This window comes from Streptomyces sp. NPDC045998, from assembly GCF_056430285.1.
This window is the reverse complement of sequence record NZ_JBWKLJ010000005.1, coordinates 1-55,318: the sequence shown is the minus strand read 5'-3', so window position 1 is coordinate 55,318 and position 55,318 is coordinate 1. Positions and strand designations below refer to the sequence as shown.

52 protein-coding genes (1 of these 52 cut by a window edge) are annotated in these 55,318 nt (G+C 73.2%); 23 read left to right on the top strand and 29 right to left on the bottom strand.

Annotated elements, in window-relative coordinates; translation table 11 throughout:
- Both AC07FJ_RS16730 and AC07FJ_RS16725 read left to right on the top strand, forming a co-directional pair.
- Positions 1–778 carry the 3' portion of an LLM class F420-dependent oxidoreductase gene (locus tag AC07FJ_RS16730; protein ID WP_479049603.1) on the top strand. It extends 68 nt beyond the left edge of the window, so the window shows 778 of its 846 coding nt (coding positions 69–846); the start codon falls outside the window, past its left edge; the stop codon is at positions 776–778.
- A gap of 69 nt (positions 779–847) precedes the next feature.
- Positions 848–1,663 carry an SDR family oxidoreductase gene (locus AC07FJ_RS16725; RefSeq protein ID WP_479049601.1) on the top strand — a complete coding sequence of 272 codons (816 nt, stop codon included), beginning with the start codon at positions 848–850 and terminating at the stop codon, positions 1,661–1,663.
- A gap of 98 nt (positions 1,664–1,761) precedes the next feature.
- Here AC07FJ_RS16725 and AC07FJ_RS16720 read toward each other — a convergent pair whose 3' ends face one another.
- The 6 genes from AC07FJ_RS16720 to AC07FJ_RS16695 form a co-directional block, all read right to left on the bottom strand.
- Positions 1,762–2,244, bottom strand: coding sequence for an Atu4866 domain-containing protein (locus AC07FJ_RS16720; RefSeq protein ID WP_479049600.1), 483 nt, complete (start codon positions 2,242–2,244; stop codon positions 1,762–1,764).
- Between the two features lie 393 nt (positions 2,245–2,637).
- Entirely contained in the window at positions 2,638–3,681 is a 1,044-nt protein-coding gene (locus AC07FJ_RS16715; RefSeq protein ID WP_479049598.1) for a 3-oxoacyl-ACP synthase III family protein, read from the bottom strand.
- 82 nt (positions 3,682–3,763) lie between these two features.
- On the bottom strand, positions 3,764–4,450 hold the full coding sequence (locus tag AC07FJ_RS16710) for an HAD family hydrolase (RefSeq protein ID WP_479049596.1): 687 nt from the start codon (positions 4,448–4,450) through the stop codon (positions 3,764–3,766).
- A 27-nt stretch (positions 4,451–4,477) separates the two neighbouring features.
- Positions 4,478–5,578 (bottom strand): ScbA/BarX family gamma-butyrolactone biosynthesis protein, encoded by a 1,101-nt coding sequence (locus AC07FJ_RS16705; protein WP_479049595.1) that lies wholly within the window; start codon positions 5,576–5,578, stop codon positions 4,478–4,480.
- Positions 5,579–5,783: 205 nt separating this feature from the next.
- Positions 5,784–6,851 carry an aldo/keto reductase gene (locus AC07FJ_RS16700; protein ID WP_479049593.1) on the bottom strand — a complete coding sequence of 356 codons (1,068 nt, stop codon included), beginning with the start codon at positions 6,849–6,851 and terminating at the stop codon, positions 5,784–5,786.
- Positions 6,852–7,019: 168 nt separating this feature from the next.
- Entirely contained in the window at positions 7,020–8,570 is a 1,551-nt protein-coding gene (locus AC07FJ_RS16695) for an MFS transporter (protein WP_479049591.1), read from the bottom strand.
- A gap of 147 nt (positions 8,571–8,717) precedes the next feature.
- On the opposite strand from AC07FJ_RS16695, the gene AC07FJ_RS16690 reads away from it, so the two are divergent.
- The gene (locus AC07FJ_RS16690; protein ID WP_479049589.1) at positions 8,718–10,355 is read left to right on the top strand and encodes an FAD-dependent monooxygenase; all 1,638 of its coding nucleotides are present in this window, start codon (positions 8,718–8,720) and stop codon (positions 10,353–10,355) included.
- A gap of 118 nt (positions 10,356–10,473) precedes the next feature.
- Here AC07FJ_RS16690 and AC07FJ_RS16685 read toward each other — a convergent pair whose 3' ends face one another.
- The 3 genes from AC07FJ_RS16685 to AC07FJ_RS16675 form a co-directional block, all read right to left on the bottom strand.
- Positions 10,474–11,655 carry an acyl-CoA dehydrogenase family protein gene (locus AC07FJ_RS16685; protein ID WP_479049588.1) on the bottom strand — a complete coding sequence of 394 codons (1,182 nt, stop codon included), beginning with the start codon at positions 11,653–11,655 and terminating at the stop codon, positions 10,474–10,476.
- A 521-nt stretch (positions 11,656–12,176) separates the two neighbouring features.
- Positions 12,177–12,536, bottom strand: coding sequence for a LysR family transcriptional regulator (locus AC07FJ_RS16680; RefSeq protein WP_479049586.1), 360 nt, complete (start codon positions 12,534–12,536; stop codon positions 12,177–12,179).
- Between the two features lie 234 nt (positions 12,537–12,770).
- Positions 12,771–13,472 (bottom strand): TetR family transcriptional regulator, encoded by a 702-nt coding sequence (locus AC07FJ_RS16675; RefSeq protein ID WP_479049584.1) that lies wholly within the window; start codon positions 13,470–13,472, stop codon positions 12,771–12,773.
- A gap of 180 nt (positions 13,473–13,652) precedes the next feature.
- Between AC07FJ_RS16675 and AC07FJ_RS16670 the strand changes: the two genes are divergently transcribed.
- On the top strand, positions 13,653–14,339 hold the full coding sequence (locus tag AC07FJ_RS16670; protein WP_479049583.1) for a ScbR family autoregulator-binding transcription factor: 687 nt from the start codon (positions 13,653–13,655) through the stop codon (positions 14,337–14,339).
- Positions 14,340–14,402: 63 nt separating this feature from the next.
- Here the strand turns inward: AC07FJ_RS16670 and AC07FJ_RS16665 are convergent, their stop codons facing one another.
- Both AC07FJ_RS16665 and AC07FJ_RS16660 read right to left on the bottom strand, forming a co-directional pair.
- A complete protein-coding gene (locus tag AC07FJ_RS16665) occupies positions 14,403–15,101 on the bottom strand; it encodes an HAD family hydrolase (protein ID WP_479049581.1) in 699 nt (232 codons plus the stop codon).
- Between the two features lie 416 nt (positions 15,102–15,517).
- Positions 15,518–16,522: a ScbA/BarX family gamma-butyrolactone biosynthesis protein gene (locus AC07FJ_RS16660; protein ID WP_479049579.1), complete on the bottom strand. Its 1,005-nt coding sequence runs from the start codon at positions 16,520–16,522 to the stop codon at positions 15,518–15,520.
- Between the two features lie 275 nt (positions 16,523–16,797).
- Here AC07FJ_RS16660 and AC07FJ_RS16655 point away from each other — a divergent pair, with 275 nt between their 5' ends.
- A complete protein-coding gene (locus tag AC07FJ_RS16655) occupies positions 16,798–17,790 on the top strand; it encodes an aldo/keto reductase (RefSeq protein WP_479049577.1) in 993 nt (330 codons plus the stop codon).
- Positions 17,791–17,938: 148 nt separating this feature from the next.
- Here the strand turns inward: AC07FJ_RS16655 and AC07FJ_RS16650 are convergent, their stop codons facing one another.
- The 4 genes from AC07FJ_RS16650 to AC07FJ_RS16635 all read right to left on the bottom strand — a co-directional run bounded on the left by AC07FJ_RS16650 (position 17,939) and on the right by AC07FJ_RS16635 (position 20,276).
- Positions 17,939–18,109: a hypothetical protein gene (locus AC07FJ_RS16650; RefSeq protein ID WP_479049575.1), complete on the bottom strand. Its 171-nt coding sequence runs from the start codon at positions 18,107–18,109 to the stop codon at positions 17,939–17,941.
- 264 nt (positions 18,110–18,373) lie between these two features.
- Positions 18,374–19,573, bottom strand: coding sequence for an aggregation-promoting factor C-terminal-like domain-containing protein (locus AC07FJ_RS16645; protein WP_479049574.1), 1,200 nt, complete (start codon positions 19,571–19,573; stop codon positions 18,374–18,376).
- Positions 19,574–19,637: 64 nt separating this feature from the next.
- Positions 19,638–19,763 (bottom strand): hypothetical protein, encoded by a 126-nt coding sequence (locus tag AC07FJ_RS16640; RefSeq protein WP_479049572.1) that lies wholly within the window; start codon positions 19,761–19,763, stop codon positions 19,638–19,640.
- A 198-nt stretch (positions 19,764–19,961) separates the two neighbouring features.
- A complete protein-coding gene (locus AC07FJ_RS16635; protein WP_479049571.1) occupies positions 19,962–20,276 on the bottom strand; it encodes a hypothetical protein in 315 nt (104 codons plus the stop codon).
- A 185-nt stretch (positions 20,277–20,461) separates the two neighbouring features.
- On the opposite strand from AC07FJ_RS16635, the gene AC07FJ_RS16630 reads away from it, so the two are divergent.
- Entirely contained in the window at positions 20,462–21,457 is a 996-nt protein-coding gene (locus AC07FJ_RS16630; protein WP_479049569.1) for a helix-turn-helix domain-containing protein, read from the top strand.
- A gap of 6 nt (positions 21,458–21,463) precedes the next feature.
- Here the strand turns inward: AC07FJ_RS16630 and thpR are convergent, their stop codons facing one another.
- A complete protein-coding gene (gene thpR / locus AC07FJ_RS16625; protein ID WP_479049567.1) occupies positions 21,464–22,030 on the bottom strand; it encodes an RNA 2',3'-cyclic phosphodiesterase in 567 nt (188 codons plus the stop codon).
- Between the two features lie 47 nt (positions 22,031–22,077).
- On the opposite strand from thpR, the gene AC07FJ_RS16620 reads away from it, so the two are divergent.
- A complete protein-coding gene (locus tag AC07FJ_RS16620; RefSeq protein WP_479050185.1) occupies positions 22,078–22,584 on the top strand; it encodes a GNAT family N-acetyltransferase in 507 nt (168 codons plus the stop codon).
- 67 nt (positions 22,585–22,651) lie between these two features.
- On the opposite strand, the gene AC07FJ_RS16615 is transcribed toward AC07FJ_RS16620, so the two are convergent.
- Positions 22,652–23,992, bottom strand: a complete 1,341-nt coding sequence (locus tag AC07FJ_RS16615; protein ID WP_479049565.1) for an MFS transporter — start codon at positions 23,990–23,992, stop codon at positions 22,652–22,654.
- A gap of 28 nt (positions 23,993–24,020) precedes the next feature.
- On the bottom strand, positions 24,021–24,464 hold the full coding sequence (locus AC07FJ_RS16610; RefSeq protein ID WP_468293989.1) for a MarR family winged helix-turn-helix transcriptional regulator: 444 nt from the start codon (positions 24,462–24,464) through the stop codon (positions 24,021–24,023).
- A 112-nt stretch (positions 24,465–24,576) separates the two neighbouring features.
- On the opposite strand from AC07FJ_RS16610, the gene AC07FJ_RS16605 reads away from it, so the two are divergent.
- Positions 24,577–24,759 carry a ribbon-helix-helix protein, CopG family gene (locus tag AC07FJ_RS16605; protein ID WP_361417402.1) on the top strand — a complete coding sequence of 61 codons (183 nt, stop codon included), beginning with the start codon at positions 24,577–24,579 and terminating at the stop codon, positions 24,757–24,759.
- Between the two features lie 10 nt (positions 24,760–24,769).
- Here AC07FJ_RS16605 and AC07FJ_RS16600 read toward each other — a convergent pair whose 3' ends face one another.
- On the bottom strand, positions 24,770–26,224 hold the full coding sequence (locus tag AC07FJ_RS16600) for an NCS2 family permease (protein WP_479049564.1): 1,455 nt from the start codon (positions 26,222–26,224) through the stop codon (positions 24,770–24,772).
- A 201-nt stretch (positions 26,225–26,425) separates the two neighbouring features.
- Between AC07FJ_RS16600 and AC07FJ_RS16595 the strand changes: the two genes are divergently transcribed.
- The 3 genes from AC07FJ_RS16595 to AC07FJ_RS16585 all read left to right on the top strand — a co-directional run bounded on the left by AC07FJ_RS16595 (position 26,426) and on the right by AC07FJ_RS16585 (position 30,179).
- On the top strand, positions 26,426–26,707 hold the full coding sequence (locus AC07FJ_RS16595; protein WP_479049562.1) for a DUF2530 domain-containing protein: 282 nt from the start codon (positions 26,426–26,428) through the stop codon (positions 26,705–26,707).
- A gap of 110 nt (positions 26,708–26,817) precedes the next feature.
- Positions 26,818–27,621 carry a bestrophin-like domain gene (locus AC07FJ_RS16590; protein ID WP_479049561.1) on the top strand — a complete coding sequence of 268 codons (804 nt, stop codon included), beginning with the start codon at positions 26,818–26,820 and terminating at the stop codon, positions 27,619–27,621.
- Positions 27,622–27,728: 107 nt separating this feature from the next.
- Positions 27,729–30,179, top strand: a complete 2,451-nt coding sequence (locus tag AC07FJ_RS16585; RefSeq protein ID WP_479049560.1) for an HAD-IC family P-type ATPase — start codon at positions 27,729–27,731, stop codon at positions 30,177–30,179.
- Between the two features lie 159 nt (positions 30,180–30,338).
- Here the strand turns inward: AC07FJ_RS16585 and AC07FJ_RS16580 are convergent, their stop codons facing one another.
- A complete protein-coding gene (locus AC07FJ_RS16580) occupies positions 30,339–30,935 on the bottom strand; it encodes a methyltransferase family protein (protein WP_479049558.1) in 597 nt (198 codons plus the stop codon).
- Positions 30,936–30,981: 46 nt separating this feature from the next.
- Between AC07FJ_RS16580 and AC07FJ_RS16575 the strand changes: the two genes are divergently transcribed.
- Positions 30,982–31,536, top strand: coding sequence for a GNAT family N-acetyltransferase (locus AC07FJ_RS16575; RefSeq protein WP_479049556.1), 555 nt, complete (start codon positions 30,982–30,984; stop codon positions 31,534–31,536).
- A 50-nt stretch (positions 31,537–31,586) separates the two neighbouring features.
- On the opposite strand, the gene AC07FJ_RS16570 is transcribed toward AC07FJ_RS16575, so the two are convergent.
- From AC07FJ_RS16570 to AC07FJ_RS16555, 4 genes are all read right to left on the bottom strand, one after another.
- On the bottom strand, positions 31,587–32,363 hold the full coding sequence (locus AC07FJ_RS16570) for an SAM-dependent methyltransferase (RefSeq protein ID WP_479049555.1): 777 nt from the start codon (positions 32,361–32,363) through the stop codon (positions 31,587–31,589).
- 44 nt (positions 32,364–32,407) lie between these two features.
- The gene (locus AC07FJ_RS16565; RefSeq protein ID WP_479049553.1) at positions 32,408–32,662 is read right to left on the bottom strand and encodes a hypothetical protein; all 255 of its coding nucleotides are present in this window, start codon (positions 32,660–32,662) and stop codon (positions 32,408–32,410) included.
- Positions 32,663–32,847: 185 nt separating this feature from the next.
- A complete protein-coding gene (locus tag AC07FJ_RS16560) occupies positions 32,848–35,958 on the bottom strand; it encodes a sacsin N-terminal ATP-binding-like domain-containing protein (RefSeq protein WP_479049551.1) in 3,111 nt (1,036 codons plus the stop codon).
- A gap of 131 nt (positions 35,959–36,089) precedes the next feature.
- Positions 36,090–37,013, bottom strand: a complete 924-nt coding sequence (locus tag AC07FJ_RS16555) for a DUF3027 domain-containing protein (protein ID WP_479049549.1) — start codon at positions 37,011–37,013, stop codon at positions 36,090–36,092.
- A 291-nt stretch (positions 37,014–37,304) separates the two neighbouring features.
- Here AC07FJ_RS16555 and AC07FJ_RS16550 point away from each other — a divergent pair, with 291 nt between their 5' ends.
- The 4 genes from AC07FJ_RS16550 to AC07FJ_RS16535 are packed head-to-tail and all read left to right on the top strand — an operon-like array spanning position 37,305 to position 40,785.
- Positions 37,305–38,666 (top strand): MFS transporter, encoded by a 1,362-nt coding sequence (locus AC07FJ_RS16550; protein WP_479049547.1) that lies wholly within the window; start codon positions 37,305–37,307, stop codon positions 38,664–38,666.
- Positions 38,667–38,693: 27 nt separating this feature from the next.
- The gene (locus AC07FJ_RS16545; RefSeq protein WP_479049545.1) at positions 38,694–39,179 is read left to right on the top strand and encodes a DUF2771 domain-containing protein; all 486 of its coding nucleotides are present in this window, start codon (positions 38,694–38,696) and stop codon (positions 39,177–39,179) included.
- Between the two features lie 2 nt (positions 39,180–39,181).
- A complete protein-coding gene (locus AC07FJ_RS16540) occupies positions 39,182–39,955 on the top strand; it encodes a futalosine hydrolase (protein ID WP_479050184.1) in 774 nt (257 codons plus the stop codon).
- 2 nt (positions 39,956–39,957) lie between these two features.
- Positions 39,958–40,785, top strand: coding sequence for a 1,4-dihydroxy-6-naphthoate synthase (locus tag AC07FJ_RS16535; RefSeq protein ID WP_479050183.1), 828 nt, complete (start codon positions 39,958–39,960; stop codon positions 40,783–40,785).
- A gap of 3 nt (positions 40,786–40,788) precedes the next feature.
- Here AC07FJ_RS16535 and AC07FJ_RS16530 read toward each other — a convergent pair whose 3' ends face one another.
- Positions 40,789–41,172: a cold-shock protein gene (locus AC07FJ_RS16530; RefSeq protein WP_355355507.1), complete on the bottom strand. Its 384-nt coding sequence runs from the start codon at positions 41,170–41,172 to the stop codon at positions 40,789–40,791.
- A 160-nt stretch (positions 41,173–41,332) separates the two neighbouring features.
- Between AC07FJ_RS16530 and AC07FJ_RS16525 the strand changes: the two genes are divergently transcribed.
- Entirely contained in the window at positions 41,333–41,605 is a 273-nt protein-coding gene (locus AC07FJ_RS16525; protein WP_361417364.1) for a hypothetical protein, read from the top strand.
- Here AC07FJ_RS16525 and AC07FJ_RS16520 read toward each other — a convergent pair.
- Together AC07FJ_RS16520 and AC07FJ_RS16515 are read right to left on the bottom strand one after the other, a co-directional pair.
- Positions 41,560–42,237, bottom strand: a complete 678-nt coding sequence (locus tag AC07FJ_RS16520) for an HAD family hydrolase (RefSeq protein ID WP_479049542.1) — start codon at positions 42,235–42,237, stop codon at positions 41,560–41,562. The two genes, AC07FJ_RS16525 and AC07FJ_RS16520, sit on opposite strands and share 46 nt — an antisense overlap.
- A 47-nt stretch (positions 42,238–42,284) precedes the next feature.
- On the bottom strand, positions 42,285–43,217 hold the full coding sequence (locus tag AC07FJ_RS16515) for a hypothetical protein (protein WP_479049540.1): 933 nt from the start codon (positions 43,215–43,217) through the stop codon (positions 42,285–42,287).
- 41 nt (positions 43,218–43,258) lie between these two features.
- On the opposite strand from AC07FJ_RS16515, the gene AC07FJ_RS16510 reads away from it, so the two are divergent.
- Both AC07FJ_RS16510 and AC07FJ_RS16505 read left to right on the top strand, forming a co-directional pair.
- Positions 43,259–45,892 carry a helicase-associated domain-containing protein gene (locus tag AC07FJ_RS16510; protein WP_479049539.1) on the top strand — a complete coding sequence of 878 codons (2,634 nt, stop codon included), beginning with the start codon at positions 43,259–43,261 and terminating at the stop codon, positions 45,890–45,892.
- A 216-nt stretch (positions 45,893–46,108) separates the two neighbouring features.
- Entirely contained in the window at positions 46,109–46,246 is a 138-nt protein-coding gene (locus tag AC07FJ_RS16505) for a hypothetical protein (protein WP_468294036.1), read from the top strand.
- A gap of 9 nt (positions 46,247–46,255) precedes the next feature.
- Here AC07FJ_RS16505 and AC07FJ_RS16500 read toward each other — a convergent pair whose 3' ends face one another.
- Entirely contained in the window at positions 46,256–46,459 is a 204-nt protein-coding gene (locus tag AC07FJ_RS16500; protein WP_479049537.1) for a hypothetical protein, read from the bottom strand.
- Positions 46,460–46,783: 324 nt separating this feature from the next.
- Here AC07FJ_RS16500 and AC07FJ_RS16495 point away from each other — a divergent pair, with 324 nt between their 5' ends.
- The 3 genes from AC07FJ_RS16495 (at position 46,784) to AC07FJ_RS16485 (ending at position 52,558) form a co-directional block, all read left to right on the top strand.
- Positions 46,784–48,442, top strand: coding sequence for a hypothetical protein (locus tag AC07FJ_RS16495; protein ID WP_479049536.1), 1,659 nt, complete (start codon positions 46,784–46,786; stop codon positions 48,440–48,442).
- The gene (locus tag AC07FJ_RS16490) at positions 48,439–50,805 is read left to right on the top strand and encodes a tetratricopeptide repeat protein (protein ID WP_479049534.1); all 2,367 of its coding nucleotides are present in this window, start codon (positions 48,439–48,441) and stop codon (positions 50,803–50,805) included. Before AC07FJ_RS16495 ends, AC07FJ_RS16490 begins: the two co-directional genes overlap by 4 nt.
- A gap of 82 nt (positions 50,806–50,887) precedes the next feature.
- Positions 50,888–52,558 (top strand): DNA repair helicase XPB, encoded by a 1,671-nt coding sequence (locus AC07FJ_RS16485; protein WP_479049533.1) that lies wholly within the window; start codon positions 50,888–50,890, stop codon positions 52,556–52,558.
- On the opposite strand, the gene AC07FJ_RS16480 is transcribed toward AC07FJ_RS16485, so the two are convergent.
- On the bottom strand, positions 52,545–52,730 hold the full coding sequence (locus tag AC07FJ_RS16480; protein ID WP_479049531.1) for a hypothetical protein: 186 nt from the start codon (positions 52,728–52,730) through the stop codon (positions 52,545–52,547). The two genes, AC07FJ_RS16485 and AC07FJ_RS16480, sit on opposite strands and share 14 nt — an antisense overlap.
- Before the next feature lie 370 nt (positions 52,731–53,100).
- On the opposite strand from AC07FJ_RS16480, the gene AC07FJ_RS16475 reads away from it, so the two are divergent.
- Entirely contained in the window at positions 53,101–55,056 is a 1,956-nt protein-coding gene (locus tag AC07FJ_RS16475) for a HelD family protein (protein ID WP_479050181.1), read from the top strand.
- Positions 55,057–55,318 lie beyond the last annotated feature (262 nt).

Here is a 55,318-nt window from a genome sequence, read left to right as displayed (position 1 = left end):
CGAGGAGCGCGGCTTCGAGTCGCTCTTCCTGCCGGAGCACACCCATCTGCCCGCGACCGAACGCACCCGCGGCGAGGTCGGGCAGCTGCCCGACCACTTCTCGCACACGCACGACCTGTTCGTGGCGCTCAGCTACGCCGCCGCGGCCACCACGGAGCTGCGCGTGGCCACCGGGATCTGCCTGGTCCCCCAGCGGGACCCGATCGCCACGGCCAAGGCCGTCGCCACGCTCGACGCGCTCTCCGGCGGCCGCGTGCTCTTCGGCGTCGGCGCCGGCTGGATCCCCGAGGAGCTGGAGAACCACGGCACCGACCCCGGGCGGCGGTGGGCCGTCCTGGCCGAGCGGGTGAAGGCCATGCGGGAGATCTGGACCAACGACGTCGCCGAATTCCACGGCCGCCACGTCGACTTCGGCCCCCTCTGGTCCTGGCCCAAGCCCCGGCAGACCCCGCACCCGCCGGTCCTCGTCGGCGGCTCGGGCGCCAACGTGGCGCGCCGCGTCCTCGACTTCGGCGACGAGTGGATGCCCCACGCGGGCATGCCGCTGGACGAGCTGTCCGCACGGATCGACGCCCTGCGGCAGGCGGGCCGCGACGCCGGACGCACCGACGACGTCCCGGTCACCGTCTTCGGCGCCGAACCCGACGCGGCGGGGCTGGAGGCCCTGCGCGACCTCGGCGTCCACCGCGCGGTGCTGTACGCGCCCCCCGTCGGCGCCGACGGCGTCAAGAGCTTCCTGGACACCGTGGCCCCGCTGGTCACCAAGTTCCAGAACTGACTTCGTCCCCCACGCGGGGACGGACTTTCCCGGTACAGGAAACACACGGAATACGGAATGGAGACACCCATGAGCAAGGTCTGGTTCGTCACCGGCTCGTCCCGCGGCTTCGGCCGCCAGTTCGTCGAGGCGGCCCTGTCCCGCGGCGACAAGGTCGCCGCCACGGCCCGTGACGCGCGGTCCCTCGCCGACCTGAAGGCCTCCTACGGCGACGCGGTGCTCACCCTCGACCTCGACGTGACGCACAAGGACGCCGTGTTCGCGTCCGTCAAGCGGGCCAAGGAGCACTTCGGCCGCCTCGACGTGATCGTCAATAACGCCGGCTACGGCCTCTTCGGCGCCGTGGAGGAGCTCGACGAGCAGGCGCTGCGCGACCAGCTGGAGACCAACCTGTTCGGCGCCCTGTGGGTGACCCAGGCCGCCCTGCCGTACCTGCGGGAGCAGGGCAGCGGCCACATCGTCCAGATCTCCTCCACCGGTGGCGTCGCCGCCTGGCCGCTGGTCGGCGGCTACCACGTCTCCAAGTGGGGCCTGGAGGGCCTGAGCGAGTCCCTGGCCCAGGAGGTGTCGCACCTCGGCATCAAGGTCACCCTGGTCGAGCCCGGCGCGTACGCCACCGACTGGGGCGGCCCGTCCGCCGCCCAGTCCGAGCCGATCCCGGCGTACGACGGTGTCCGTGAGGCGCTCGGCGCGTTCATGCAGACGCTCGACTTCGGTGACCCGGCCGCCGCCGGCCGTGCGCTGCTGAAGGTCGTCGACTCCGACAACCCGCCGCTGCGCGTCTTCTTCGGCACGCAGGGCAACGAGATGCTGCCGCAGGTCTACGCCGACCGGCTCAAGACCTGGGCCGACTGGCAGGACGTGGCCGTCGAGGCGCAGGGCTGACCGCCTGCCGGACGGCACGCGAGCGCGGCGCGAAAGCGGCGGGCCGCCACGGAATCCACCGTGGCGGCCCGCCGCTTTCGCCCTGCGGGGTGCGGGTGTCAGGAGGAGGGCCTGAGCGTCCGGCCGCTGAGGGTGATGGTGTCGCCCTCGACCGTGCCGTCGGCGGCGGCGCCGGAGTCGGCGCGCAGCCGGAGGGCGGCGCCCTCAAGGGTGTACCGGCCGGTGTAGGCGGCCTTCTGTCCGTTGTAGTCCTCGCTGAAGGTGCCGTCGCCGCGCAGTTCGAGGCGCAGGCTGCCGTCGGCGGCGGCCCATACGCCGTCGAGGCGCGCGCCCCGGCCGTCGCCCCCGCCGGGCGCGGAGGTGGGCGCAGAAGTGAGCGCGGGCGCGGAGGTGGGCGCGGCCCTCTCCGGCGCGCCGGCGCCCGGCGTACCGCACGCGGTGAGCACGGCGGCCAGCGCCGCGGCGCCCAGGGCGCCGCCGACGGCGCGGCGCGCCGCGGGCCTCCGGCGCCCCCTGCGGCCGGGGCGGGGCGTACGACCAGGGCGTGGCGCACGGCCGGGGCGGAGGTGTCCGGTGGTCATGACGCGGTCCTCCGGTGGCCGGGGCTCACCCGCGCAACACGGCGCGCGCCAGCAGCAGCCGGCACCGCAGCGCCATGTGCCGGGCGTGCCGGTACCTCTGTCTCGCGATCCGCTGCCGCGCGCGCGTGGACGGTGAAGGGTTCATGGAAGCGTTCTCCTCCTATTCCTCCGAAAACCAGTGAGTGCAGGGCGTCCTCGGCCCCTTGGCGCAACCGGGCGCGGCGCTGCGCGGCCACGTGCCGGGCGACCAGCGCCTGCAGTTCGGGGTCGAGGTCGGTCAGGACGGTGTGCGTGCTCATGGGTTCCTCGGTTTCCTCTCCTGGGGGGATGCGCCCCCGGACCGGACAACGGCCCCGGTTTCCCGGGGCCGTTGCCGTCGTCACGGGCGCGGGGTCAGCCGACCGGGGCCTGAAGCTCCCGCTCGCGGTGCTCCGGCCGCGCGTACCGGGTCGGCGCCCAGCGCAGCAGGGCCGCGCCGACGGTCATGCCGCCGCCGAAGCCGGCGAGGAGCACGATGTCGCCGTCGGTCAGGGCGCCTTCGCGGTGCGCGAGGTCCAGCGTGATCGGCACCGACGCGGAGCCGGTGTTGGCGTACCTCTCCAGCGCCAAGTGGAGCGTCGCGTTCCGCAGGCCCAGCCAGGGCCACACGTCGGCCAGCATCACGCCGTTGGCCTGGTGCGGCACGAAGTGGACGACGTCGTCGGGGTGGACGTCCGCCTTGACGAGCAGGTCGCCCAGGGCCTGCGGCAGGTTCTCCTGGACGAAGGCGCGCACACCGCGGCCGTCCATCCGGAAGAAGTGGCCGCCCTCGTCCACGGTGCGCGCCGTCGCGGGCATCCGGCTGCCGCCCGCGGGCACGCTGATCAGCCGGTACTGATCGCCGCGGGTGAGCAGACTGGTCTCCAGCACGCCCCGGTCCTCCGGGACGGGTCCGAGGACGACGGCCCCCGCCCCGTCGCCGAAGAGGATCGCCGTCTTGCGGTCCGAGTAGTCCAGGATCCGCGAGTAGATGTCCGCGCCGATGACCACCGCGTGCTTGCCCTCGGGCGCGCCGCGCAGCATCCGCTCGGCCACGGTCATCGCGTACACGAACCCGCTGCACACCGCGTTGACGTCGAACGCCGCGGCGTTGACGGCCCCGATCAGGTGCTGCACGATGCTCGCCGTCGCCGGCTGCGGGTGGTCCGGTGTCGAGGTCGCCACCACGATGTACGCCACGTCCTCGGGGCGTACACCGGCCTGTTCGAGGGCCCGGCGGGCGGCGTGCGCCGCCAGATCGGACGTGGCGTGCCGGTCGTCGGCGCGGCGCCGCTCCCTGATGCCGGTCTTGCGCACGATCCATTCGTCGGTCACACCGGTGCTGCGGGCGATCTCCTCGTTGGTGACCACCTGCTCCGGCAGAAACGATCCGGTTCCCAGGATTCCGATGGGTTTCATACTGCCTCCTGTTCTGCGGCGGGCCGCCGCACGGCGGCCCGCCGCCGTTGCTCGGCGACGGCGAAGTGCCGGGGTGGCCGGTTCAGATGCCCGCCGCGGTCCGCCCGGTCGGCAGCCGCCGCCATCCGGCCCGGTCCGCGTGTGCGGCCAGGTCCGGGTCGTCACCCACCGCGACCGGGTGACCCACGGCCGCGAGCAGGTCCAGGTCGCTGATGTGGTCGCCGTACGCCGTGCAGTCGGCGAGGTCGGCCCCGAGGACCGCGGCGGCGGCGTGCGCCACCCGCCCCTTGGCCGCGCCGATCAGCGGGAACAGCACCTCGCCGGTGAGCCGGCCGCGGCGGATCAGCGGCCGCGTGCCGATGGCGCGGTCCGCGCCGACGTGGGCCGCGACCGGGTCCAGGCAGGCGAAGAACGACCCGGATACCAGCACGACGGTGTCGCCGGCCGCGCGGTGCCCGGCGAGGGACCGCTCCACCGCGGGGATGAACAGCCCCCCGGGCCGCGTCTCCTGTTCGTGGGCGAACCACGCGCGGCCCGACGCCGCGAGGGTGCGGGCGTCCTCGCCCGCGTACAGCCGGTAGTAGCGGCGGTTGATCTCCGCGCGCGGGGCACCCCGTCGTACCGCCTCGCGCAGCTCGCCGACCAGCCGGTCGTACGTGCCGGCCGGTTCACCGCGCCGGTCCAGGTGGAACTCCAGGAACCGGAACATGCTCTTGACGTCGATCAGCGTCTCGTCGACGTCCGAAAAGGCGATCGCCGGGACGCCCATCAGCGCTTCTCCCTCCCCCACGGCCGGTCAGCCGGCCGTGACGCGGGTCAGCCGGAAGGTGAAGACGCAGAGGCTCTCGCCCTTCTGGGTGGCCTCCACGCGGACCGGCACCTGGTGGGCCTGGTGCGCGGCGCCGTCCGCCGGGGCCTCCAGCGGACCGCCCAGCGTGTACGGGACCCCGTCCACGGCGCCGCCCGGCGCCGTCGGCTCGCCGATCTCCGCGGTGAGGACCGTGTCGTCCTCCAGCTCGCCGAAGCGGGTGAAGCGCACGTCGACATCGGTCACCAGGGTCTTCGCGGTGGACATGCCGTGCAGCTCCAGCGCGGCGAACAGCGCCAGCTGACGGGCGCCCTCGGCGATGACCATGCCCGGCAGGTGGTCCTGCGGGTGGTCGAAGAGGCTGGCGTGGCCGGTCGGCACCCGCAGCAGGGCCGAGGCGGCGGAGCTGGTGACGGCGGGCTCCACGAGCACGACGTTGTCCGGGTTGGCCCGCCCCACCAGGTGCGGGGGCACGAGGGTGCCGGGGGTGGCCTGCGGGTGGGTGGCGGAGGACGGCAGGGCGAGTCCGCCGCGGTTGTTGAGCCGCAGCGTCAGGTAGCCGTTGGGCGTCTTGAAGCGCAGGCCGAGGTGGGCCGTGCCCACCTGCGTGCCGCCCGCCGAGAGGGCGAACTCGTAGTCGAGGCCGGTGACCCGGCCGTCGCGCTCCTTGCGGCTGACGATCCGCGCCTCCATCGCCAGCGGCAGCGGCGCGGAGCCGACCGTCACCCACCGCGGGTGCGAGACGTGCAGCCGCAGGTGCGTGAGGATGAACTTGTTGTCCGCCGCCACGCCGAAGAAGCGGTGGGCGCCGGCCAGACCCGCCTGGCGGCACGCCTCCAGGATGAGCAGCGGGTCGTACGAGAGCGGGCGGAGCAGGTGGTCGCCGTAGTAGGCGTGCGACCGGGGGAGCTGCGCCCCGGCGAGGTAGCGGTCCTCGCCGGTCTGCCGCAGGTCGGTGAGGAACACCTCCCCCAGGGCGTCCCGGTGTACGAGCAGCCGGTCCACGGTGCGCGTGTAGTCCAGAACCGGATCGGACGGAAGGAACGGTGTGGCGGACCGCGGCTCCGGTCCTGCTGTTGCGGTGGTCATGGGTGACGTTCGCTTTCTGTTCGGTCGTGCCGGAAGACCCCGGTGGCCGGCCGGCGGCCCCGGGGAGCAGGCGCGTGCGGGGCAGGGCGCTACGTCGCGGGACGCGTGGGCGTGGGGCCTCACGTGCGGGGGGATTTACGTGTGGAGGGCCGTCCACGTGGGATCGGCCCTCCATGCGCGTCCTGCGGCTCACTCCGTCAGCGGGTCACGCGGGGTAGACGTCGCCCGGCAGCTTGCGGTCGGCGCCGACGGTGCCGATGTGCCAGTACGGGTACGGAGCGGTGGTCTCGCTCACCTTGTCGAGGCGCTCCAGCTCCTGCGCGGTCAGCTCCCACTCCATCGCCCGGAGGTTGTCGTCCAGCTGGTGGGGCTTGGTGGCGCCGATGACGGCGGAGGTGATGCCCGGCTTGGCGAGCACCCAGTTGATCGCCACCTGGGCGACCGTGGCGCCGCGCTCCTCGGCGATCGCGGCCATCTCGTCGACGATGTCGTACGCCTGGTTCTCGTCGGTGAGCGGCGCGGACTCGGCGGGGGTCCGCTCGGCCAGGCGGCTGCCCTCGGGGCGGCCCTCGCCGCGGCGGTACTTGCCGGTCAGGAAGCCGCCGGCCAGCGGCGACCAGGCGGTGATGCCCACGTTCTGGTCGACCGCGAGCGGGATGATCTCCCGCTCCAGGTCGCGGGCGGCGATGTTGTAGTAGCCCTGGTAGACGCAGAACTTGGCGAGGTTGCGGCGCTCGGAGACCGACAGGGCCTTCATCAGCTGCCAGCCGGCGTAGTTGGAGACGCCGATGTAGCGGATCTTGCCCGAGCTGATCAGGTCGTCGAGCGCGCGCAGGGTCTCGTCGAGCGAGGTCCGCGGGTCGAAGCCGTGGAGGTGGTAGACGTCGATGTAGTCGGTCTCCAGGCGCCGCAGGCTGCCCTCGACCGCCGCGATCAGGTGGTGGCGGGTGGCGCCGATGTCGTTCGGGTCGTCGGTGATGCGCCAGCGGCCCTTGGTGCCGATGATGACGCGGTCGCGGACCTTCTTCAGGGTCTTGCCGAAGAACTCCTCGCCCATGCCGTTCTTGTAGACGTCGGCGGTGTCGAAGAAGTTGATCCCGGCGTCCAGCGCCTGGTCCATCATCCGCAGCACGGTCTGGTCCTCGACCGTGCCGAACTCGGACCAGTTGCGGTCCTCGGCGCCCAGGAAGGACGCACCGCCGCCGAAGGTCATGGCGCCGAAGCACAGTTCTGAGACGGACAGGCCGGTGTCGCCGAGGTAGCGGTAACGCATGTTCTCCTGCTCTCTTATCGATCGGTGGGTACGTCGTGGGGGGTACGGGGGGACGGGGAGGCGCGGGGGGCGGGGAAGGGGAGGGGGATGTGGAGGGCTCGGGCGGCGGCGGGGGGGAGGAGCCGCACGACCCGGGCCCTCCGGCTCGGGGCGCGTACGCCCGCCGGCTCAGCCGGCGGCGTCCGCGAGTTCCTTGTCCTTGATGACCAGGAAGGTCACCACGGCTCCGACGAGGGCCAGCACGGCCAGGGCGATGAAGGCGGTGTGCATGCTGGAGGTGAGGCTCGCGGCCACCGCGTCGAGGGCGTCGGTGCGCTGGGCGGGCTCCACCGCGGCGAGCGCCTCGTCCAGCCGGCCCTGCGTGGCCTCGCCCGCCAGCCGCTGGGCCTGGTCGGCGAGTTCGGGCGAGCGCTCGGCGAGGTCACTGCGGGTCAGCGAGGTCAGGAAGCCGCCCGCCGAGGCGATCGCCACGGACTCGCCGGCGATGCGCATGGTGTTGAAGATGCCCGACGCCATGCCGGCGCGCTCCACGGGGACGACGCTGACGGCGGCGTTGTCCATGGCTCCGAACGCGGAGCCCACGCCGAGGCCGAAGACGACCAGCGGACCCGCCACCTCGTACCACGGCCGGCCGGGCTCCAGGACGACCAGCCACAGCGAGCCCACGGCGATCAGCAGGGAACTCGCGGTCAGCAGCATCCGGGACGAGACCCGCCCGGCGACCAGGCGGCCGACCAGCAGCGGCAGGACGAAGACGGGGAGGGTCAGCGGCAGCAGCAGCGCACCGGAGGCGGTGTCACCCTGGCCGCCGACGCCGTTGAAGTACGGCGGCAGGAAGTTGAGCAGCACCACGAAGCCGAAGGTGATGGTGAACGGCTGGCAGACGACCACCACGAAGGTCGGGTTGCGGAACAGCGCCAGGTCGAACATGGGCCGGGCGACGCGGAGTTCGACCGCGACGAACGCGGCCATGAAGACCACGAACCCGGCGAGCGAGCCGAGTGTCGGCGCGCTGAGCCAGCCGCTCTCACCGCCCTCGACGAAGACGAGCGCGAGGAAGAACAGGCTGCCGCTGAAGGTGACCAGACCGCCCCAGTCGACCTTCGTCGCGTCCGGGTCCCGGGACTCCTTGATCTTCGACATGAAGGCGAGGGCCACGATGCCGACCAACACGTTCAGCCAGAACACGGCCCGCCAGCCGGCCAGGTTGACCAGCGCGCCGCCGAGGATCGGGCCGAGCGCGAGTCCGGCGCCGAAGGAGGCGCCGAGCACGCCGAACGCCTGGGTGCGCTTGCGGCCCTCGAATGACGCGGCCAGGATCGCGGCCCCGCTGGTGAGCACGCCGGCCGCGCCGATGCCCTGCAGCGCGCGGGCGATGTCGAGGACGACGATGTCCGTGGAGACGGCGGCCACGGCGGACATCGCCATGAAGACGACGGCGCCGATGGCCAGGATGCGGCGGCGCCCGAACTGGTCGGCGAGCGCGCCGGCCGCGAGCATGCACGCGGCGAACGTCACGCCGTAGGCGTTCTGCACCCACTGACCGGCGGCGACGCCGGCCCCGAGGTCGACCGTGAGATCCGGCAGCGCGACCGCCGGTGCGGTGACCGCCAGCGGCAGCAGGATGCTGGCGAGCGCGACGGCGATGAGCGTGGGTGCTCCGCTCGCCTCCTGCCGCCGGTCCGGCACCGGGCGCCGGGAATCGGTCTGGATGCTCATGGCTTCTTTCTCTCCGCTCAGCAGGTCCCAGTTCTTTCGCTGTCGATGGACTGTAAGAGATCTTATGGATATCGTCAATGCTAGGGCATGAAGGTCCCTTACCTTCAACGACCGGGAACGGAACCACGGAACGGAAAGAGAGTCACCATGCCGAACCCAGCGAGCACCGCCCGCACCAGCGGGGACCCGGGTGCTTCGGACGCGTACGACGTACTGGTCGTGGGGGGCGGACCGACCGGGATGATGGCCGCCTGCGAACTGCTCAGGCGGGGCATCCGGGTCCGGATCGTCGACCGCGCCCCCGAACCGTCCCCGTTCCCCAAGGCCCTGCTCGTCTGGCCCCGGAGCCTGGACCTCTTCGAGGACCTGGGCGTGCTGCCGCGGCTGCGCGAGGCGGGCCTGCAGATCAACGCGTTCAGCTACTACTCCGACCGCGAGCACCTGGCCACCTTCGACTTCCCGCAGGAGCTCAGCCCCGTGTGCCTGCCGCAGAACGAGACGGAGCGCATCCTGCGCGACCGGCTGCACGAGCTGGGCGGCAGGGTCGAGCGCGGGGTGCGGCTGCTCACCTTCGACGGGCTGGACTTCTCGGGCCGGATCGACGCCGTCGACGGCGTGACCGCCGTCCTCGAGCACCCCGACGGCACCATCGAGCGCACCCGTGCGCCCTTCGTGATCGGCGCGGACGGTGCGGGCAGCGCGGTCCGCGCCCAGTTGGGCACGGGCTTCTCGGGGTCCACGTACGAGACCGCGTTCGCGCTGGTCGACGCCGAGATCGAGGGCTTCCTGCCACCGGACCAGGCGCTGTACTACCAGTCACCGGCCGGGGCGCTGGTCATCGTCGCGCTGCCGAACGGTGTCTTCCGCTTCTTCTCCAGCCTGGCCCCGGGCGAGGAGGTCAGCGTGGCCGCCATGCAGCGGATCGTGGACGAGCGCGGCCCCAAGGGCGTCCGGATCGCCGAGCCCATCTGGCAGAGCGTCTTCCGCGTGCACGCCCGGCACGCGAACGACTTCCAGCTCGGCCGGGTGTTCATCGCCGGTGACGCCGCCCACGTCCACAGCCCCGCCGGCGGCCAGGGCCTCAACACCGGTTTCCAGGACGCCCACAACCTCGCCTGGAAGCTGGCCGCCGTCCTCCGCGGCGAGGCACCGTCCGACCTGCTCCTCAGCTACGGCCCGGAGCGCGCGGCGGTCGCCAAGCGGGTGGTGCGCGACACCGACATCCAGACCCGGGCCTGGCTGGTGCGGACTCCGGCCAAGGTCGGGCTGCGGGACGCCGCGTTCCGGATCGCCGACCGCACCGGGCTGTTCTCCCAGTTCTACGCCCCGGTGATGGCCGGGCGCCGGCTCGCCTATCCACCGGTGCGCGACACCCAGGCGCCCGGCGGGCGCACCACCTGCCAACTGCTGCCCGGCGTCCGCAACGCCGTGCGGGTCGGCGCGGTCTTCCCCCGGGAACTCGCGATGCCCCACAAGATCCAGGGGCCGGCCGCCGATCCGACGACGTGGACCCTGGCCGCGGTCTGCCGGGGCGACGCGGCCGCATGGCGTGCCGAACTGCGCGCCGTGGCCGCGCTCCGCCCCGGGCTGCGGGTCGTGGACCTGGCCGCGGGACCGGCCGCCCGGCTGACCGGGTGCCGGCACCAGGGGTACTACCTGATCCGCCCGGACGGGCATGTCGCGGCCCACGGCCACACCCGCGATCTGGACCGGCTGCGCGAGGAGCTCACAGCACATCTCGGCGAGGCGCCGGCACAGGAGCCGGAGCCGGCCTTGGCCGCATGACCAACGGCCCCGCCCACGTGGTGCGTGGGCGGGGCCGGGTGCTTAGGGGTGGGGTGGGGTCAGGTGCTGAGGGGTGAGGCCGGGTGGCCTGTCGGCGGGGCCACCCGGTCGGCCGCGGTCATGCCGCGGCGGCCCCGCCCCAGCCCGCCTGGACATGGCGCCCGTAGGCGGCCGCGGCGGGCGCGAGCTGCACAGCCGCGTGGCTCGCGACGGCGTGCACGTCCCGCCAGTGGCGCTGCAGATCGCCGGCGGAGCGCTGCGCATGGGCGCCCCCGTGGCGCAGCAGCCGCTCGACGGCGCCCACGAGCATGTCGAGCGCCACCGCGGCGTCGCGCTGGTTCTGCGCCACGGGCAGGTCGTCGAGCGGGGCGAGGTCGGCACGCAGCGCGGCGCGCTCCAGGAGCAGTTGCGCGGCGTCCGTCTCGGCCGACGAACGGGCGAGCACGTCCTGCGCGGAGCCGGTGTCGAGCAGCGGCGTGCCCTGCGGGGTGGTGCGCCGCAGCGCCCCCTCCGTCCACGCCCGCAGCGCGCCGCGCGCCGCACCGAGCGCGGGGGCGGCCAGGAGCACGGAGGTGACCAGGGGGTACGGCAGGCCGTGGCAGCGGTCGGCGCCCGCGCCGCGCCATCCGGCGGCCATGACGTCCCGGTCCACCATGCGGTGCGCGGGTACGAAGGCGCCGTCCGCGGCGATGCTGTGGCTGCCCGTGCCGCGCAGGCCCAGGCCGTCCCAGGTCTCGACCACCCGGACGTCCCGGCGGGGCACGGCGACCACCTTCTGCACCGCGCCCCCGTCCGTACGCAGGACCGAGGTGATGAGCACCCAGTCGGCGTGGTCGACGCCGCTGGCGAACTCCCAGCGGCCGGTGAGCAGATGGCCTCCGTCGACCGGGCGCAGCTCGCCGGCCGGGGGCACGACGGCCGCCGCGATGGGCACGTCCGGACCGGCTCCCCACAGATCGGCGTGCGCCCCCTCGGGCAGCAGCGCGGCGAGGCGGCCGTGCATGGCCTGCAGGACGCCGCACCAGGCGGCGGACGCGCAGTGCTCGCCCACCGTGGCCACGGCGTGGAGGAGACCGGTGAACGTGCCGCCGGCCCCGCCGAGTCGCCGTGGCACGAACTGCCGGGCAAACCCCGCCTCCACCAGGGCTCCGGCCGTGTCGGGGTGCAGCGTACGGGTGCGCTCGGCATGCGCGGCGTACAGTCCGGCGGCCTCGGCGGCGGCCCCGGCCCGAGGGGCGGGCGCCGGTGCGGCCACCCCCTCGGTTGCCGTTGGTGTTGCCTCGAGCAGTGCAGCGGGCATGGGTGAACTCCCTTGCTGTGCTGTGCGGTTCGCTGAATGGGCAGTGGTTCGTGCAGAGATGCGGTTCTTGCGCGGAGCGCGGTGGGGTGGCGGTGGGGACAGCGAGGGACACGGAAGCGGCCGGTGCGGGTCCCTCCGGGCGCGCGGCCGGCACCGGGCCGCCGCCGACGAGCGCCTGCGGCCCCGCGGTGAGCGCGTGCCGGCCCGGGGTGAGCCCGCAGGGCCACCACTCGGCCCGGTGAGGTCACCGGAACCCGGCGGGGCAGCCCGCGCGGCATCCCGCCGGCCCCGTCGGAACAGGACCGTCAGGACGGGACCGTCAGGACAGGACCATCGGGGATGGGACCGTGAGGACCGCCCGGCGAGCGCGGCGTGTGCCGCGGAGCGACCCCGCGGCGCCTCCGCGGGCCGGACGGCCCGACGGCGGCACCCGCGGCCGGATGCGCAGCCGTATGCGCGGCCTGCGCGTCGGACCGCGTGACGCCCCGGCCCGCGGCATCCCGCGGGCCCGACGTCCGGGCTCAGACCGGCGCGCGGTCTCCCGGCGGGAGCGGCACCAGGCGTGCCGCGCCGGGCGGGGCAGGGCGTGCGGTGCGGCAGGCCGCCTTCGTACGGTCGACGAGCGCGTTGCGGATCTCGCGCCCCGCCGCCTCGACCGCGTCCAGGATCTCCTCGGCCAGAGGCAGCAACAGCTGCCCCATGTCGGTCAGTTGGGTCGACCGACGGCCGCGCCGGTGAAAGAGCTCCACCCCCAGTGACGCCTCGAGACTCTTGATCTGCTCGGTCACCGTGGACTGCGCGCAGTGCAGGTTCCTCGCCGCCCGGGTGAAGCTCGCCTCTCTGGCCACTTCGCGGAACACCCGCAGGTGGTGGATCTCCATGGGTTCCCTCCCCCAGGGGAGGGACAGCAGCGACCGGCAGCGTGCCAGGCCGTGCTGCGGCGTGGTGCGGTCCGGCCGCCGCCTACCCCCCGCGGCCGATCGCAGCCCCTGAACTCCCCCGTCATTCGACGCGGACCCCCCGTCCGCGCTCCGGGGAGAAATATACCTACCGAAACGAATCTGCCAAGGCTCTGACCAGTGGACGGACAGGATCGGCACCGCGCCCCGGGGAACTCAACCGGCTTCCGCCGCGGACCCGTTCGGCGGCGCCACGTTCGGCACCACGGCGGGCCGGTGGCCCTCCAGCAGTTCCTCCGGGAGCCTACCGTCGGCCAGTACGCCGCCGACCGCGCCCCACACCGCCTCCAGCCAGGCCACCGCGTCGACACCGGCCGCCGCGAGCGTCGCCGAGCGCACCGCGGCCACGAGGGCCAGCAGCACCTCGGCGATGACGGTGGACGAGCACCGCAGGGCCACCGCCCCGGCCTCCTGGGCCACGCCGACGAGCCGGCTCATATGGGACTGGATGTCCAGGAGCAGCCTGCCCTCGCGCTCCCCCGCCAGCAGGGCGTCGGCGGCGAGCCGGTACGCGGCGCGAAATCGCACGTCGTCGGCGAGGCCGCGGGCGAGCGCGAGCGTGACGGCGCCGAGGGGGGCGAGGGGCTCGCCGACCGGCGGCCGCCCGGGGACGGCGGGCCCGCGCCCGGCGGGCGGGGACGCCAGGATGCGCTGCCAGGCCGCGTCGCCGTACTGGAGGATCGCCTCCGCCAGCTCGTCCTTGGACGCGAAATGGCCGTACAGCGCCCCTTTGGTCATGCCGAGCCGGGCGGCGACGGCGTTGAGCGTCGTATGCGCATAGCCATGGGCGGCGAACTCCTGGGCTGCCGCGTCCAGCGCCCGTTCGCGGGTACGCCTCGCCCGCTCCTGCTTCACCACGCCGCCCTCACCGTTCCTCTGCCGCGCCGACCGGGCGCACAGCCTAGCAGGGAAAAATTCCCTCTGGAAGGAATGTTCTGGCCATCCGAAGCGACCTCGGCCGAAGTGTGACTGGACGGGGGGTCGCGGAGGTGCCGTACGCTACCGCTGACGAGAAAAATACCTCTCGGAAGGTATGTCGTGACGCACAGTACGAACAGCTCGGCGCTGCCGACGCCCGGACGGAAGACAGCCGTGACACCACCAGCCCTCAAGACGCCGTCGGACGTTCCGCGGGGTCCCGACCCCCGGCAGGACAGGTCAGCCAGGACGCGGGAGCTGGTGATGCGCGCGGCTGCCGAGGTCTTCGCGGAGCGGGGGTACCGCGAATCCTCGGTCAAGGACGTCGCCGAGCGCACCGGCATGACCAAGGGGGCGGTCTACCACCACTTCCCCACCAAGGAGGTCCTCGCCCTCGCCCTGGTGGAGGAGCACTACGCACGCTGGCCGCACGTCCTCGACGAGGTCGCCGCGATGGGCCTGTCCCCGCTGGCCACCGCCCTGGAGGTGATGGACCGGGTCGCCGCGGCGTTCGGCAACGACCCGATCACCATCGCCGGCGCCCGGCTCCAGAACGAGCAGGCGTCCATCGGGGTGGAGCTGCCCACCCCGTACGTGGGCTGGATCGGCGTGATGACCAAGCTCTTCGAAGAGGCCGAGGCGGCCGGTGAACTGCGCGAGGGCATGGTCCCCGAACAGCTCGCGCGCCTCATCGTGGCGTCGTTCTTCGGGACCCAGCACGTCTCCGCCACCCTCACCGGCCGGGCCGACCTGGCCCAGCGCTGGCAGGAGCTGCGGGAGCTGTTCCTGTACGCGATCCGCCGCTGACCTCACGCACGACGGCCGTACGCGTACGGGGACGGCGCCCCGTACGCGTACGGTCACGCGGGTTCAGGCCGCGTCGGCCTCCGCGTACACCCCCGGCAGCCGCGGCCGGCCGGTCCGCAGCGCCCACGCGCGGAGCACCGGGTCGTCCCCGACGACGGTGGCGTGGCCCACGGCGCGCAGCACGTCGATGTCCCCCGCGTCGTCCCCGTACGCGAAGCAGTCCTGCGGCTGTGCCCCCAGGTCGTGCATCAGCCGGCGGACCCGACGGGCCTTCTCCTCCCCGATCACCGGGGCGTCGACCTCACCGGTGAGGACTCCGCGGCGGACCTCCGGCATGGTGCACACCGTCCGGTCCGCCGCGACATGGCGGGCTATGGGGTCCAGGCACGCGGCGAACGAACCGGACAGCAGCACGATCGTGTGCCGGGCCGCGCGGTGCCGGTCCAGTGCGGCACGGACCGGCGGGTGGAACAGGTCGCCGCGGGCGAGCTCCTCCTCGAACCAGGCCCGGCCACTGCGCATCAGGTCGCGCTCGCGGTGGCCGCGCAGCCGGCGGAAGAAGGCGCGGTTGAGGTCGGCACGGGCGGCGCCCGCCGCCCGCAGGGCGAACAGCTCGGCCCGCACCACGGAGGCGGGCGGGCGGCCGCGGGCCCCGGTGTCGCCGAAGTGGTGATCGAGCAGGCCCAGCATGCTCTTGCCGGTGATGAGGGTCTCGTCCACGTCGAAGAAGGCGAGGACGGAATGCTTGTGGGTGGTCGACATCAGTTCAAGTCCGGGAATCGGGGCGGGAGCTGGTCAGGCGCCCGCCGGGTACGGAACGGAAGCGGGCACGTCGGGGCCCGGCAGGAAGGCGGAAACGACGGAAACGCGGAAAGGGCGGGAACGGCGGGAACGGCGGGCGCGCTCGCAGGGCTCCGCGCCGGGCACGGCGGGGAGCAGCGGCGAACGCCCGGGACCGGCCCGGGACTCGCTCGCCCGTGGCGCACGGCCCGGGCACGCCCGGGCACCGGCGGGACGGCGCCGGCATGGGGGCGATGGGGAGCGACGGGGAGCGGCGACGATCGGCGTCGATCGGCGGCCGGGGTTCCCCGGGGCTGCCGGGCTCACGCGGCCCGGCATACGAGCGGGCCTGGTCAGGACTGGTCAGGCCTGGTCAGGTCCGGCCCGCAGCAGCAGCTCTAGCGGACGAAGTGGTGGGCCAGGCCGGCGCGGGCCACGGCCTCGCCGTGCTGCGTCGCGGTCAGCCGCACCACGTGGCCCTGCGGCAGCTCCGTCGTGTCCTCGACCGTGATGGTCACCGGCGCGTCCAGTTCCGCGAACCGGTCGAAGCTGATCAGCGCGGCGGCCAGCGTCATCGGCTCCGCGGCGGTGGGCCGGGGCGCGGCCAGGTGCGCGGCCTGGCGGAACGCCTCGGTCAGCGCGATGCCCGGCACGTGGTCGCAGGCGTGCTCGAAGTAACCGGCGTGATCGGGGTCCAGGCGCAGGAGGTAGGTGTTCTCCGCGAGCCCGGGTGCGACGGCGAGCAGGACGTTCTGGGGGTTCGGCCGGCCGGCGCGGGCACCGCACACCGGGGTCCCCCTGTCCGGACGTACCTCCGCGGGCTGTGCCGTCCGTGCGGCCCCTCGGGCACGCAGGGCGCGGTACGCCCGCGACGCGAGGGTCACCAGGCGCCCCGAAATCCGTGCGCAGGGGCGGCCGCCGACCCTGATGTCCGCGGTGAAGCGCGCCTGGACGCGCTGCGGCGTGGCGGGCTTGTCCGGGTCGGGCGTGAAGGTGGTGTCGAGCACCACCTTCAGCGGATCGGCGCCCACCTTCAGCGCGGCCGGGTCGTCGATGCGGAGGTCGAGGTCGCAGAAGACGAACCGGTGGTCGAGCGGCACGTCGTTGTAGCGGTGGGCGACGTAGATGCCGGCCTGGCGGAACGTTTCCACGAGCAGCAGCGGATCGCTGTGGCCGTGGCTGTCGGGGCCGTACAGGGCGTGGGTCCGCGGCCACTGGGCCGCGACCAGCGCGCGCCCCGGGCCGGTGGAGCGGCCGTCGGTCACGAACACCTCGGTCACCGAGGCCCGGTGCACGAGTCTGCGCGGAACCGTGCGTTCAAAACCCAGGGGCTCTGCCGGGGCCGGTGAGGGCAGGATCACCCGGAGGCGTTCCTCAGCGGGCGAAGACAACGTACGAGACATCACAAATCCCCCCATTTGTCACGCTGCAGCGCATGCGCAGCGCGTGGCACTCTCCCGCAGGAGAAATATTCCTTCGGGAATGTATATTGCGCTCCGCAGTCAGACCAGCACTCATCTCACAGAATGGACACCCGTCCCGAGGGCGCGCACCGCACCCCGGGACCGCGCGGAAGAGGAGGGGACGGTTCAGCGCCGCGCGCCGACGAGCGGGCCCAACACCCGTGTTCCCACGCGCCCTTGCTTCGAGCGCGCTCCAAGGCGTTGGCTGTACGTCCATGAAGTACACGCAGCTCGGACGCACCGGACTCAAGGTCAGTCGCATCGTCCTCGGCACCATGAACTTCGGGCCGCAGACCGACGAGGCCGGCAGTCACGCCATCATGGACGCCGCGCTCGGCGCGGGGATCAACTTCTTCGACACCGCCAACGTCTACGGCGGGACCGACCACAGGGGCCGCACCGAGGAGATCGTCGGCTCCTGGTTCGCCAAGGAGGCGGGACGGCGCGACAAGGTCGTGCTCGCCACCAAGGTGTACGGGCCCATGGGCGGCGACGGGGACGCGTGGCCCAACCACGACCGGCTCTCCGCCGCCAACATCCGGCGGGCCGTCGAGGGCAGCCTCCGGCGGCTCAACACCGACTACATCGACCTCTACCAGTTCCACCACATCGACCGGCGCACGCCGTTCGAGGAGATCTGGCAGGCCATCGACGTACTGATCCAGCAGGGCAAGATCCTCTACGCCGGTTCGAGCAACTTCCCCGGCTACAAGATCGCCCAGGCCAACGAGAGCGCCGCCCGCCGCGGCATGGTCGGGCTCGTCAGCGAGCAGTGCCTCTACAACCTCGCCGAACGCCGCGCCGAGATGGAGGTCATCCCCGCCGCGCGGGACTACGGCCTCGGCGTCATCCCGTGGTCCCCGCTGCACGGCGGACTGCTCGGCGGCGTGATCAAGAAGGAGGCGGAGGGTACGGCGCGCCGCACCCGGGGCCGTTCCGCCGACGCGCTCGCCAACAGCGCCGTACGCGAGCAGGTCCAGGCGTACGAGAACCTCCTCGACAAGCACGGGCTCGCGCCCGGCGAGGTCGCGCTGGCGTGGCTGCTGACCCGGCCCGGGGTGACGGGACCGATCGTCGGGCCGCGCACCGCCGAGCAGCTGGAGTCCGCGCTGCGCGCGGTCGAGCTGGACCTCTCGGACGAGGTGCTCACGGGGCTGGACGCGATCTTCCCGGGGACGGGGCCGTCGCCGGAGGCGTTCGCCTGGTAGGCGGCGGTCACACGACCGACGCCACCGCGACGATCAGGAACATCAGTACGAGCACACCGGCCATGATCCGGTTTCGGGTTTTCGGGTCCACGCGTCGAGCGTAACCGCCCGCCGGGAAGGACCACCCGGAGGGACCCGCGGTGCGGGGCTACTGCCAGCTCATGTCACCGAGGGTGCCCGCCGGTGCGGTCTGCCAGCTCATGTCACCGGCGACGGTGAGGGCGGGGGCAGGCTCGACGGCCATGCCGTCGCCGGCGAGGAGGGCGGCGAGGGCGAGGGCGGCGACCGCGGCGGCCTGGGCGATACGGGTGCGGATCATGGTGTGTCGTTCCTTCGCTGCGAGGGCTGAGGTGGCTTCCCGGTCGGGCCCGCGTCCCGCGGTGACGCGCGTTCCGGCCGGTGCTCCCTAGCTTCGTCGCAGGTGGGAGCCGGTGGAAGAGGTCCCCGGTGGACCGAAACGGCCTTGACCCAATGCGGCCACGCCCCCTCGTGAGGGGGCGCGGCCGTCGGCGGGTCGGGGAGTCGTCAGCCCTTCGGGGAGACGAAGCCCTGCACCGGGCCCGGCGCCGACCGGGCTGGGGGTCTAGTACCAGCCGACCGACTGCGAGTGGTTCCAGGCGCCGCACGGCGTGGCGTACCGGTCCTCGATGTAGTTCAGGCCCCACTTGATCTGGGTGACCGGGTTCGTCCGCCAGTCGTCGCCGTAGACGGACATCTTGGAACCGGGGTTCGCCTGCGGGATGCCGTACGCGTCCGAGGTCGGGTTGTCGGCGTTCCACTTCCACGTGCTCTCGCGCTGCCACAGGGCGTCGAGGCAGTTCCACTGGGTGGTGGTGTTCCAGGTCGCGTCCTGCTGGATCATCATGTCGCGGGCTTTGGCCTTCACCGCGGGGATGTCGTTCGGGTCGAGCGTCTCGGTGGTCGTGACGCACGTGAACGTCGCGGGCTGCGCGGAGAGCAGCTTCTGCGTCCCGCCGGACTCGGTGACCGGGTCCGTGGTGTTGTACGTGATGTCGGCGCCGCTGCCGTCGGTCGGGTTGCCGTCCTTGTACCAGTACATGGCGCCCGTCGTGGCGATCCGGCCGTAGTACAGGCCGCCGCCGGGCGAGACCAACTGATCGAAGGCGGACCAGCCGTCGGCCTTGAGGTCGTTGCGCTTCCAGGTGCTGCCGGAGATGACGTAGTCGAGCAGCTTGCCGTCGGAGGTGGTGGCGCCGAGGCGGTCGTCGCCCGTGGCGGTGAGGGTCTTCAGGGTGAAGCCGGTGCCGATCTCGGTGCGGGCGCCGATGTGCTGGGAACCGGCGGGCTTGTCCTCGGTGACGTTGTAGCGCAGCAGCAGGCCGGCGGCCGTGGTGCCGTAGAGGTGGCCGTGGCCGTCGTACGTGAGCTTGTCGTGCGTCCAGCCGCTGTCGGCGATGCGGACGGGGTTGCGCTCCAGGACCAGGGTCTCGTTGTTGGTCTTGACGTCGACGCGGTAGAGGGCGCCGGTGGTCGAAGTGACCAGGATGGTGTTGAAGTTGAGCGTCGCCATCGCCTTCGGCTCGAAGCCGAGGTCCTGGCCCACCCGGACCTTCGCGAGGTCGCCGCCGGAGGGGTTGATGGCGCTGAAGGTGAGCCGGCCGTCGCCGAGGACACCGTAGATGGAGACCGTGCCGGAACAGGTGGTGGCGGCCTGGGCGGTGGTGGCGGTGGCGATGCCGGCGGCGGTGAGCAGCCCGGCCCCGGCGGCTCCGGCGAGCAGCATGCCGGTGGCTCGGCGCGCGGTCGTGCGGATGGCGTTCATGCGGAGGTCCCCCCTGGGACGTGGTGGCAGGCAGTAGGAAGTGCGGTGGAGAGGGCGGCGGTTCTTACTGCCAGCTCATGTCGTCGGCGCATCCCGCGGATGCCCGGGCGGTGGTGCCGGAGGTGCCGGTGGTGCCGGTGAGGGCGAGGGCGGCGACCGCGGCGGCCCGGGTGGCGGAGATGCGGCTCATGGTGCTGAGACCCCTTCGGGAAGACTGGCGTGGCAGGTGACCGGCCGGTTCGGTCAGGCGTTCCGCGGTGACGCCCATCGAGCTCGTTCCGGCCGTTGATCCATAGCTAAGCCGCAGGTCAGCGGGGTGAGAAGAGATTCCCCCGGGCCGGAATCGGCCCTGGACGGTTGCGTCCACCCCCCGCTCGGCGCGGGCCGTTCAGAGCCGGCTCGGCCAGTCGCCCAGGAGCGCGGGCGCGATCAGCGGGACCCCTACGCGGGTCAGTCGGGCGGGCGGCAGCCAGCGGGCCTCGGCGAGCAGCCGCCGGCACACCGCCGTCGCTCCGCTCTCCGCCTCCGCCAGGCTGCCGGCCGTGGAGTAGAAGCCGAGCGTGAAGGCGTGCGGGGAGCGCGGATGCACCGAGAGGTGCTCCACACGGTCGGACGGGAGGATCGATGCGCGGGCCAACTCACGTAGGCCGCCGGGGACTTCATGCGGCGGAACGAGTTCGAAGTGGGCGTGGACCAGATACATGCTTTCCACCTTCGCCGCGGATGAACCGCCGTACGCCATGACGAAGGCGGCCTGTTCGGGCACTGGCCGCTTCCGTCCATGTCGGTGTTCACGAAGGTGTGAGCCTTGTGTGATGTCGTGGGGTGTCTGCGATGATCACGTGCGCACGTCATGTACGCGATGACCTCAGCGATCCGGGGGGACACATGCTGACCGAGCTCGGTCTCGACGTCACGGCGGAGGCCGTCTACCGCGCCATGCTGTCGCGGCCCGACGCCGGCGTGGTGGCGCTCGCCGCGGCGATCGGAGCCTCCGAGGACGCCGTACGCGACGCCCTGGACGACCTCAGCGAACTCGCCCTGGTCCGGCCGTCCGCCGAGGACGAGGGCAGGCTGCGCGCGGTCTCGCCGGACGTCGGCATGGACATCCTGCTCGCCCGGCGGCAGGCCGAACTCGCGGCGCAGCAGCAGCGGTTGGAGGCTTCGCGGGCCGCCGCCGCGCAGCTCATCTCCGAGTACACCGAGCTCACCCCGGCGGGCGGCACCCCCGGTGTCGAGCAGCTGGTCGGCCTCGACGAGGTGCGCGACCGGCTGATCGCGCTCACCCGGAGCGTCACCACCGAGGTCATGACGTTCTCCCCGGACGCCGCGCTCACGGAGTCGGCCATCGCCTCGTCCCGCCCCCTCAACGAGGACCTGCTCGGGCGCGGGATACGGATGCGCACGATCTACCTGGACAGCGTGCGCAACAGCCGCCCCTCCATCGAGCACGCCAACTGGCTGGCGGGGCTGGGCGGTCAGGTCCGTACCGCCCCCTCGCTGCCGACGCGCATGGTCATCGTCGACCGCACGACCGCGCTGATCCCGGTCAGCAACGAGAGCTCCGCGGACGGAGCGGTGCTGCTCACCGGCGCGGGCATGCTGACCGCCCTGTGCGCGCTCTTCGAGACGACGTGGACGGCCGCGCAGCCGCTCGCCGAGGTGCCGGCGCTCGGGCCGCACGGCCTCACGGCACAGCAGTCGGCGGCGCTGCGACTGCTCGCCGAGGGGTACACGGACGAGGCCATCGCCAAGCGGCTCGGCGTCTCACCGCGTACGGCGCGCCGCATCGCCACCGACCTGATGGAACGCCTGGACGCGCGCAGCCGCTTCGAGGCGGGCGTACGCGCGGTCCAGCAGGGCTGGCTGCCCGACCACTGCTAGCGAGGGTTACTCGCCCAGGGGCCAGGCGGCCAGGGTCTCGTAGCGGGGCGGGCCCCCGGGTTCGCCCTTCGCGGCGAGGTTGCTGCGGACGAGGACCAGCTCGCCGACCTGCCACCGCGCGCCCTCGAAGTGCTGGAGCTCGTCGACGTACGGGCGCAGGTCGACGGTCTGCGTACGGCCGCGGGCCAGCGTCAGGTGGGCGTGGTAGGCCCGGTGCTCGTCCATCGCGATACCGGTGCGGCGGGCCGCCGCCTCCGTGCGCTCGGCGAGCAGCCGGATGTCGTCGAGCGCCCCGGCCGCGCCCGCCCACAGGGTGCGGCGCCCGAACCGGCCGCCGCCGTGGAGGCGCAGCGGGAAAGGCGCGGTGCGGTGGGCGGCGCGGGCGAGCCGGCCGCGCAGCTCCGGCAGGAGCCGCTCGTCCACCTCGCCCATGAAGGCGAGGGTGAAGTGCCACCCCTCCCGGCCGGTCCAGCGCAGTTCGTCCGCGCCGGGGAGGGTCTTCAGGCGGCGGACCTCGGCGGCGAGTTCGTCGACGGCCGCGGGAGGCGGCAGCACGGCAGCGAAAAGCCTCATGACGCGAGTCTGGCATGATCGCGCGCCCCTATTCTCAGGCCATGAACATGCCCATCACCATCAGGAAGGCCGTCGCGGACGACGTCCCCACGATGCTCGCCATCATGGACAGCGCCGTCGTCTGGCTGAACGCGCGGGGCATCACGGCCCAGTGGGGCACGGAGCCGTTCTCGGCCAGTCCGAAGCTGGTGGAGGGGGTCCACCGGTACGTCGCCGAGTGCTCGCCCTGGATCGCCGAGATCGACGGCGTGCCCGCCGGGACCATGACGCTGGCGCCGGTCCCGGGGGCGCACGTCCCGCCCGCCGCCGAGCCGGAGGTGTTCGTCCGCAGCCTCGCCACCGAGGGCCGGCACCACGGGCGGGGCGTGGGCGTCGCGCTGCTGGCGCACGCGGTGGAGGAGACCCGTCGGCAGGGGGTCTCGCTGCTGCGGGTGGACTGCTTCGCGGGCGGCGACGGACGCCTGGTGCGGTACTACGAGCGCAACGGCTTCACGCCGACGGAGACCTTCGCGATCGGCGACTGGCCGGGCCAGGTGCTGGAGCGACGGGTGTGACACCCGGGGCGCACCGAGTGCGCCCCGGGGCCTTACGCTGGCGTTACGCGCGGCCTTACCCGCGGCCTTACGCCGCCGTCGCCAGCTGCTCGCGCGGTACGAAGCGCACGTGCGGGTGCCCCCGCCGCATGTCCAGCTTCAGGCGCAGGCCGACCGCCCGGACCAGCACCAGGCCGATGACCGCCGCCGCGGCCAGCGAGACCGCGCCGCCCACGGCGAACCCGGTGCGGGCGCCGTAGGTGTCGGTGATCCAGCCGACGAGGGGCGCGCCCAGCGGCGTACCGCCGACGAACACCATCATGTAGAGGCTCATCACGCGCCCCCGCATCACGGGGTCCGTCGCCATCTGCACCGACGCGTTCGCGGTGACGTTGACCGTGAGGCCCAGCATGCCGATGGGGACCAGCAACAGGGCGAACAGCCAGAACGCCGGGGCGAGCGCCGCCGCGATCTCCAGGACGCCGAAGGCCATCGCCGCGCCGACCAGCAGCCGCAGCCGCGAGGTGCCGCGCCGGGCGGAGAGCAGGGCGCCGACCAGGGAGCCGGCGGCCATCAGGGTGTTGAGCAGGCCGTACGTCCCCGGCCCGACGTGGAAGACGCCGTCCGCGAAGGCGGTGAGCCAGATCGGGAAGTTGAAGCCGAAGGTGCCGATGAAGCCGACGAGCGCGATGGGCCAGATCAGCTCCGGGCGCCCGGCGACGTACCGCAGGCCCTCCCGCAGCTGGCCCTTGCCGCGCGGGGCGCGCTCGGCCTTGTGCAGCTCACCGGTGCGCATCAGCAACAGCGCGGTCAGCGGGGCGAGGAAGGACAGGCCGTTGACGAGGAACGCCCAGCCGCTGCCGATGGAGGCGATCAGCGCGCCCGCGACGGCGGGGCCGACGAGCCGTGCCGACTGGAAGTTGGCGGAGTTGAGGCTGACGGCGTTGCGCAGCTGGGCCGGGCCGACCAGCTCGGAGACGAAGGACTGGCGGGCCGGGGTGTCGACGACCGTGACCATGCCGAGCAGGGACGCGATCAGGTACACGTGCCAGACCTGGACGTGCCCGGAGAGGGTCAGGACCGCGAGCGCCAGACCGCACAGGCCGAGCGCGGCCTGGCTGGCCAGCAGCAGGCGCCGCTTGGGGTAGCGGTCGGCGATGACGCCGCCGTACAGGCCGAAGAGCAGCATCGGCAGGAACTGCAGCGCCGTGGTGATGCCGACGGCGGCGGCGGAGCCGGTGAGGCTCAGCACCAGCCAGTCCTGGGTGATGCGGGCCATCCAGGTGCCGGTGTTGGAGACGATGGCCCCGGTGAAGAACAGCCGGTAGTTGCGGATCTTCAGGGAGGCGAAGGTCGACTTCTCGGTGGTGCGGGTGTCGTGGGTGGGTATGCGTGCGGGTGCGGAGTCTGCTCCGTTTCCCGTACTCAAAAGGGTTCGCCTCCTTGGTTCGGTGTGCTTACAGGTGCGCGAGCTTCTCCAGCACGGGCGCGGCCGCACGCAGCTTGGCCCACTCGTCCTCGTCGAGGCCCTCGGCGAGGGAGGCCAGCCAGGCGTTCCGCTTGCGGCGGGACTCCTCCAGCATGGTCTCGGCCGTCTCGGTCGAGCTGACGACCTTCTGCCGGCGGTCGTCGGGGTGCGGCTCCAGCCGGACCAGTCCCTTGGCTTCGAGCAGCGCCACGATGCGCGTCATGGACGGCGGCTGGACGTGCTCCTTGCGGGCCAGCTCACCGGGGGTGGCCGAGCCGCAGCGGGCGAGGGTGCCGAGCACCGACATCTCGGTGGGGCTCAGCGATTCGTCGACGCGCTGGTGCTTCAGGCGTCGGCCCAGCCGCATGACGGCCGAGCGGAGGGAGTTCACGGCGGCCGTGTCGACCGGGTCGCCGTGGGAGAGGTCAGGCATGTTCCTTAGCATAACTCATTACTCTGACTAAAGACCAACGCTTCACCCGAACGGGTGAGAGATTTCCGGAAAGTGACGCGCGCGGCCAGGCGGGGCGGTCACCCTGACCGGCATGTCATCGACGGTGCTGAGTCTGCGCATAGACGGGGAGCTGCTCGACCGGGTGAGGCAGCACGCGGCGAGAAGCGGAATGAGCGTCCAGGACTATGTCGTCCGGACGCTCATTCGGGAGGATTTCGACGAACGCTTCCAGGCGGCGGTCGACGAGACGGAGAGGTTCTACGGCCTCACCTGACGTACGCGGCTCACGTCAGGCCCAGCGACGGCATGGCGTAGTAGAAGACGAAGACCGCCGACACGACGTACATCGCCACCGGGACCTCCCGGCCGCGCCCGGCCGCCAGCCGCAGCACGCTGAAGGCGATGAAGCCGATGCCGATGCCGTTGGTGATCGAGTACGTGAACGGCATCATCAGCATCGCCAGGAAGGCGGGCACGGCGATGGTGAAGTCGCTCCAGTCGATGTCCTTCACCGAGCCGGCCAGGATCAGGAAGCCCACCGCCAGCAGGGCCGGGGTGGCCGCCTGGGACGGGACCATCGTGGCGAGCGGCGTGAGGAACAGCGCCACCGAGAAGAGCGCGCCCGTGACGACCGAGGCGAGGCCGGTACGGGCCCCCTCGCCGACACCCGCCGTGGACTCCACGAAGCAGGTGGTGGCGGAGGAGGAGGTGGCGCCGCCGGAGGCGACGGCGAGGCCGTCGACGAGCAGCACCTTGTTGATGCCGGGGAAGTTGCCGTCCTTGTCCATCAGCTTGGCCTCGTCGCCGACGCCGAGGATCGTGCCCATGGCGTCGAAGAAGCAGGAGAGGAGGACGGTGAAGACGAACAGGCAGCCGGTGAGCAGGCCGACCTTCTCGAAGCCGCCGAACAGGCTGACCTCGCCGACCAGCCCGAAGTCGGGGCTGGCGACCGGGTTGCCCGGCCACGTCGGGGTGGTCAGGCCCCAGGACGGGATGGTGGCGACGGCGTTGACCACCATCGCGACGATCGTCATGACGACGATCGAGATGAGGATGGCGCCGGGCACCTTGCGGATGATCAGCGCGAGGGTGAGCAGGGCGCCGAGCACGAAGATCAGGACCGGCCAGCCGGAGAGGTGACCGTTCGACCCCAGCTGGAGCGGGACGGTGGTGTGGGCGGCGTCCGGGATGCGGGAGACGAAGCCCGCGTCCACCAGGCCGATCAGCATGATGAACAGGCCGATGCCGATGGCGATGCCCTTGCGCAGCCCGACCGGCACGGCGTTCATCACCCGCTCGCGCAGGCCCGTCGCGACCAGCAGCATCACGACGATGCCGGCCAGGACCACCATGCCCATCGCGTCCGGCCACGACATGCGGGGCGCGAGCTGCAGGGCGACGACGGTGTTGACGCCGAGACCGGCGGCGAGGGCGATGGGGACGTTGCCGATGACGCCCATGAGGAGCGTCGAGAGCGCGGCGGTCAGGACGGTGGCGGTGACGAGCTGGCCGCCGTCGAGCTGGTGACCGTACATGTCCTTGGCGCTGCCGAGGATGATCGGGTTCAGCACGATGATGTACGCCATCGCGAAGAAGGTCGCGAAGCCGCCGCGTACCTCCCGGGCGACCGTGGAGCCGCGTTCGGTGATCTTGAAGTAGCGGTCCAGGCCGCTGATCGGCTGCTGCGGGGACGGCGGCGTGGCGCCGGTGTCCAGCGGAGCGGGGACCGAGGAGGGCATGCGAAACCTCAGGGTGCGGGGGGCGGGAAGGGGGTTGACCGGTCGTGTTCGTTCATTCACACGAAAGAAACCGGTCAGGCATAAGCCGTTTCAGTATGAATGCATCATGCGAAGATCGGTATCTCCGCGCGTAGATGCGTCCGGTGGGTGGGACGCCGCTGCGCCTCGGACGCCCGTCGGCGCTCCGCATAGACTCGCCGCATGGCGAAGTGGACCCCCAAGCACGAGGCACCGGAGCCCCTGGAGGGGCCCGTCGTCGGCACGATCACCGGTGGCACGATCCTCTGGTTCGCCCTCTTCCTCGTGCAGGTCCCGTTCTACGGCTGGTTCGCCGACCGCGACCTCACCTGGTGGGTCTGGACCTGCCTCGCGGGCGGCGGTCTGGGCCTGATCGGCATCTGGTACGTCCGCAAGCGCGACGCCGCGATCAAGCGCGCCCGCGCCGAGGCCCCGGACGCGGCGCGGGAGCCGTCCGACTCCTGACGCCGATCAGGTGGCGGCCCGCGCCCGCCGCGTGTCGCCCCACCCGCGCCGCGCACCGCCGGAGTGATCATGAGCTCGTCCGACCACGGGTCGATCAGAGGCGGGTCGTCATGCTCATCACCCTCGCGGTGGCCGGTACGGCGTTGGTCGTGGGACTGCTCGCGCGCTGGCTCATGCGCGAGCGGATCGAGTCCACGGGAATGCAGCCCCTGGCGATCCGGGACTTCATCATCCCGGTCCAGTCGCTGGTGATCTTCGTTCTCGCGTTCGTCCTCGTCACGGCGTCGAGCTCCAACGGCAAGGCCGACGAGGCCGTGCGCAAGGAGGCCGGCATGGTGGACCACATGTTCGAGGCGGCGGACTTCGCCCCGGCGGCCCAGCGCGAGCGGCTGCAGGCCGACGTCGTCTGCTATCTGCGGGCGGTACAGACCTGGGAGTGGCCCGCCATGGCCCACGGCGGTGGCTCCAAGGTCCCCAGCAACTGGACCACCGACTTCCGCGCGGGGCTCCAGGCCATGAACGACTCCCCCGCACTCGGCATGCTCGTCTCCGCCGACAAGGACCGCTCCCAGGCCCGGCAGACCCGCATCGCGGAGGCCTCCCCCACGATCCCCAACACCGTGTACTTCCTGATGCTCGCCGCCCTCGCGGTGCTGGTCGTCACCCTGGCGCTGTGCCTGCCGCGCAAGAACCCGGTGCTGGTCGCCTGTGGCCTGGTGGTGCTGACGGGACTGCTCACCAGCGTGATGCTGGTCATCCGGGACGTCGACCGGCCCTTCAGCGGTGTCGTCCAGATCAAGCCCAGCGCCATCGCGGCCGTCGAGGACGACGTGACCGAGGACTTCATCGCCACGTACGGCAAAGGCCGCCTGCCCTGCGACGACCAGGGCCGCCCGAGGCGCACCGCCGTCTGACCGTAGGGGCACCCCGTAGGTCCCCGGGACCATCCCCGTCCTCCCGTGGTCGGATCTTCCCCCTACTCGGGGGGTGAACGCCCGCCTCCCGCCGTACCGTCGAAGACATGACGCAGCGGGCGAAGATCGACACCGACGGCCCCGAGCCGGGGGCACCCGTCATCGACGCCGGGGCGGAGCTCGACCCCGTCCACCCGGTGGCACCACCCGTGCGGCACCGGCCCGGGGGGCTGACCGCCGCCGAGGTGGCCGAGCGGGTCGCGCGGGGCGAGGTCAACGACGTACCCGTACGCTCCTCGCGCTCCGCCGCCGACATCGTCCGGGCCAACGTCTTCACCCGCTTCAACGCCATCATCGGCGTGCTGTGGGTGATCATGCTCGTCGTGGCGCCGATCCAGGACAGCCTCTTCGGCTTCGTCATCCTCGCCAACACCGGCATCGGCATCATCCAGGAGCTCCGCGCCAAGAAGACCCTCGACGGGCTCGCCGTCATCGGCGAGGCCAAGCCCACCGTCCGGCGCGACGGCGTCGCGGCGCGGCTCTCCACCTCCGAGATCGTGCTCGGCGACTGCGTCGAGCTCGGCCCCGGCGACAAGGTCGTCGTCGACGGCGTGATCGCCGAGGCGGACAACCTGGAGATCGACGAGTCGCTGCTGACCGGCGAGGCCGACCCCGTCGTGAAGAAACCCGGCGACGAGGTCATGTCCGGCAGTTTCGTCGTCGCGGGCGGCGGGGCGTTCACCGCCACCAAGGTGGGGCGCGAGGCGTACGCCGCGCAGCTCGCCGAGGAGGCGTCCCGCTTCACGCTGGTCCACTCCGAGCTGCGCAGCGGCATCTCCACGATCCTGAAGTACGTGACGTGGATGATGGTCCCGACCGCGATCGGGCTCGTCATCAGCCAGCTCGTCGTCAAGGACACCGACCTCAAGGAGTCCGTGGCCCGGACGGTCGGCGGCATCGTGCCGATGGTGCCCGAGGGGCTGGTGCTGCTGACGTCCGTCGCCTTCGCCATCGGCGTCATCCGGCTCGGGCGCAAGCAGTGCCTCGTCCAGGAGCTGCCCGCCATCGAGGGGCTCGCACGCGTCGACGTCGTCTGCCTGGACAAGACCGGCACCCTCACCGAGGGCGGCATGGACGTCACCGGGCTGCGGGCGCTCGACGGGTACGACGAGACGTACGTACGCGAGGTGCTCGGCGCGTTCGGCGCGTCCGACCCCCGCCCGAACGCCTCCCTCCAGGCGATCATCGACGCCTATCCCGACAGCGGGTGGACCTGCGTCCGGACGCTGCCCTTCTCCTCCGCCCGCAAGTACAGCGGCGCCGCCTTCCAGGAGCCGGAGGGGACGAGCTCCTGGCTGCTCGGCGCGCCCGACGTGCTCCTCCCCGACGGCGACCCCGTCCTGGACGAGATCGAGGACCTCAACGCCCAGGGCCTGCGGGTGCTGCTCCTCGCCCGCGTCACCGGCGCGCTGGACGACCCCGGGGTCGCCTCCACCGCCCGCGCCGCCGCCCTCGTCGTCCTGGAACAGCGGCTGCGGCCCGACGCGGCCGACACCCTCGCCTACTTCGCCGACCAGAACGTCGCCGCCAAGGTCATCTCCGGCGACAACGCCGTCTCCGTCGGCGCCGTCGCCGCCAAGCTCGGCATGGACGGCGCCGACCGCGCCGTCGACGCGCGCCGCCTGCCCGCCGAGCGGGCGGAGATGGCCACGGCCCTGGACGAAGGAGCCGTCTTCGGGCGGGTCACCCCCCGGCAGAAGCGCGACATGGTCGGCGCGCTCCAGGCGCACGGGCACACGGTCGCGATGACCGGCGACGGCGTCAACGACGTCCTCGCCCTCAAGGACGCCGACATCGGCGTCTCCATGGGCTCCGGCTCCGAGGCCACCAAGGCGGTCGCGCAGATCGTCCTGCTCGACAACAGCTTCGCCACGCTGCCGTCCGTCGTCGCGGAGGGCCGCCGGGTCATCGGCAACATCACACGCGTCGCCACGCTCTTCCTGACGAAGACGGTCTACTCGGTGCTGCTGGCGATCCTGGTGGTGTGCTCGCAGGTGGAGTACCCCTTCCTGCCCCGCCACCTGACGCTGCTGTCCACCCTCACCATCGGCGTCCCGGCCTTCTTCCTCGCCCTCGCGCCCAACAAGGAGCGGGCCCAGCCGCACTTCGTACGCCGCGTCATGCGGTACGCGATCCCCGCCGGACTCATCGCCGCCGCCACCACCTTCGCCACCTACCTGCTCGCCCGCACCCACTACAGCGGGGAGGGCGCGCTCGCCGCCGAGACCAGCGCGGCGACGCTCACCCTCTTCCTGGTGTCCCTGTGGGTGCTGGCGATCATCGCCCGCCCCTACACCTGGTGGCGCGTGGGCCTGGTGGCGACGATGGGCCTCGGCTTCCTCGTCGTCCTCGTCGTGCCCTGGCTCCAGGACTTCTTCGCCCTGAAGCTCGTGGGCACGACGATGCCGTGGGCCGCCGTCGCCATCGCCGCACTCGGCGCGGCGGTGCTGGAGGTCGCGTGGCGCCTGGTGCCGCGGAAGGTCCCGGCGGCCGGTTAGGTCGTATCCGCAGGACCCCGGTTCCGCGAGGAGCGGGCGCCGGTCCGTCCGTTCACTCCATCGGGCGGTATGCGCCCTGCCGTCGCATGAGGGGTGGTCGCGCGGCCGAGGTAACCGGGCATGAGCTCCGCACCCCGCTCCGCCACCGGGTCCGACGGTTCACCAGACACCGGGGACCAGACGTGCGGTGCGGGCGGCGTACTGGGCGTACTCCGGGCCCAGCGCGGAGATCAGGACGGCGTCCTCGGTACGGATGCGGTAGAGCATCCCGGCCAGGGTGCCACCGACCAGGACGAGGTGGGCGGGTGGGTGGTCCAGGCCGAACCCGGCGAAGGCGATCATGAGCAGCCCTCCGGCGTACGAGGGGTGCCGCAGGTGGCGGTAGGGGCCGGTGCGGACCACCGGCTGGCCGGGACGGACGTCCACGGTGCCCCGGAAGTGCTCGCCCAGGGTGCCCACCGCCCAGTGGCGCAGCGCCATCCCGGCCCAGACACCGGGCAGGGCGATCAGCGTGTTGGCCGCGCGGTCCCCGGTCATGCGGGCGGAGGGAACGCGGCGCATCAGGACCGCCGCGCCGGCTTCGCCGAGGACGATGGCGCCGAGCAGGACGTACGTGCTGCGCCGGTCCCGCGCGAGCGGCTGGGTCGGACAGCGGCGGTCCTCGCGCCGCCGGCGCAGCGCCCACCTGGCTTCGAGTCCGTACTCCAGCGCCGCCGTGGCGCCCGCCAGGGTCCAGGCGAGGGCGGCTTTCGACACTCCGGACGCCGGCTCCGGTGAGGATTTCCGAAGGGTGAGGCGAGAGATGAGCGAGGTACCGGGCATGGGGAGTGGTGTTCCCTTCCGTCCTTTCCAGGACAGCGAACTCGCGGTGCTGGACCGGGCGCTGAACGACCCCGAGGTGATGGGGCAGTACGCGTGGACCGGCTGGTCCGGCAGCACATCGACGCTGCGTCAGCGGTGGGAGGCCAACCGGCTGTTGTCGCCCGAGCTCGGCATGCTGGCCGTGGTGCGGGGGGACACGGCCGTGGGCGCGGTGACCTGGCGCCCGGTGGCCTACAACGGGGTGTCGCAGTGCTGGAACATCGGGGCCTACCTCCTGCCGGAGGCCCGCGGGCGCGGCGTGATGTCGAAAGCGGGCCGCGCGCTCGTGGACTACCTCTTCACGCACACCCAGGCGCACCGCGTCGAGGCGCACGTGGAGGTCGGCAACAAGGCCGCGCGCCTCTGCGCCGAGCAGGCGGGGATGGTCTACGAGGGCACGGCCCGCGGTGCGGTCTGGCGCGGGGGCGGCTGGCGCGACATCGAGGTGCTGGCCGTGGTGCGCGGTGATGCCCGGCCGGCGCCGCCGGCCGGCTGAGGTCGTCGCCGGGCGCCCGGCGACGACCGGCACGTGTCCCCCGCCGCCCGTCAGGGGCGGGCGGCGAGGCGGGCCAGGAGCTCCCGGTCGACGGGCCGCGGCGGCAAGGGCGGCACCACCAGCGTGGAGACCGCCGACAGTGGGGTGTCGGGGAGCTCGGCCAGGGGAACGGTCGTCGTGCGCGGCTCCGCGGTCACGTACGGCGATGCCTCGTAGACCGTGACCAGGTGATCGGGGCCGTAGGCGGCGGCCAGGACATCGGTCAGACTCGTGGCACCGGGACGCGCGTCGTACCCGGGGTCACGGTCCATCATGCCGATCACACCGACCTGCCACAGGATCAGGAGGCCGGTGGGGTCGAAGACGCGGTGGCGGATCAGGAAGTCGGTCGCCTCGAAGCTCTGGCACCCCCGCTCTCCCGGGTCCAGGCCCAGGTCGGCGAAGAGCCAGTCCTCCGCGGAACACGCCGGCAGCATCCGCGCCGCGATGCCCTCCCCGCGCGCCCGCCGGATCGCCTCGTGCCCGGTGTAGGCGAACACCCCGGGGTGCCCGTACAGGGCCACGCACACGAACTGGTCGCGGCGCAGCTCGGACAGGATGTGCTCCACCATGTCCTCGTACGAGGCGGAGCGCGGCTTGCCCACGGCGTAGTGGACGTCGAGCGTCTCGACCGAGGCGTTCAACTTCTCGATGTGGCGGGTGACCAGAGGGTCCCCGATCAGGCACAGCACCTTGTCGGCCTGTTCCAGACAGGCCCGTGCTTCGACGGTGAGGTCGCCGATGGCCCGGAATCCGGTCCCCACGACGACCAGTTGCGCATTGTCCATGGTTTCCCTCACCGGACCACCGACTCCCTCGTGTGTTTGCTCACTCACGCGCCGGACGGAACCTCGTCGGGGTTGAAGATGATGACGACGAGGAGAACTCCGTGGGCCTCTTCCTTGACCTGGCTGTGCTCCGCTAGCGCGGCGCGCATGCGCTCCACGTCACCGGAGACCACCGCCTCGCGCTCCGAGGCGGTCAGGGCGCTGCCGGCGACGTACGCCTCCGCCGAGCGGCGGAAGGCGTGCTGTCGGCGCGGTTGAGTGACCAGTTCTTCCATGAAGTCGGCTACTGCGGCAGGCATGTTCGCTCCTTGATGTGGGGGGATGGAACGCCTACCAGCCCACCACGGACAAGGTCTGAAGTGGGCTCATAAGGAGGTAAACCGCATATATGAGTGAAGTCCGGACCCGGGCTTCGGCCAACGCCTGACGGCTCGTTGGCGAAACGGGTCGTGCCGCCCTGGTCGAACCAGCGGTCCCGCGCGCCCTAGTCGAACCAGCGGTCCCGCGCCAGCTCCTCCGTGCGCGACGGGTCCTCCAGCAGCGCCGCCACCTCGAAGCGGCGCGGCCACTGGCCCGCCGCCCACGCCAGACCCGCCGCCACGCCCTCCAGCGTCGCGGCGTGGACCGTGCCGTCCGGGGTCCGGAGCCAGTCCAGCTCCACTCCCCCGGCGCGCAGCTCCTCGTGCTCGACGTACGTCTCCGGGGTGCCGGCCCCGAGCAGGGCGTGCACCGACTCCGGTACGTCGTGGACCTCGCCCTCCGAGGTCACCTCGGCGTCCACGGCCTCGCTCAGCCGCCGCACCTGGAACAGCTCCGCCAGCTCCGCCGCCCGCGACGGGGCCACCGGCAGCAGCGCCCGCCCCCCGGCCAGCGGCAGCAGGTCGGGCGCGTCCGCGACCAGCGCCTCGGCCGCGTCGACCACCCGCACCTCGCCGTCGACCACGGCGCGCAGCTCGTCCGGGAGGAGCGACACCTGCTCCGGGTCGAGGTCCGCGAGCGCGGTGTACAGGCCGTGCAGCTGGGCCGCGTCCACCTCGCGCTCCGGGTCCGCGAGGCGCGCCAGCAGCTCCGCCGCGCCGCCCGGCTCCTCCAGCAGCGCCGCGACCGACGTGCGGACGCCCAGGGCGCGCAGCACCTGCGCGTCCGCGAAGCCCGTCGTGTCGACCCCGTCGTACAGGCCCTCCAGCAGCGGGTCGGCCCCGGCGGCCCGGAGCCCGGCCGGGCGGCGCCCGTCGAGCACCGGGTGGCCGCGCAGCCACCACGCCGTGTAGGAGCGGACGGTCTCGGTCGTGCCGTCCGGCAGCAGGATCCGCACCCGCTGGGTGAGCGCGTCCCGCAGCGGCGGCTGCGCGAGCAGCGCGAGCGCCTGCGGCCAGGCGTCGTCGTCCACCAGGTCCAGGTCCCGTACGGCGACGATCTCGGTCGCCACCGGCGGCACGGGCGTGTCCGGCAGCCGGTCCAGGACGTCCTCGCACCACACGTCGACGGCGTCCAGCAGGCCCACGTCGTCCGGCTCGGGGAAGTCGCCCTCGCGGGGCTCCACTTCGTCGGGGTCGAGCACGACGTCCGTGGCGCGGACGAGCGCGAAGTTCGCGAGCACCCCGCAGGCGGCGAGCGGCTGCTCGCCCCAGCGCTCGGCCAGCTCCGGGTCCACCAGCGCCAGTTCGTCCTCGCGCATGACCGAGGCGAAGGGGCTGCCCGGCAGGACCAGTTCGCTCGCGGGCGCGAGCTCCCCGTCCTCGTCCGGCAGCGCCAGCGCGCCCAGCCACGGCTCGTCGCCCGGCTCCAGGCCGGCTTCCCGTACGAGCGCGAGGACGGCGTCCGCGAGCTCGTCCGCGTCGAGCCCCGCGTCCTCGTCCCAGACGTCCTCGGCGTCCAGCGAGGCGGCCACCGCCGCCCGCACCTGAGGCGTGGTCAGCACCGCGCGGGGCGTCGCCGCCACCGCGCCGAGCTTCTCCAGGACGGGGTGCGCGGCGTCCGGGTGCGCCACCTTCAGGCCCAGGCGCGTGAGGTCCACGGGCGTGTCCGGCAGCGGCAGCAGCACCTGGCGCGGCCCGATGGCCGTGCGCCCGCCGACCAGCGGCACGGGCAGGCCCGTCAGCCGGTCCGGGTCCACGCCCGCGAGCGACTCGTACAGCCGGTGCCACCACTCCGGCGCCCGCTCGACGCCCGCCAGCCGGTCGATCGCCTCGCCCAGCGGCAGCCGCGCCACGCCCAGCGCCCGCAGCTCGGTCCGGCGCTCCAGCCCGGCCGGCAGCAGCGTCGGCAGCACCTCCGCCAGGACGCGTACGGTCTCGGCTCCCGCGCCCTCCACGACCTCCGCCTCGAACGGGCGCAGGGCCTGCAGCTCCTCCGAGGGGGCCGCCGGGGCGAGGAACGCGACGCGCGGCAGCAGCTCCAGCACCGCGCCCCGGATCGCGCCGTCCAGCACGCCCTTGCCGAGCGGGCCCGGCACCAGGTCGATCGTGCCCGTCGACACGGGCCGCCAGTCGGCGAGCAGCTCGGCGTACGCCTCCGCCGCCCGCCGCACCAGGAAGTCCGTCAGCGGCCCCGGCGCCGGGTGGCGGCGCGTGGTGTCCAGCGGGAAGGAGGCGATCAGCAGCGCCGGGATGCCCAGCGGCTCGTCCGTCGGCGTCGGCGCGTGCACGACGGGCGCGGTGCGGGGGCGGACGGGCGCGCCCTCCTCGTCCACGGGCACGGCCCAGGTGAGGGACCAGTGCGGCCGCAGCCGCTCCTCGACGGGCCGGTCCTTCAGCAGGTCGGGCGCGATGGCCCCCTGCCGGCTGACGGTCCGCCAGCGGTGCGTCCCGGTCTCGCTGTCCTCGATGTGCGTGTACCCGTCCCGCCGCGTGCGGGTCAGGACGCGGCTGCCGCCCGGCGTCTCCACGACCACCTCGGTGAGGCCCGGGAGCGTCAGCAGCAGCGCGTCGTCGACACCCGCGAGCAGCCGCTCGACCAGGTCCACGGCGGCCGCGTCCCGCAGCGGCAGGATCACCACCGTGTCGTAGCCCTCGGGCGCGGTGCCCTCGGCGGGCAGCGGCAGGCGCAGCAGCGGCACGTGGCCGTCGCGGCGGCGCAGCTCGTCACCGAGGCCCGGGCTGGCCTTCGCGGCGTCGGCCGCCATCACGCGCGCCTCGCGCAGCGACCAGCGCACGCCGCCGTGGCGGCCCACCACCGCGGGCTCGTCGCTCACCGCGAGCACGGCGGCGAAGCCGACGCCGAAGCGGCCGACCGCGCTCTCGTGGCCCTCGCGCTTGGCGGACGCGCGCAGGGTGGACAGCGACTCGACGCCCGTCGCGTCCAGGGGCGCGCCGGTGTTGGCGGCGACCAGGACCGCGCGGCCGTCGCCGGCCGGATCCGGGTCCGCCGGGTGCAGCGTCAGCCGCAGGCGGCCCGCCACGCCCGCGCGGGCGGCGGCGTCGGCGGCGTTCTGGGCGAGCTCCACCACCAGGCGGTCCCGGTAGCCCCCGAGCGCCAGGTCCTCCTCGGCGTTGGCGTCCTCCCGGAACCGGGCGGGCGCGGCGCCCCAGGCGTCGAGCACCCCGCGCCGCAACCGGGCGGTCCCGAACGGGTCGGCCGCGCCTTCGGTCGCCATGGCCCTCACGCTCACGTCGTGCTCCGCTCTCGTGGACTGTGCCTGTACGGGGCCCGAAGGTACCGCGTGAGAGCGACCGGGATCTTGTCGGGCCAGGGCCTGATCCGAAAGACGGGCCCTGCGGACACGACCTAGCTGTGGCCCAGGTCCTCCGAGGCGGCGTCCGGCGAGGTCGCCGGGACGGAGCCCTCGTCACGGGCCGGGCGCAGCGGGAACGCGTCGGCGCCCATCGAGTCGAGGACCGGCGGCGCGGGGCGCGGCGGCTTCGGCATGACCGCGGCCTCGGAGTGCCCGCCGCAGCCGTACCCGAGGGACACCACGCGCCCGTCGGCCGGGGAGAACTCGTTGGCGCAGACACCGAACGCCAGCCGCAGCGAACCGCCCAGCGGCACCAGGAAGCCGCAGCTCGCGCAGGAGGCCGGAGCCGCCTGGGCCATCGGGGTCTTCGCGCCGAAGGACTCCTCCCAGCGGTCGGCCGCGACGTGGAGCCCGTACCGCGACAGGACCCGGGCGCGGCGCATGCCGAGCTCCTCGGCCACGGCCGCGATGGCGCCCCGCGAGGGCGTGCGGGCGACGAACTCGGCGTCCTCGGCGGCGGCCAGCTCCGCGACCTCCTCGGAGACCGGGGAGTTCGGCGGCGGCTCGTCCTCGCCGGTGTAGCCCGGCTCCAGGCGCAGGTCGTCCTGCTCCGTGGGCAGCAGGTCACCGGGCCCGAGGTCCCCGGGCCGCAGGCGCTCGCTCCACGGCACCCACTCGGGGGCGAGGAGGGCGTCCGAGCCCGGCAGCAGCACCACCTCGTCGAGGGTGACGTTCTTGGCGCGGGAGGCGCGGGCGACGGTGACGGCCCACCGCCAGCCGCGGTAGCCGGGTTCGTGGCTCGCGAAGAAATGGGTGACGACCCGGTCACCCTCGGCGACCACTCCGGCGTGCTCTCCGACGACGCCCGGCGCGGCGACCTCCTCGGCCGCCTCCCTGGCGAGGTCTACCGCCTCCGCGCACAGCCGGTCCGGGGCGGGGGTACGCGCAGTACGGCTTCGCGTCGTCGCAGCACTCACAGGTCTCGCTTCTCTCCTACGCCGTCTCACAGATGCGCCGGCCGAGTCGCGATGTTGGGCGGCGGGCGGAGCGGACCGGGGGGCCGCATCGACGTCCGCGCCCGACGTTTCCGTTTCCCGGGCACACCTATCGTCATCCATTCTGCGGGATGCCGAAGAGGCGCGCGGCCGAGAACAGCCGCCGGTGGCGCGCTACGCACGCTACCCCCTCCGCAGCCCGCCGCCCACCTGCCCGCCCCAAGTAGCCGTCATACCGGTTCATCGAAGTGGCACGTGGGGCACTATGACGGGGTGGCAGCCGTGAGGTCGTCCTCCGACGCGTCCGACGGTGCCGGGCCGCTCCGCAGGGCGGCCGGGCGGATCGGCCGTGCGCTGCACCTGCCCATCACGGGCACGGCGCGCGGCATCCGGCGCGCCACGCACGCGCAGGGCGCGGGCGAATCGGGTCTCGGCAAACTGATCGAGCTGCACGCCCTCAACGGCGCCGGTGACGTCATGATCACCGTCGCGCTCGCCTCCACCGTCTTCTTCTCCGTGCCGACCGACGAGGCGCGCGGCCGCGTCGCGCTGTACCTCGCCATCACCATGGCGCCGTTCACGCTCCTCGCCCCCGTCATCGGCCCGCTCCTCGACCGCGTCCCGCACGGCCGCCGCGCGGCGATGGCGGGCGCGATGCTCACCCGCGCCGTGCTCGCGCTCACCATGTCCGGCGCCGTCGCCACCGGCGGACTGGAGCTCTACCCGGCCGCGCTCGGCGTGCTCGTCGCGTCGAAGGCGTACGGAGTCGTCCGCAGCGCCGTCGTGCCGCGCCTGCTGCCACCGCGCTTCTCGCTGGTGAAGGCGAACTCGCGGGTGACGCTGGCGGGCCTGCTGGCGACGGGTGTCGCCGCGCCCGTCGGGGCCGGGCTGCAGCTGCTCGGGGAGCGGTGGCCGCTGTACGGCGCGTGCGTGCTCTTCGTCGGAGGAACGTTCCTGGCGCTGTCGATGCCGCACAAGGTGGACTCGGCGCGCGGCGAGCGCAAGGCGCACATCCTGACCCACGGCGAGCGCAAGCCCAGCCTGCGCACGGTCGGGCCGTCCGTCCTGCACGGCCTCCAGGCGAACGCCGCGCACCGCGCGCTCTCCGGCTTCCTGATCTTCTTCCTCGCGTTCCTGCTGCGCGAGCACCCGCTGTCCGGGCAGAGCGCGGCCGTCTCGCTCGGCATCGTCGGCGTCGCGGCGGGCGTCGGCAACGCCTGCGGCACCGCGATCGGCGCCTGGCTGCGGGCCCGCGCGCCCGAGGTGATCGTCGCCACCGTGCTGACGCTGGCGCTCACCGCGACGGTCGTCGCGGCGGTGTTCTTCGGCGGCGTCGCGGTGGCGGCCCTCGGCGCGGTCGCCGGCCTGTCGCAGGCCCTGTCGAAGCTGTCGCTCGACGCGATGATCCAGCGCGACGTGCCCGAGGTGGTGCGTACGTCGGCGTTCGCCCGCTCCGAGACGCTGCTCCAGATGGCGTGGGTGGTCGGCGGCGCCATCGGCATCGCCCTGCCGCTCAACGGCTCCCTGGGCATGTCGGTCGCCGCGGCGATCCTCGCGGCGGGCGCGCTGATCACGGTCCGGGGCCTGCTGTCGGCGGCCCGGCACGGCGGCACGCCGCACCCCCGCGTGGCGTGATGCGGGGTGGCGTATAGCCTTCGAGCCATGACCGTTGCGTTCATTTCCGGTAGGGCCCGCCGGGCCGGCGTCGCTCTCGGTGCCGTCTCCGCGGGACTCCTCGTCCTCTCCGCCTGCGGCGAAAAGCCGACCCCGCTCGCGACCGTGACGGTCGGGTCCGACTCCGTACACGCCGAGGCGACCTGCTACAACGACGGCGAGCCGATCAAGGAGTCGGAGATCCAGAAGTGCCTGGACAAGAAGTCCGGCAAGACCATCGAGGTCTCCCTGGACGACCGGATCCGCTTCGGCGTGGACCCGGAGATCGCCGAGAACGGCTGGACGCTCTTCATCGGCGGCCAGCAGGCCGAGCAGGAGCCCTTCAAGAAGACGTACCGGACGATTCCGGCGAACGCCTTCCTGTCGGGGCAGGCCGGCGAGACGACGAACACCGCCCAGATCAGCATCGTCGAGACGACCGGCAAGAAGCTGACGGGCATCTGGCACTTCGAGCTGAAGAAGGCCACGTCCTGACGCTGCGCTTCCTCGTCGTGACGGCGGTCCCGGCGGAGGCCGAGGCCGTCATGCGCGGCCTGGCGGGCTTCGCCCCGCCGGGCCCGCCGCGCCACCTGCGCTCCGGCCACACGGTGTCCCACACGCGGTGGGGCGGCCTGTACGGCGTCCCGGCGCCGGGAGCCTCGGGTACGACGGTGCCCGACGTCCTCGTGGACGTCGTGGCCGCCGGGGTCGGACCCGCGGCGGCCGCCGTGGGCGCCACCAGCGCGCTGGCCTCCGCCCCGTACGCGTACGACCTCGTCGTCTCCGCCGGGATCGGCGGCGGCTTCCCGCCGCACGCGCCGCTCGGCGCCGTCGTCGTCTCCGACGCGATCGTCGCCGCCGACCTCGGGGCCGACACGCCCGGGGGCTACCTCACCGTCGAGGAGCTCGGCTTCGGGCGCTCCGTACACCGGCCGCCCGCCGAGGTGACCGGCCGCATCGCCGCCGCCCTGCGGGCGGGCGGGCAGCGGCACGTCGTCGCGCCCGTCCTCACCGTGTCGACGGTGACCGGCACCGCCGACCGCACCGCCGAGCTGGTCGCCCGCCACCCGAGGGCCGCCGCGGAGGCGATGGAGGGTTACGGCGTCGCCGAGGCGGCCGCCGCGCACGGCGTCCCGGTCGTCGAGCTCCGCGCCGTCTCCAACGCCGTCGGCCCGCGCGACCGCGCCGCCTGGCAGATCGGCCGGGCGATGGACTCCCTGCGGTACGCCTTCGAACTGATCGCCACCACCGTCTTCCTGGAGGACCTGTGAGGATCGCGTACTCGCCCTGCCCGAACGACACCTTCGTCTTCCACGCCTGGGCCCACGGCCTCGTCCCCGGCGCGCCCCCGCTGGACGTGACCTTCGCGGACATCGACGTCACCAACGGCATGGCGGAGCGCGGCGAGCTGGACGTCCTCAAGGTGTCGTACGCCGTGCTGCCGTGGGTGCTGGACGAGTACGCCCTGCTGCCGTGCGGCGGCGCGCTGGGCCGGGGCTGCGGCCCGCTGGTCCTCACGCGCGAGCCGGAGGCGGACCTCACGGGCAAGACGGTCGCGGTGCCGAGCGAGCGCTCGACGGCGTACCTGCTGTTCCGCCTCTGGGCGGCGGACGTCGTCCCCGCCGGCGTCGGCGAGGTCGTGGTGATGCCGTTCCACGAGATCATGCCGGCCGTACGGGACGGCAAGGTCGACGCGGGGCTCGTCATCCACGAGGCCCGCTTCACCTACCAGGACTACGGGCTCCACCGCCTCGCCGACATGGGCGAGCACTGGGAGTCCACGACGGGCCTGCCCATCCCGCTCGGCGCGATCATCGCCAAGCGCTCCCTGGGCGCGGACACGCTGCGGCTGCTCGCCGAGTCGGCGCGGACGTCGGTCCGGATGGCCTGGGACGACCCGGAGGCGTCGCGCGCGTACGTACGCGAGCACGCCCAGGAGATGGACCCGGCGGTGGCCGATCAGCACATCGGCCTGTACGTCAACGAGTTCACGGCCGGCCTCGGCGAGGACGGCTACGCGGCGGTGCGGGGCCTGCTCACCCGCGCGGCGGCCGAGGGGCTGGTCCCGCCCCTCGGCCCGGACGCGCTGTCGTTCGTCTGACTCCTACACGTCCAGCTGGTCGGCGACCGCCCGCAGCAGGCCCGCGATCTTCTTGCCGTGGACCTTGTCGGGGTAGCGGCCCCGCTCCAGCATCGGGGTGATGTTCTCCAGGAGCGTCGTCAGGTCCTGGACGATCGACGCCAGCTCGTCCGGCTTGCGCCGCTGCGCGGCCGCCACCGACGGCGTCGGGTCCAGGACGATCACGGAAAGCGCCTGGTCACCGCGCTGGCCCGCCACGACGCCGAATTCCACGCGCTGGCCGGGCTTGAGGGCGTCCACCCCGGCAGGGAGCACCGACGAGTGCACGAAGACGTCGCCGCCGTCGTCGCGGGAGAGAAAGCCGAAGCCCTTCTCGCTGTTGAACCACTTGACCTTGCCGGTAGGCACGTCTGTCCTCGTCCTCGTACTCGATCTGGCGCCATGAAATGGCTCTGGATAGCACTACAGCGGGTCGCCAGGACCCGCCGAACATCAAGGCTAATGGTCCGTGGCCTGGTGACAAGACGTCTCTGGTTTGTTCCTCCGGCCGGGGAACTACCCTGGCCGAATGCGTAGTGAAACCCCTGCGAGCAGCGCCGCCCCCGGTGACGGCCTCGTCCGCGCCGGCGGGATCGTCTTCATCGTCGGCGCCATCGCCACCCTGGTCACGGTCGCGCCCCTCTTCCTGGGCACGGACCCCTTCCCCCCGGTGGCATACGCCGTGTGCATGCTGATGGGCGTCGGGTTCGTCATCGCCGCGGCGGGGGTGCTGCGCTCGATCGCGGCGCAGCGCCGTCAGGCGAAGTCGGCCGCCGAGCCGACCGCCAAGCCCGCCCTGTAGGCCTCCCACCAGGCAGGAAAGGCCGTCAGGTCGTCCAGGACGACGTCCGCGCCGGCCGCCCGCAGCTCCTCGGCGCCGCAGGGGCCGGTCGGTACGGAGACGGCGAGCGCCCCCGCCGTGCGGGCGCCGCGTACGTCGCCGGTGTGGTCCCCGACGTAGACGCTCGCGCCGTGCTCGCGCAGCGCCTCGGCCTTGGCCTCCGCCCACAGCCAGCCGATGACCGCGTCGGCTTCGATGCCGAGGTGGGTGAGGTGGAGTTCGGCGTTCGGCTGGTGCTTGGCGGTCACGACGACGGCCCGGCCGCCCGCCGCGCGAACGGCTTGAATCGCATCCCTCGCGCCCGGCATCGCGAGCGTCGGCTCGATCGCGTACGCGGGGTAGAGCGCGCGGTAGCGGTCCGCCATCTCCTGGACCCGGTCCGCCGGGAACCAGTGCGCCAGCTCCAGCTCGAGCGGCGGCCCGAGGCGGGTGACGGCCAGGTCGGCGTCTATCCACACGCCGGTCTCGGCGGAGAGCGCCCGGTAGGCGGCGTGGATGCCGGGGCGGGAGTCGATCAGCGTCATGTCGAGGTCGAAGCCGACGGTGAGCGGGGCGGCGAGCGGGGCGTTCGGGTCTGCGGGCATGGGGGCCATTGTGCCGGGCGGCGGCTTCCGGCCACCCGGCGCTTCCGGGGCGGGCTTCAGGCGCGGCGCGAGCGCCAGGCCAGGAACAGCGCCGACGCGAGTGCCGCGCCCCGCACCACCCAGGGCCACGTCTCCGACACCGCCTCCCCCATCGCGCCCGCCGCGAGCGGCTCGCCCCAGCGGCCCTCCGTCCGTCCCCACAGCCACACCGCCGCGCCCGCCGCGACCAGCCCCGGCAGCCACATGACCGCCCACTTCGCCTCCGTACGGCTCAGGCGCCGCGAGCCGTACGCGAGGAGCCAGCCGCCGGCGAGCGGGTACCAGGAGCCGAGGACCGCGCCGACGAGGAGGAGCGCGGCGGCGAGCAGCAGGAACGGGTTGCGGATCCGCGCCGGGGCCTTCGCGGGCACGGCCGCGGCTGCGGGCGCGGCTGCTGCGGCTACCGCTTCCGGCGGCGTACGGCGGCCCAGGCGGAGGCGCGGGAGGCGGCGCGGGAGGCGGCGGGCCTTCGCCACGGCGTCGGAGGCTTCCGTGGCTTCCGGGTCCTCCGTGCCCTCCGGGGCGTCAGGGTCCTCGGGGTCCTCGGGCGCCGGGGGCTTCAGCATCTCCGGGATCTCGACGCCGCCGTGGAAGCCCGCCGGTACGTCCTCCACGCGCCACCAGTCCGGCTGGACGTCGCCCGACCCCACCTCGTCCGTGCCCGCCAGGTGCGGACTGCCGGCCGGGTCCGGCGTCTTCGCCGTGCGCTGCGGCGGCACGGACAGCCGCCCCGAGGACGCCGCCGCCACCACTTCGTCCGGTGTGCCGAGGCGCGTCAGGATCCGCCGCACCGCCTCCGGGCTGTCGCTCTTCGCCCGCCGCTGCTCGATCTCGCCGCGCAGCGACGCCACGAGCCTCATCCGCGCCTGGGAGGGCAGCTGTTGCCGCTGGGCCAGGTCACCGACCCGGCTCAGGTAGTCGAAGACCAGTTGGTCGCTCTCGATCCCCACGTCCCGACGTTAGCGTGCGCGCAGGGGCTAACGTGGTCCGGATGGGGACCGATGGCAACGAAGGCAAGGGCGTCACGGCGGCTCCGCGCACCCTCGCGGAGGCGCTCCGCGCACGCGGTGACGAGGGACTGGCCGTGCTGCTGCGCGCCCGGCCGGATCTGCTCGTGCCCGTACCGAACGACCTGACCCAGCTCGCCACGCGCGCCGGTACGCGCGCCTCGGTCGTCCGCGCGCTGGAACGGCTGGACCGGTTCGCGCTGCAGACGGCGGAGGCGCTGGCGGTGGCGCCGGACCCGGCGCCGTACTCCGTGCTGCTCGCCCTCATGGCGGGCGACGAGGGCGACCCGGCCGTCGAGGCGGCGCTGCCGGGCGCGGTCGGGCTGCTGCGCGACCAGGCCCTGGTGTGGGGCGACGACGAGCGGCTGCGACTGGTGCGCACGGCCCGCGAGTTGCTCGCGCCGTCGTCGCAGCACGCGTCGCCCACCGGGCTCGGCCCGACGGTCGCGGAGGCGACGGCGGGGATGTCCCCCGGGCGGCTCCAGGAGATCCTCGCGGCGGCCGGCCTGCCGACGACACACGATCCGGTGTCGGCGGTGGCGGCGTTGACGGCGTTGTTCACCGACCGGGAGCGGATGGGCGCCCTGCTGGACACGGCCCCGATGGAGGCGCTGGCAGTGCTGGACCGCCTGGTGTGGGGGCCGCCGTACGGCGAGATCACGCCGAACCCCGCGCCGCCGGTGCGGTGGCTGCGGGAGCGGGGGCTGCTGCTGCCGGCGACCGCGCGCACGGTGGTGCTGCCGCGCGAGGCGGCGCTGCACCTGCGCGGGGGGCGGGCGCACCGCACGCCGGAGCCGGTGCCGCCGGCGGTCGCGGCGGCGAGGGAAAACCGTCCACAGGTTGTGGACAGTACGGCGGCCGGTCAGGCGTACACGGCGCTGGCGACCGTCGAGGAGCTGCTGAAGGAGTGGAACGAGGGCGGTCCGGCCGTGCTGCGCGCGGGCGGCCTCTCGGTACGGGACCTGAAGCGGACGGCCGTCGCGCTGGACGTGTCGGAGCCGATGGCCGCCTTCTGGGTGGAGCTCGCGTACGCGGCCGGGCTCATCGCCCCGGACGGCGAGGCCGACGAGCGGTACGCGCCGACGCCCGCGTTCGACGAGTGGCTCGACCTGCCGGCCCCCGAGCGGTGGGGACGCCTGCTGGCGGCGTGGCTGCCCGGGACGCGGACGCCGGGCCTGGTCGGCGGCCAGGACGCGAAGGGCCGTACGCTCTCGGCGCTCGGCCCCGACCTGGACCGGGGCGCGGCCCCGGAGGTACGCCGCCGGGTCCTGGCCCTGCTGGCGGAACTCCCGGCCGGGGCGTCCCCGGACCCGGACACCCTGCTGGCCCGGCTGCGCTGGGAGCGCCCGCTGCGCGGCGCGGCCGCGTCGGGGACGGACCTGCGCGCCCGGCTGGCGCGGTGGACCCTGTCGGAGGCGGAGCTGCTGGGCGTGACGGGCCGCGGAGCGCTGTCCTCGCACGGCCGGGCGCTGCTGCCGGAGGCCGTGCCTCCGGAGCGGCCGGCCGGCACGGCGGACGCTGCCGGAGGCACGGGAGCGCCGGGCGCCGCAGGTGCCGGGGCCTCGCAGCACGCCGGGGCCTCGCAGCAGGCCGGGCACGGCGTCACGACCGAGAACGGGGTGTCCGTCGCGGAGGCCGCCGCCGGGGCCGTGCGGGCCGCCGCGCTGCTCGCGCCGCTGCTGCCCGAGCCCGTGGACCACGTGCTGCTCCAGGCGGACCTCACCGCCGTCGCCCCCGGTCCCCTCCAGCGGCCCCTCGCCGACATGCTCGCCGTGATCGCGGACGTCGAGTCCAAGGGCGGCGCCACCGTGTACCGCTTCACGCCCGCCTCCGTGCGCCGCGCGCTCGACTCCGGGCAGGCGGCGGCCGACCTGCACGCCTTCCTCGCCGCGCACTCCCGCACCCCGGTCCCGCAGCCGCTCGCGTACCTCATCGACGACGTCGCCCGCCGCCACGGCCACCTGCGCGTCGGCGCCGCCTCCGCCTACGTACGCTGCGACGACGACGCCGTCCTCGGCGAGATCCTCGCCGACAAGCGGTCGGCGTCCCTGCGGCTGCGGCGCCTCGCGCCCACGGTGCTGGCCGCGCAGGCCGACCCGGCGGCGCTGCTGGAGGGCCTGCGGTCCATGGGCTTCGCGCCGGCCGCCGAGTCGGCGGAGGGGGACGTGCTGGTCACCCGCGCCCACGCCCGCCGCACCCCGCCCCGGACGCCGCCCGCGCCGGTCCCGGACGGCCCGCCGGTGCCGGACGCCACGCTGCTCGGCGCGGCCGTGCGGGCCATCCGCGCCGGTGACCAGGCCTCGTCGGTGGTGCGCAAGGACACCACGGACCAGGGCGAGGGCGAGGACGGGGCCCTGGGCCGGGAGCGGCACGGCGGCGAACTGCCCCGCACCTCCGCCGCCGAGACCCTCGCCACCGTCCAGGCCGCCGCCATGACCGGCTCCGCCGTCTGGATCGGTTACGTCAACGCCGACGGCGCCGCCAGCCAGCGCGTCATCGCGCCCGTACGGGTCGAGGGCGGCTTCGTCACGGCGTACGACCACACGGCGGACGAAGTCCGCACGTATCCGCTGCACCGCATCACGGGTGTGGCGGAGGTGGCGGAGGACCAGCTCTGACCGTTTGAACGGTCCGGCGCCGATCATGCGCCGGGCCGGTCGGATTACCACTCCGGGGTGAGCGAATCCGCACCCCCGGGGGACTTTCCGCATCCTCTCGGCGTGGCACGGGCAGCCACGGGGCGGTCCCGCTCCTCAGCCCAGCCCTCTGCGACCGGTCCCCACCGACGTCCGACCGGTGCGGGCCCGGCCGCTGTCCCCGTGAAAGGACCCGCCGTGATCCGTCGCCTCACCCTCGCCGTGACCGCCGTGACCGTCTTCCTCGCCGTCGCCGGGACGGTGCTCCCGCCCATCAGCGGCCCGCTGAGCGACCTGCAGATCGAGGGGCCCTTGATCCAGAGCATCATGCTCTGACCGCGGCGGTCAGGCCGTCACGTTGCCGGTCAGGAGCATGACGAAGAAGACGATCAGCGCCAGGAACGTCATGAGCGTCGTGTACGACGCGATGAGCAGGCACCCGGCCGCCCCCAGCCCGATCCGCGCGCCCCGCCCGGCCGTCGTACGGTCGACGAACCAGCTCGCCGCCACCATCCCCACCGGCACCAGCCGAGGACGAAGGGGGTCCACTCCCCGCCCTCCCGCAGCGGTGCCGAGCACACGACCGCCAACACCACGGCGAGCACCGTCGCGACCAGCGGCGGCACCCACCAGTGCCGGTCGTACGGAGCCCGCGCCGCCACGGGCGCGGGCGCAGGCGCGGAGGGCAGCAGGTGGGGCGGGAAGGGGTTCGTGGCGGGGCGGCTTCGTCGCATGCCCCCATCCCACCGCCCCCACCCCGGCGGCCCCACCCGCGCCCGTACTCATCCGTGGCAGCACCCGTACTCATGGTTTTCCCGTAATACCGGTCCGAACCTTGCTCGATGCGCCATTCTTTGCACCGGGGAGGGACAGATGGGCAAGGCATCGAGGAAGAAGCGGGAACAGCGACCGCGGAAAGCGGAGCCGTCGGTCTCCGCGCCCGGAGCAATGGGTGGGGACGACCCACAAGCGCTCGGCGCGGAGGGGCTCGCGCGGCTGCTGCGGTCGAACGAACCGGGGAAGCTGAGCCTCGCCGGTGCCTACGCGTGGGGCTACTCCGCGCTGGGACTCGCCCAGCAGGAAGGAACCGGTCCGCACTGGTACCAGGAGATCGACCCGCTGGACGCCCTCTTCCTGGGAACGGTCTGGCCCAAGAACTTCGAGGACGAATTCCAGTTCGCCAACGCCCGTGAGGCGTGGCTGCGGCTCCTTCGCGGCACCGTGCACGGCAAGGGCATCCAGCGCTTCGTCCGCGAGGCGGTCACGGCGAGCAAGGAGCTCGGGCTCCCGGTGGACGACGGGCACCTGATGCTCGCGCTCGCGGGCCGGCTCGAAGCGGCCGGACTCGACCAGCGCCGCCTGCCCAGGCGGATGCTGCCCGAGGTGGCCCTCCAGGATTCCCGCGCGGTCTGGGGGCCCTCCCTGGATCTGTCGCTCCCCGGACCTCCGGAGGACGCGAAGGAGCAGGTCAAGCGCTTCTGGAAGGACGAAGCGGAGCAGTGGTGGGGCGAGGACACGCCGCTGGCGATCCTCCGGGACGGGCTGCGCAGGTTCAAGGACGCCGGGTTCCCCGTGAAGCAGGAATCCGGCGTGCTGCTGCCTGCCTTGTACGCGGCGCTCCTGGCGAAGCCGGGCGAGATCCTGGAGGACATGGGCGCGCACGCCTGGGCGTGGGCCCTCTCCCTGGACGAGGCGTCACCGCTGGTGCCGGTACTCGACGTCCTCCTCGTCGCCGCCGAGCGAGAGTTGACCGTCACCGAGACCCTCGGACACCTCCTCGCCGTACCCGCCTTCACCGAGCCGATCCCCGCCGAGGCCCTGCTGTGGACCAGCTCTCCTGGTCTCGCCCTGCCGCGCCTGGCGTTCGAGCTGGGCGAGACCGAGGTGTCCACGCGGGAGAAGGAGCTCACCCCCGACCTCCTGGACTGGGCGGGCATGCACGCCAGAATGCGCCTGAGCGCCGCCGCCCGCGAGAGTGACGCCGATCCGGAGGAGACGGACGTCAGCCCGGACGTCACGGACGACGACACCCGGGAGGACTCGGACGAGCGATGGGCCGAGCGGCGCGAGGCCGTGCGCGAGGCGGTGCTCCGAAGAGTCCGGAAGAAGTCCGGGGGCGCAGCGGCCACGCACCGGCGGTCCGACAGCCCCGTCGAGCACCTCTGGGACGCCGACGGCAGTTCCGTGATCCGCATGTCGGCCGACAACCCGCGCGGGCAGGAAATGATCGAGGCCATGGAAAGCCAGCTCGAGACTTTCCGGGAGAAGTTCGGCCGCGAGCCAGGGCCGGGCGACCCGCTGTTCTTCGACCCCGACGCCGACGAACCCACCCCTCTCACCAAGGAACACTTCGACGGCGTACTGCTGGACATGGCGGAGCGCGCGGCCGACATCGGCATCGACCCGGCGTTCCTCCACGCCTGGCGCGAGCTCGGGTACGTGGTCACCGAGATGAACCGGAGTACGTTCACCACCGCCGAGGTGCTCGCCTTCAGCAGGGCCGTCGCCCGCCACCGGCAGGCCGCGGAATGACCAGCAGAACCGAGAACCACATCAGCGGGGGAGTGTTCTTCGGTCTCGTCGTCCAAGGCGAGACCGTGAACCTGACGCTCCCGGACCGCCCGGACCCCGCTCTCGCCGGGCTTCCACGGGAGTCGGCGGGCTTCTCGGGACGCCGCACGGAGCTGGACCGGATCCTCGCGTCCTTGGCGCCGGACGCGGAAGACCAAAAAGCCGCCACCACCGTGGCGGTGTCCGGGCTCGCCGGGATGGGCAAGACCGAACTGGTCCTCCAGGCCGCGCACCGCGCGCTGCGGGAGGAGGGCTGGTTCCCCGGCGGAGTCCTCCACGTCGATCTGCACGGCCACGACGCGGCGGAGCGCAAAGTCTCCCCGAAGCGTGCGCTCGGCACCATGCTGCGGGCGCTCGGCATCCCCCCGGAACACATTCCGCTCGGGGCCGAGGACCGCGCGCGCATCTACCGTTCCGCGCTCGCCGCACTGGCCGGCGCGGGGCGTCGGGTCCTCGTCGTCCTGGACGACGTACCCCCGACCGACAAGATCCGCCTGCTCCTGCCGGGCGACCCGAGCACGGCCACGCTCATGACATCGCGGCACTCCCTGGCGGAGCTCGAAGCCCTGGTGCTGACCCTGCGCGAGCTGCCGACCGAGGACGGCCGGGAGCTGCTGGACGCTGCTCTCCGCACAGCTCTGCCCGAGGACGTGCGGGTCGCGACCGAGGCCGGCGAGGCCGACCGGCTCGTCGCGCTGTGCGGCGGGCTGCCGCTGGCCCTGCGCATCCTGGCGTCCCTGCTCGTGGATGCACCGACCCGGCCCCTGTCCCGCCTCCGCCAGGACCTCGAACAGGCGCACTCCCTGCTCCCGCTGCTGAGCCGGGAGGAGCGCGCCGTGACCGCCGCCTTCGAACTGTCCTACCGAAGGCTCACCGACGATCAGGCCAGGCTCTTCCGGCTGCTGTCTCTGACTCCCGGGCCGGACTTCTCCACCGAATCAGCTGCTCAGCTGTACGGCGAGAGCGACGAGGTGACCCAGCAGCTCCTGCTGGACTTGGGCCGTCGGCACCTGGTCGAGTCACGAGAGCCGTACGGCCGCTGGCGGCAGCACGATCTGGTACGCCTCTACTCCCATGGGCAGCTCATGGGAGCCGACGACTCCTGGGGCGAGGGCCTCAAGCGACTGCTGGTCCACTTCTACAAGATGAGCACCCTGGCGTATGAGTCTCTCTTCGCCCGCGTGGCGCCACAGCCTACGCCGGAGCCCGCCTTCCCCGACCGGGCGAGGGCGCTGCGTTGGCTGGAGGCGGAGCGGCACAGCCTCGTCGCGGCTGTCCTCTGGTCTCACCAGGCCGAGGACGACCTGGTGTGTGTGGCCTTGGCCGTGCCCACCTCCGTCTTCTTGATGGAGATGCGCTACCTGGAGGACGCGCAGCTGGTACTGGCGGCGGGCATCCGGTCGAGCCGACGGAGCGAAGACGCCTTCCACGAGGCCTCTCTGCTGAGTTCCCTCGGTGTGGTGCTGCGAGATATGCGCAAGCTGCGCAAATCCGTACGCGCGCACTCCGAAGCCATCACCATCTGCCGGAGGCTGAAGGAGCACCAGGCCCTGGCCTCCGCGCTGAACAACCTCGGGCTCTCGCTGCACGAGCAGCGCAAGTTCGAGGAGGCCGTGGCGGCCCACACCGAATCCGCACAGTTGTTCGAGCGCGCCGGTGACCAGCGCGGAGCGGCGCAGGCTCTCAGCAACATCGGCGAGACGCTGATCGAGCTGGACCGCGCGCGGGAAGCAGGCCGGGCCCTCCGCAAGGCCGTGAAGACCTTCCGGAAACAGGGCGACCTGCGAGGTTACTCCCTTGCCCTGGGCAGCCTCGCCAAGGTGACCCGCAATGGAGGCAAGGCCGAGAAGGCACTGAAGTTGCACCGACGTGCCTTGGACATGCCGGACGGCCCCCTCCTCCCGCACGAGCGAGCGGTCGAGCTGTCCAACTTCGCGAGCACCCTGATCACCGCCGGAGACGTGGGGGCGGCCCTCACGGCGCAGCAGGAGGCACTGGACACCTTCCGGCGCCTGCGCGACCGCCGCGGCGAGGCGATGGTCCTGGGCAACATGGCCGTCACACGCCGGGAACAGGGCAAGGGCAAGAAAGCCGTACGGCTGCACACCCTTGCCCTGGAGGCGTTCCTCGACAGCAAGGACGATCACGCCCTGGCCGCCGAGTTCACGGAGCTCGCGATCACCCTTCTCCGGCAGGGCAGAAACATCGAGGCCCTGGAGAACCTGGAGATCGCCGCCGAGACGTACCACCACACCGGTGACGCGAGGCGGGCCGCCGACACGCTAGATCTTGCCGACCGGGTACGCAGGCGGATCGGAGCGTAGCCCTCGCCTTCCTCGGGCCCGGGATGATCGCTCCCGCATCAGGCACACTGGATGTTTGGCCCGTGCGAAGGGATACACGTACGTGAACGGACCACTGATCGTCCAGAGCGACAAGACACTCCTGCTCGAAGTCGACCACGAGCAGGCCGACGCGTGCCGCCGCGCCATCGCGCCGTTCGCGGAGCTGGAGCGGGCCCCCGAGCACATCCACACCTACCGCCTGACGCCGCTCGGCCTGTGGAACGCCCGGGCCGCCGGGCACGACGCCGAGCAGGTCGTGGACGCGCTCGTCGAGTACTCGCGCTACCCCGTGCCGCACGCGCTGCTCGTGGACGTCGCCGAGACGATGGCCCGCTACGGGCGGCTGACGCTGGCCAAGCACCCCACGCACGGGCTCGTGCTGACCACCACCGACCGCCCGGTCCTGGAGGAGATCCTCCGGTCCAAGAAGGTCCAGCCGCTGGTCGGGGAGCGCATCGACCCCGACACCGTCGCCGTGCACCCCTCCGAGCGCGGGCAGATCAAGCAGACGCTGCTCAAGCTGGGCTGGCCCGCCGAGGACCACGCCGGTTACGTGGACGGCGAGGCGCACCGCATCGACCTGGACGAGAACGGCTGGGCCCTGCGCCCGTACCAGAAGCAGGCCGTCGAGGGCTTCTGGCACGGCGGCTCGGGCGTCGTCGTGCTGCCCTGCGGCGCGGGCAAGACGCTCGTCGGGGCCGGGGCCATGGCGCAGGCCAAGGCCACGACCCTGATCCTCGTCACCAACACGGTCTCGGCCCGCCAGTGGAAGCACGAGCTGGTGAAGCGGACCTCCCTCACCGAGGACGAGATCGGCGAGTACAGCGGCACCCGCAAGGAGATCCGGCCCGTCACCATCGCCACGTACCAGGTGCTGACGACGAAGCGGAAGGGCATCTACCCCCACCTGGAGCTCTTCGACTCCCGCGACTGGGGCCTGATCGTCTACGACGAGGTGCACCTGCTGCCCGCGCCCGTGTTCAAGTTCACCGCCGACCTCCAGGCGCGCCGCCGCCTCGGTCTGACGGCGACGCTCGTCCGCGAGGACGGGCGCGAGTCGGACGTGTTCTCGCTGATCGGGCCCAAGCGGTTCGACGCGCCGTGGAAGGAGATCGAGGCGCAGGGCTACATCGCGCCCGCCGACTGCGTCGAGGTGCGCGTCAACCTCACCGACTCCGAGCGGCTGGCGTACGCGACCGCCGAGACGGAGGAGAAGTACCGCTTCTGCGCGACGACCGCGACGAAGCGGAAGGTGACGGAGGCGCTGGTCGAGAAGCACCGGGGCCAGCAGACGCTGGTGATCGGCCAGTACATCGACCAGCTCGACGAGCTGGGCGAACACCTGGACGCCCCGGTCATCAAGGGCGAGACGTCGAACGCGCAGCGCGAGAAGCTCTTCGACGCGTTCCGGAACGGCGAGCTGAGCGTGCTGGTGGTGTCGAAGGTCGCCAACTTCTCCATCGACCTGCCCGAGGCGACGGTCGCCATCCAGGTGTCCGGCACCTTCGGCTCCCGCCAGGAGGAGGCCCAGCGCCTGGGCCGGGTCCTGCGGCCGAAGGCCGACGGGCACAAGGCCACCTTCTACTCGGTGGTCGCCCGGGACACCATCGACCAGGACTTCGCGGCGCACCGGCAGCGGTTCCTCGCGGAGCAGGGGTACGCGTACCGGATCGTCGACTCCGACGCGCTGCTGCGGGACCGCGACGCGGACCCCGACCTCAGCGGCGCCTGACGCCCGCCGCCGCCGCTTTCGCCTCCGCCTCCGCCTCCTCGGTGTACTCGCCGAGGAGGACGACCTCCAGCGCCGCCGTCGTGAAGACCTTGACCGCGCGCAGGGCGTTGCCGAGGCGGCCGGAGGGGGCGGGCCGGCCGTGGGCACCGGGGTTGTACGTGACTGTGGTCATGTGTCCAGGATCCTTCCCGTACGGGCGCGGCACATCGGTCCGCAGAGCGAACCCGGCCGCCGCCCGCGTACGACTCCAGGCATACGGCGTCCCCTACGGGTCGTAGGGGGTGTCTCGGCGCCCGGCCCGTCCGCCCGGTCCCGTAATTCGGTGGAGGGCCGCCCGGCCGGTGGCTAGACTCCCCGCCTTGCCCGCCTCCCGTTCGTGGAGCGCCGCCGTCCGGTCGGCAACCGGACGGCCCCGCCGTACCACCACCCGTACGACCGACGGAGGCTCCGCCGTGCCCGCCGACCTGCCCGGCTCCCCTGATCCCGACCCGCTCGCCCGCGAAAGGGCCCACCTCGCCGCCTCCCGCGCCGCCCTGCGCGCGATGCGCGAGGACGTCGAGGCGCTCGACATCACCGACGTGACGGCGAACTGGGTCAACGCCGCCGTCCTGGAGGCGCAGATCGAACAGCGCATCAAGGCGCTGGCGGACCTCTCGCACACCCCGCTGTTCTTCGGGCGGCTGGACTACCTGCCCACGACCCAGGAGGGGCAGCGCTTCTACATCGGGCGGCGGCACGTCCACGACGGGGACGGCGACCCGATGGTCGTCGACTGGCGCGCACCGGTGTCGCAGCCGTTCTACCGCGCGTCCAAGAAGGACCCGCAGGACGTGGGGCTGCGGCGCCGCTTCGGTTACACGGGGGGCGAGCTCACCGCGTACGAGGACGAGCGCCTCTCCGACCCCGACGAGGCCGAGCGCACCTCGAAGCTGCTCCAGGCGGAGATCGAGCGCCCGCGCGTCGGGCCGATGCGGGACATCGTCGCGACGATCCAGCCGGAGCAGGACGAGATCGTACGGTCCGGGCTCGGCGGCACGGTCTGCGTGCAGGGCGGTCCCGGCACGGGCAAGACGGCCGTCGGCCTGCACCGGGTGGCCTACCTGCTGTACGCGCACCGGGAGCGGCTCGCCCGCACGGGCACCCTGGTCATCGGGCCGAACCGTTCCTTCCTCCACTACATCGAGCAGGTGCTGCCCGCGCTCGGCGAGCTGGAGGTGCAGCAGACCACCGTCGACGACCTGGTCGCCACGCGCGTCGAGGTGCGGGGCGTCGACGACGCGGCGGCCGCCGTGGTGAAGGGCGACGCCCGGATGGCGGAGGTGCTGCGCCGCGCGCTGTACGCGCACGTCACGCTGCCGACCGAGCCGCTGATGGTCGTGCGCGGCTCCCGGCGCTGGCGCGTCCCCGCGTACGAACTCGAGGAGATGGTGCGGGAGTTGCTGGACCGCGACATCCGTTACGGCGCCGCCCGTGAGGCCCTTCCGCAGCGGATCGCCCACGCGGTGCTGGTCCGCATGGAACAGGCGGGCGAGGCCCCGGACGACCGCGTGCAGAACGCGGTGGCGCGCAACGCCGCCGTCAAGGCCGTGGTCAAGGAGGTGTGGCCACCGGTCGAGCCGGCGAAACTGGTGTACCGACTGTTGTCCGACCCGGAGTTCCTCGCCGCGCACGCGGAGGGCCTGCTGTCCGCGGAGGAGCAGAAGGCCGTCCTGTGGCCGAAGCCGCCGCGGTCGGTGAAGTCCGCGGCGTGGTCGGCGGCGGACGCGGTCCTCGTCGACGAGGCCGCCGACCTCGTGGAGCGCACGCACTCCCTGGGCCATGTGGTGCTCGACGAGGCCCAGGACCTGTCGCCCATGCAGTACCGCGCGGTCGGGCGCCGCTGCACGACCGGCTCCGCGACGGTCCTCGGCGACCTCGCGCAGGGCACCACCCCGTGGGCCACGGCGAGTTGGGCCGACGCCCTGCGGCACCTCGGCAAGGCGGAGGCGGCCGTGGAGGAGCTGACGGCCGGCTTCCGCGTGCCCCGCGAGGTGATCGCGTACGCCTCCCGGCTCCTGCCGCACATCGCGCCGGACCTCGCGGAGGTCCGGTCGGTCCGCGAGGCACCGGGCTCCCTGGAGGTCGTCCGGCACGCGCCGGACGCAACGCCCGGGGTCGTCTCGGCATGCCTCTCCGCCCTGGAGCACGAGGGCTCGATCGGCCTCATCGCGGCGGACGCCCGCCTCGAACCGTTGGCCCGCGCGCTGACCGAGGCGGGCCTGCCGTACCTCGCCCCCGGCGAGGAAACCACCGCCGACTCCCGCCTCACCCTGGTCCCGGCCTCGCTGGCGAAGGGCCTCGAGTACGACTACGTCGTCCTCGACGAGCCCTCGGCCATCGTCGACGGCGAACCCGACGAACGCACGGGCCTGCGCCGCCTGTACGTCTCCCTGACCCGCGCGGTCTCGGGCCTGACGGTGGTCCACGCGGCGGACCTCCCGGCGCAGCTGGCGGGCTGAGCGGGGGCCTCGGTTGCCGCCGGGTGCGTGCCGGGGGTTCCGGGCGGGTGCCGGGGGTTCCGGGCGGGTGCCGGGGGTTCCGGGCGGGTGCCGGGGGTTCCGGGCGGGTGCCGGGGGTTCCGGGCGGGTGCCGGGGGTTCCGGGCGGGTGCCGGGGGTTCCGGTCGGGTGCCGGGGGTTCCGGGCGGGTGCCGGGGGTTCCGGGCGGGTGCCGGGGGTTCCGGGCGGGTGCCGGGGGTTCTTTCCGGGCAGGTGCCGGGGTT

Bases quoted from the DNA above. Each gene is read 5' to 3' on its own strand.
- AC07FJ_RS16665 (WP_479049581.1), bottom strand. From the start codon at position 15,101: ATGTCGACCACCCACAAGCATTCCGTCCTCGCCTTCTTCGACGTGGAC.
- AC07FJ_RS16575 (WP_479049556.1), top strand. From the start codon at position 30,982: ATGAGCGAGGTACCGGGCATGGGGAGTGGTGTTCCCTTCCGTCCTTTC.
- AC07FJ_RS16705 (WP_479049595.1), bottom strand. From the start codon at position 5,578: ATGACCACCGCAACAGCAGGACCGGAGCCGCGGTCCGCCACACCGTTC.
- AC07FJ_RS16720 (WP_479049600.1), bottom strand. From the start codon at position 2,244: ATGACCACCGGACACCTCCGCCCCGGCCGTGCGCCACGCCCTGGTCGT.
- AC07FJ_RS16610 (WP_468293989.1), bottom strand. From the start codon at position 24,464: ATGCCTGACCTCTCCCACGGCGACCCGGTCGACACGGCCGCCGTGAAC.
- AC07FJ_RS16565 (WP_479049553.1), bottom strand. From the start codon at position 32,662: ATGCCTGCCGCAGTAGCCGACTTCATGGAAGAACTGGTCACTCAACCG.
- AC07FJ_RS16655 (WP_479049577.1), top strand. From the start codon at position 16,798: ATGAAGTACACGCAGCTCGGACGCACCGGACTCAAGGTCAGTCGCATC.
- AC07FJ_RS16690 (WP_479049589.1), top strand. From the start codon at position 8,718: ATGCCGAACCCAGCGAGCACCGCCCGCACCAGCGGGGACCCGGGTGCT.
- AC07FJ_RS16520 (WP_479049542.1), bottom strand. From the start codon at position 42,237: ATGGCCCCCATGCCCGCAGACCCGAACGCCCCGCTCGCCGCCCCGCTC.
- AC07FJ_RS16545 (WP_479049545.1), top strand. From the start codon at position 38,694: ATGACCGTTGCGTTCATTTCCGGTAGGGCCCGCCGGGCCGGCGTCGCT.
- AC07FJ_RS16685 (WP_479049588.1), bottom strand. From the start codon at position 11,655: ATGCCCGCTGCACTGCTCGAGGCAACACCAACGGCAACCGAGGGGGTG.
- AC07FJ_RS16630 (WP_479049569.1), top strand. From the start codon at position 20,462: ATGCTGACCGAGCTCGGTCTCGACGTCACGGCGGAGGCCGTCTACCGC.
- AC07FJ_RS16570 (WP_479049555.1), bottom strand. From the start codon at position 32,363: ATGGACAATGCGCAACTGGTCGTCGTGGGGACCGGATTCCGGGCCATC.
- AC07FJ_RS16495 (WP_479049536.1), top strand. From the start codon at position 46,784: ATGGGCAAGGCATCGAGGAAGAAGCGGGAACAGCGACCGCGGAAAGCG.
- AC07FJ_RS16620 (WP_479050185.1), top strand. From the start codon at position 22,078: ATGCCCATCACCATCAGGAAGGCCGTCGCGGACGACGTCCCCACGATG.
- AC07FJ_RS16490 (WP_479049534.1), top strand. From the start codon at position 48,439: ATGACCAGCAGAACCGAGAACCACATCAGCGGGGGAGTGTTCTTCGGT.
- AC07FJ_RS16480 (WP_479049531.1), bottom strand. From the start codon at position 52,730: ATGACCACAGTCACGTACAACCCCGGTGCCCACGGCCGGCCCGCCCCC.
- AC07FJ_RS16560 (WP_479049551.1), bottom strand. From the start codon at position 35,958: ATGGCGACCGAAGGCGCGGCCGACCCGTTCGGGACCGCCCGGTTGCGG.
- AC07FJ_RS16710 (WP_479049596.1), bottom strand. From the start codon at position 4,450: ATGGGCGTCCCGGCGATCGCCTTTTCGGACGTCGACGAGACGCTGATC.
- AC07FJ_RS16635 (WP_479049571.1), bottom strand. From the start codon at position 20,276: ATGTATCTGGTCCACGCCCACTTCGAACTCGTTCCGCCGCATGAAGTC.
- AC07FJ_RS16605 (WP_361417402.1), top strand. From the start codon at position 24,577: ATGTCATCGACGGTGCTGAGTCTGCGCATAGACGGGGAGCTGCTCGAC.
- AC07FJ_RS16645 (WP_479049574.1), bottom strand. From the start codon at position 19,573: ATGAACGCCATCCGCACGACCGCGCGCCGAGCCACCGGCATGCTGCTC.
- AC07FJ_RS16680 (WP_479049586.1), bottom strand. From the start codon at position 12,536: ATGGAGATCCACCACCTGCGGGTGTTCCGCGAAGTGGCCAGAGAGGCG.
- AC07FJ_RS16650 (WP_479049575.1), bottom strand. From the start codon at position 18,109: ATGATCCGCACCCGTATCGCCCAGGCCGCCGCGGTCGCCGCCCTCGCC.
- AC07FJ_RS16590 (WP_479049561.1), top strand. From the start codon at position 26,818: ATGCTCATCACCCTCGCGGTGGCCGGTACGGCGTTGGTCGTGGGACTG.
- thpR (WP_479049567.1), bottom strand. From the start codon at position 22,030: ATGAGGCTTTTCGCTGCCGTGCTGCCGCCTCCCGCGGCCGTCGACGAA.
- AC07FJ_RS16475 (WP_479050181.1), top strand. From the start codon at position 53,101: ATGCGCGAGGACGTCGAGGCGCTCGACATCACCGACGTGACGGCGAAC.
- AC07FJ_RS16585 (WP_479049560.1), top strand. From the start codon at position 27,729: ATGACGCAGCGGGCGAAGATCGACACCGACGGCCCCGAGCCGGGGGCA.
- AC07FJ_RS16715 (WP_479049598.1), bottom strand. From the start codon at position 3,681: ATGAAACCCATCGGAATCCTGGGAACCGGATCGTTTCTGCCGGAGCAG.
- AC07FJ_RS16595 (WP_479049562.1), top strand. From the start codon at position 26,426: ATGGCGAAGTGGACCCCCAAGCACGAGGCACCGGAGCCCCTGGAGGGG.
- AC07FJ_RS16510 (WP_479049539.1), top strand. From the start codon at position 43,259: ATGGGGACCGATGGCAACGAAGGCAAGGGCGTCACGGCGGCTCCGCGC.
- AC07FJ_RS16660 (WP_479049579.1), bottom strand. From the start codon at position 16,522: ATGTCTCGTACGTTGTCTTCGCCCGCTGAGGAACGCCTCCGGGTGATC.
- AC07FJ_RS16695 (WP_479049591.1), bottom strand. From the start codon at position 8,570: ATGAGCATCCAGACCGATTCCCGGCGCCCGGTGCCGGACCGGCGGCAG.
- AC07FJ_RS16640 (WP_479049572.1), bottom strand. From the start codon at position 19,763: ATGAGCCGCATCTCCGCCACCCGGGCCGCCGCGGTCGCCGCCCTCGCC.
- AC07FJ_RS16525 (WP_361417364.1), top strand. From the start codon at position 41,333: ATGCGTAGTGAAACCCCTGCGAGCAGCGCCGCCCCCGGTGACGGCCTC.
- AC07FJ_RS16600 (WP_479049564.1), bottom strand. From the start codon at position 26,224: ATGCCCTCCTCGGTCCCCGCTCCGCTGGACACCGGCGCCACGCCGCCG.
- AC07FJ_RS16700 (WP_479049593.1), bottom strand. From the start codon at position 6,851: ATGCGTTACCGCTACCTCGGCGACACCGGCCTGTCCGTCTCAGAACTG.
- AC07FJ_RS16725 (WP_479049601.1), top strand. From the start codon at position 848: ATGAGCAAGGTCTGGTTCGTCACCGGCTCGTCCCGCGGCTTCGGCCGC.